Source organism: Streptomyces sp. NPDC051133 (genome assembly GCF_040682635.1).
GTDB lineage: Bacteria > Actinomycetota > Actinomycetes > Streptomycetales > Streptomycetaceae > Streptomyces.
Map to the genome: position 1 here is coordinate 56996 of NZ_JBFBBK010000034.1, position 42153 is coordinate 99148.

General features: G+C 70.9%; 34 protein-coding genes and 1 riboswitch (1 of these 35 running past the window's edge). Of the genes, 22 read left to right on the forward strand and 12 right to left on the reverse strand.

The window, feature by feature from the left end; translation table 11 throughout:
• The 4 genes from AB0N17_RS30310 to AB0N17_RS30325 form a co-directional block, all read left to right on the forward strand.
• Positions 1-174 carry the end of a protein kinase gene (locus tag AB0N17_RS30310; protein WP_366014737.1) on the forward strand. It extends 1683 nt beyond the left edge of the window, so the window shows 174 of its 1857 coding nt (coding positions 1684-1857); the start codon falls outside the window, past its left edge; the stop codon is at positions 172-174.
• 77 nt (positions 175-251) lie between these two features.
• Positions 252-1367 carry a protein kinase gene (locus tag AB0N17_RS30315; protein WP_366014738.1) on the forward strand — a complete coding sequence of 372 codons (1116 nt, stop codon included), beginning with the start codon at positions 252-254 and terminating at the stop codon, positions 1365-1367.
• Between the two features lie 136 nt (positions 1368-1503).
• Positions 1504-3117 (forward strand): succinic semialdehyde dehydrogenase, encoded by a 1614-nt coding sequence (locus AB0N17_RS30320; RefSeq protein ID WP_366014739.1) that lies wholly within the window; start codon positions 1504-1506, stop codon positions 3115-3117.
• Between the two features lie 72 nt (positions 3118-3189).
• Positions 3190-4968 (forward strand): GMC family oxidoreductase, encoded by a 1779-nt coding sequence (locus AB0N17_RS30325; protein ID WP_366014740.1) that lies wholly within the window; start codon positions 3190-3192, stop codon positions 4966-4968.
• Positions 4969-5655: 687 nt separating this feature from the next.
• Here the strand turns inward: AB0N17_RS30325 and AB0N17_RS30330 are convergent.
• On the reverse strand, positions 5656-5943 hold the full coding sequence (locus AB0N17_RS30330) for a chorismate mutase (RefSeq protein ID WP_366014741.1): 288 nt from the start codon (positions 5941-5943) through the stop codon (positions 5656-5658).
• 280 nt (positions 5944-6223) lie between these two features.
• Here AB0N17_RS30330 and guaA point away from each other — a divergent pair, with 280 nt between their 5' ends.
• A complete protein-coding gene (gene guaA / locus AB0N17_RS30335) occupies positions 6224-7804 on the forward strand; it encodes a glutamine-hydrolyzing GMP synthase (protein ID WP_366014742.1) in 1581 nt (526 codons plus the stop codon).
• Positions 7805-7834: 30 nt separating this feature from the next.
• Here guaA and AB0N17_RS30340 read toward each other — a convergent pair whose 3' ends face one another.
• Positions 7835-8302 (reverse strand): pyridoxamine 5'-phosphate oxidase family protein, encoded by a 468-nt coding sequence (locus tag AB0N17_RS30340; RefSeq protein WP_366014743.1) that lies wholly within the window; start codon positions 8300-8302, stop codon positions 7835-7837.
• 139 nt (positions 8303-8441) lie between these two features.
• On the opposite strand from AB0N17_RS30340, the gene AB0N17_RS30345 reads away from it, so the two are divergent.
• Entirely contained in the window at positions 8442-9236 is a 795-nt protein-coding gene (locus AB0N17_RS30345) for a class II aldolase/adducin family protein (RefSeq protein ID WP_366014744.1), read from the forward strand.
• On the opposite strand, the gene AB0N17_RS30350 is transcribed toward AB0N17_RS30345, so the two are convergent.
• Positions 9229-10116, reverse strand: a complete 888-nt coding sequence (locus tag AB0N17_RS30350) for a DUF4429 domain-containing protein (protein ID WP_366014745.1) — start codon at positions 10114-10116, stop codon at positions 9229-9231. The genes AB0N17_RS30345 and AB0N17_RS30350 overlap by 8 nt on opposite strands.
• Before the next feature lie 191 nt (positions 10117-10307).
• On the opposite strand from AB0N17_RS30350, the gene AB0N17_RS30355 reads away from it, so the two are divergent.
• Both AB0N17_RS30355 and AB0N17_RS30360 read left to right on the forward strand, forming a co-directional pair.
• Entirely contained in the window at positions 10308-11594 is a 1287-nt protein-coding gene (locus tag AB0N17_RS30355) for a hypothetical protein (RefSeq protein WP_366014746.1), read from the forward strand.
• 178 nt (positions 11595-11772) lie between these two features.
• Entirely contained in the window at positions 11773-12303 is a 531-nt protein-coding gene (locus tag AB0N17_RS30360) for a DoxX family protein (protein ID WP_366014747.1), read from the forward strand.
• A gap of 95 nt (positions 12304-12398) precedes the next feature.
• Here the strand turns inward: AB0N17_RS30360 and AB0N17_RS30365 are convergent, their stop codons facing one another.
• Complete coding sequence (locus tag AB0N17_RS30365) at positions 12399-12608, reverse strand: hypothetical protein (RefSeq protein ID WP_366014748.1); 210 nt, start codon at positions 12606-12608, stop codon at positions 12399-12401.
• Positions 12595-14091 carry a PspC domain-containing protein gene (locus AB0N17_RS30370; protein WP_366014749.1) on the reverse strand — a complete coding sequence of 499 codons (1497 nt, stop codon included), beginning with the start codon at positions 14089-14091 and terminating at the stop codon, positions 12595-12597. The genes AB0N17_RS30365 and AB0N17_RS30370 overlap by 14 nt, the downstream gene beginning before the upstream one ends.
• Before the next feature lie 211 nt (positions 14092-14302).
• Here AB0N17_RS30370 and AB0N17_RS30375 point away from each other — a divergent pair, with 211 nt between their 5' ends.
• From AB0N17_RS30375 to AB0N17_RS30400, 6 genes are all read left to right on the forward strand, one after another.
• Positions 14303-15592 carry a PspC domain-containing protein gene (locus AB0N17_RS30375; RefSeq protein WP_366014750.1) on the forward strand — a complete coding sequence of 430 codons (1290 nt, stop codon included), beginning with the start codon at positions 14303-14305 and terminating at the stop codon, positions 15590-15592.
• Complete coding sequence (locus AB0N17_RS30380; RefSeq protein ID WP_366014751.1) at positions 15589-16299, forward strand: response regulator transcription factor; 711 nt, start codon at positions 15589-15591, stop codon at positions 16297-16299. The genes AB0N17_RS30375 and AB0N17_RS30380 overlap by 4 nt, the downstream gene beginning before the upstream one ends.
• A gap of 62 nt (positions 16300-16361) precedes the next feature.
• Positions 16362-17621: an ATP-binding protein gene (locus AB0N17_RS30385; protein WP_366014752.1), complete on the forward strand. Its 1260-nt coding sequence runs from the start codon at positions 16362-16364 to the stop codon at positions 17619-17621.
• Positions 17621-18334 (forward strand): RloB family protein, encoded by a 714-nt coding sequence (locus AB0N17_RS30390; RefSeq protein ID WP_366014753.1) that lies wholly within the window; start codon positions 17621-17623, stop codon positions 18332-18334. The genes AB0N17_RS30385 and AB0N17_RS30390 overlap by 1 nt, the downstream gene beginning before the upstream one ends.
• 167 nt (positions 18335-18501) lie before the next feature.
• Complete coding sequence (locus tag AB0N17_RS30395; protein ID WP_366014754.1) at positions 18502-21261, forward strand: class I SAM-dependent DNA methyltransferase; 2760 nt, start codon at positions 18502-18504, stop codon at positions 21259-21261.
• Complete coding sequence (locus AB0N17_RS30400; protein WP_366014755.1) at positions 21251-22456, forward strand: restriction endonuclease subunit S; 1206 nt, start codon at positions 21251-21253, stop codon at positions 22454-22456. Before AB0N17_RS30395 ends, AB0N17_RS30400 begins: the two co-directional genes overlap by 11 nt.
• On the opposite strand, the gene AB0N17_RS30405 is transcribed toward AB0N17_RS30400, so the two are convergent.
• A complete protein-coding gene (locus AB0N17_RS30405) occupies positions 22457-22897 on the reverse strand; it encodes an ATP-binding protein (protein ID WP_366014756.1) in 441 nt (146 codons plus the stop codon).
• A gap of 131 nt (positions 22898-23028) precedes the next feature.
• Between AB0N17_RS30405 and AB0N17_RS30410 the strand changes: the two genes are divergently transcribed.
• The 5 genes from AB0N17_RS30410 to AB0N17_RS30430 all read left to right on the forward strand — a co-directional run bounded on the left by AB0N17_RS30410 (position 23029) and on the right by AB0N17_RS30430 (position 29942).
• Entirely contained in the window at positions 23029-23847 is an 819-nt protein-coding gene (locus tag AB0N17_RS30410; protein WP_366014757.1) for a helix-turn-helix transcriptional regulator, read from the forward strand.
• Entirely contained in the window at positions 23844-24092 is a 249-nt protein-coding gene (locus AB0N17_RS30415; RefSeq protein WP_366014758.1) for a DUF397 domain-containing protein, read from the forward strand. Before AB0N17_RS30410 ends, AB0N17_RS30415 begins: the two co-directional genes overlap by 4 nt.
• 219 nt (positions 24093-24311) lie before the next feature.
• A complete protein-coding gene (locus AB0N17_RS30420) occupies positions 24312-25370 on the forward strand; it encodes a hypothetical protein (RefSeq protein ID WP_366014759.1) in 1059 nt (352 codons plus the stop codon).
• A 115-nt stretch (positions 25371-25485) separates the two neighbouring features.
• Positions 25486-29151, forward strand: a complete 3666-nt coding sequence (locus tag AB0N17_RS30425) for a type I restriction endonuclease (protein WP_366014760.1) — start codon at positions 25486-25488, stop codon at positions 29149-29151.
• 5 nt (positions 29152-29156) lie between these two features.
• Positions 29157-29942 carry a SprT family zinc-dependent metalloprotease gene (locus tag AB0N17_RS30430; RefSeq protein ID WP_366014761.1) on the forward strand — a complete coding sequence of 262 codons (786 nt, stop codon included), beginning with the start codon at positions 29157-29159 and terminating at the stop codon, positions 29940-29942.
• A 44-nt stretch (positions 29943-29986) separates the two neighbouring features.
• On the opposite strand, the gene AB0N17_RS30435 is transcribed toward AB0N17_RS30430, so the two are convergent.
• A complete protein-coding gene (locus AB0N17_RS30435) occupies positions 29987-31051 on the reverse strand; it encodes an NlpC/P60 family protein (protein WP_366014773.1) in 1065 nt (354 codons plus the stop codon).
• Between the two features lie 417 nt (positions 31052-31468).
• Between AB0N17_RS30435 and AB0N17_RS30440 the strand changes: the two genes are divergently transcribed.
• Positions 31469-31822, forward strand: coding sequence for a hypothetical protein (locus AB0N17_RS30440; RefSeq protein ID WP_366014762.1), 354 nt, complete (start codon positions 31469-31471; stop codon positions 31820-31822).
• Between the two features lie 3 nt (positions 31823-31825).
• On the opposite strand, the gene AB0N17_RS30445 is transcribed toward AB0N17_RS30440, so the two are convergent.
• Together AB0N17_RS30445 and AB0N17_RS30450 are read right to left on the reverse strand one after the other, a co-directional pair.
• Positions 31826-32791, reverse strand: a complete 966-nt coding sequence (locus AB0N17_RS30445) for a tellurite resistance/C4-dicarboxylate transporter family protein (protein WP_366014763.1) — start codon at positions 32789-32791, stop codon at positions 31826-31828.
• A gap of 320 nt (positions 32792-33111) precedes the next feature.
• Positions 33112-34308 carry a C40 family peptidase gene (locus AB0N17_RS30450; RefSeq protein ID WP_366014764.1) on the reverse strand — a complete coding sequence of 399 codons (1197 nt, stop codon included), beginning with the start codon at positions 34306-34308 and terminating at the stop codon, positions 33112-33114.
• Positions 34309-34319: 11 nt separating this feature from the next.
• Positions 34320-34489: riboswitch (cyclic di-AMP (ydaO/yuaA leader) on the reverse strand.
• Positions 34490-34751: 262 nt separating this feature from the next.
• Here AB0N17_RS30450 and pcrA point away from each other — a divergent pair.
• A complete protein-coding gene (gene pcrA / locus AB0N17_RS30455) occupies positions 34752-37238 on the forward strand; it encodes a DNA helicase PcrA (protein WP_366014765.1) in 2487 nt (828 codons plus the stop codon).
• A 27-nt stretch (positions 37239-37265) separates the two neighbouring features.
• Here pcrA and AB0N17_RS30460 read toward each other — a convergent pair whose 3' ends face one another.
• Positions 37266-38744 (reverse strand): M23 family metallopeptidase, encoded by a 1479-nt coding sequence (locus AB0N17_RS30460; protein ID WP_366014766.1) that lies wholly within the window; start codon positions 38742-38744, stop codon positions 37266-37268.
• A 256-nt stretch (positions 38745-39000) separates the two neighbouring features.
• Positions 39001-39852, reverse strand: a complete 852-nt coding sequence (locus AB0N17_RS30465; protein WP_366014767.1) for an alpha/beta fold hydrolase — start codon at positions 39850-39852, stop codon at positions 39001-39003.
• A gap of 224 nt (positions 39853-40076) precedes the next feature.
• Here AB0N17_RS30465 and AB0N17_RS30470 point away from each other — a divergent pair, with 224 nt between their 5' ends.
• Positions 40077-40499 (forward strand): cobalamin B12-binding domain-containing protein, encoded by a 423-nt coding sequence (locus tag AB0N17_RS30470; protein ID WP_366014768.1) that lies wholly within the window; start codon positions 40077-40079, stop codon positions 40497-40499.
• On the opposite strand, the gene AB0N17_RS30475 is transcribed toward AB0N17_RS30470, so the two are convergent.
• Positions 40475-42094 carry a DUF5691 domain-containing protein gene (locus AB0N17_RS30475; protein WP_366014774.1) on the reverse strand — a complete coding sequence of 540 codons (1620 nt, stop codon included), beginning with the start codon at positions 42092-42094 and terminating at the stop codon, positions 40475-40477. The genes AB0N17_RS30470 and AB0N17_RS30475 overlap by 25 nt on opposite strands.
• Between the last annotated feature and the right edge of the window lie 59 nt (positions 42095-42153).

Below are 42153 nucleotides of genomic sequence, written 5' to 3' on the forward strand. Positions count from 1 at the left end.
TTCACCTGGGACGGTTTCAGCACCGCCGAGGGGCCGCGCCACACCTACGACGTGTGCTGGGAGGAGGCCGGGCGGTTGTACGACGTGTGGGTGTCGGCACCGGTGGGGAAGGTGCGGGAGGCGCGCGAGTACTTCGACGTGGCGGTGGACACCTTCTCGGCCACGCGCGGCTGACTCGGCGGCCTGGACGTCAGGAACGTCTGAGCCGCTCCACTTCGACAACGGCGTGGTGCGCACGGTACTCATGTGACATGAGTGGAGACGGCGAACGCCCGCCCGACGCACGTCTGATCGGCGGCCGCTACCGGCTGACCGGGCGCCTGGGATCCGGCCCGACCGGGACCGTCTGGCGCGCCCGGGACGAACAGGGCCGGGGTCACGTCGCCGTCAAGGAGCCGCTGCTGCCCGGCGATCCGGCCGACGACGAGGAGAGCCGGCGGAGCGCGCACCGGCTCTACCGGGAGGCCCGCGCCGCCGCCCGGGTCCGGCACCCCTCCGCCGTCACGGTGTACGACGTCGTCACCGAGGCCGGAGTCCCGTGGATCGTCATGGAGTTGGTGGCGGGCGAATCCCTGGAGGAGGCCCTGCGGCGCGGTCCGCTGCCGCCCGCCGAGGCCGCCCGGATCGGCCTCGCCGTCCTCGGTGCGCTGAGCGCCGCCCACGGCGTCGGGATCGTGCACCGGGATGTGAAACCGGCCAATGTCCTGATCGAGTCCGGCACCGGGCGGGTGGTCGTCACGGACTTCGCGATCGGGGACGGGCACACGGAGGAGTCTCCGGCCGGTTTCGTCGCGCCCGAGCGGGCCGCCGGACCGGGCGCCGGTCCCGCCTCCGACCTGTGGTCCCTGGGCGCGCTGCTGCGCTCGGCCGTCGGGAACGCGGACCCGGGGGAACTGGGCTCGCTGGGCCCGCTGCTGGACCGGCTGCACGCGGACAGCCCCGAGGCGCGGCCCGGCGCTCAGGAGGTCGCGGCGGAACTGCGCGCGTACCTCGGACTGCCCCCGGCCCCGGAGCCCCGCACGCCCGCACCGGCTTCCGGTCCGCAGTCGGGTGCGCCCGCGGCGGCTTCCGGTCCGCAGTCGGGTGCGTCCGCGGCGGCTCCCGCCCCGCACTCGGGTACGCCCGCGCCGGCTCCTTCCCCGGAAGCGCGTACGCGCGTCAGCGCGGCCGAACCCGTCACCGCGGCCGAACCCGTGCCCGCGCCCGGATCCATGCCCGCGCCCGGATCCGCGCCCGCGCCTGAATCCGTGCCGGAGCCGGTCCCGGACGCCTCGGGGCGGGGGCGTGGCCAGGAGCGCGACCCCCGCCGCCGCACCCCCCTCGCCGCCCTCGGTCTCCTCCTCGCGAAAAAACCCGGAACCGACTGATCGTCTCGCCCACAGCCGTGTCAACGCCCTGATCAGCGCATTCGCTGCCAGTGTTCACTGGCAGTGTGTGAGCACTCGGTGAATCCCCGTTACCGACGGGTACCCAAAGCCTCCGCCGCGGCATACCCTGCGCGTCATGACGGACACGCAGGCCTCGGACATCGCCGGAACCAACCCCCTCGCGCCCGCCCCCGAAGGCGCCCGCACCGCCGCCGACGTGGTGACCCCGGAGCTGGTGGCCCAGCTCACCAAGGGTGTCGTCGGCTCCGGTCGTACCGCCAATCACACCCCGTTCACCGGCGAGAAGCTGGCCGACCTGCCCGAGTCCACCCCCGACGACGTGCTCAAGGCCTTCGAGGCGGCCCGGGCCGCGCAGGCCGTGTGGGCGAAGACCCCGGTACGGCAGCGGGCCGCCGTCCTCCTCCGCTTCCACGACCTGGTGCTGCAGCGGCAGGCCGAGGTCCTCGACCTCATCCAGCTGGAGACCGGCAAGGCCCGGCTGCACGCGCACGAGGAGGTGCAGGCCGTCGCCGTCGCGGCCCGCCACTACGGCCGCCGCGCCGCCGCCTACCTGAGGCCGAAGCGGCACGCGGGCGCCATGCCGACCCTGACCAAGGTCACCGAACTCCGCCAGCCGCGCGGAGTGGTGGGCCAGATCGCTCCCTGGAACTACCCCCTGGAGCTGTCCGTCGGCGACGCCCTGCCGGCCTTCGTCGCGGGCAACGCGGTGGTGATGAAGCCGGACACCGAGACCTGCCTCACCGCGCTGTGGGCACGTGACCTGCTCATCGAGTCCGGCCTGCCCGAGGGTGTCTTCCAGATCGTCCTCGGCGAGGGTCCCGTCGTCGGCCCGGAGCTGGTCAGGCACGCCGACTACGTCTCCTTCACCGGCTCCACCCGCACCGGCCGCGAGGTCGCCCAGGGCGCCGCCGCCCGCCTGGTCGGCGTCTCCCTCGAACTCGGCGGCAAGAACGCCATGCTGGTGCTGGACGACGCCGACATCGAGAAGGCCGCCGCCGGCGCCGTACGCGCCTGCTTCTCCTCCGCCGGACAGCTCTGCATCTCCATCGAGCGGCTCTACGTCCACGAGTCCGTCGCCGACGCCTTCCTGGAGCGCTTCGCCGCCCGCACCCGGGCCATGCGGCTCGGCAACTCACTCGCCTACGGGGCCGACATGGGCTCGCTGGTCGGGGAGCGGCAGCTGAAGACCGTCGAACGGCATGTCCAGGAGGCCGTCACCAAGGGCGCGAAGGTGGTCGCGGGCGGGGTGGCCCGCCCCGACATCGGCCCCTACTTCTTTGAGCCCACCATCCTCGACGGCGTCGCGGACTCCATGGCGGTGTGCGAGGAGGAGACCTTCGGCCCGGTCGTCTCGGTCTACCGCTTCAAGAGCGACGAGGAAGCCGTCGAGCGCGCCAACGCCACGCCGTACGGCCTGAACGCGTCCGTGTGGACCAGGAGCGCCCGCCGCGGCCTGGACGTCGCCGGCCGCCTGCGCACCGGCACGGTCAACGTCAACGAGGGCTACGCCCCCGCCTACGGCAGCGTCCAGTCCCCGATGGGCGGCATGAAGGACTCCGGCCTCGGCCGCCGCCACGGCTCCGAAGGCATCCTCAAGTACACCGAGGCCCAGACGGTGGCCCAGCAGCGCCTGCTGCCGATGGCGCCGTCGCTGGGCATGACGGACGAGAAGTACGCCCAGTTCATGAGCACGAGTCTGAGGGTCATGAAGGCGTTCCGGTTCAGGTAGCCAGCCCAGGGGTGCGGGGACCGCGCGCCCAGCCACAGACGGCCCGCAGCCGAAACTCAACGAGGAGTACACGTGCCGCAAGATGCCTACGACTATGACGTCCTGATCGTCGGCTCCGGCTTCGGCGGCTCGGTATCCGCCCTGCGTCTGACGGAGAAGGGGTACAAGGTCGGCGTCCTGGAAGCCGGCCGCCGCTTCACCCGCGAGACCCTTCCGAAGAACTCGTGGGACCTGAAGAACTACCTCTGGGCCCCCAGGCTCGGCCTGTTCGGCATCCAGCGCATCCATCTGCTGGGCAACGTGATGGTGCTGGCCGGCGCGGGCGTCGGCGGCGGCTCCCTCAACTACGCCAACACCCTCTACGTCCCCCCGAAGCCCTTCTTCGACGACCCGCAGTGGCGGGACATCACCGACTGGCAGGAGGAGTTGAAGCCGTACTACGACCAGGCCCAGCGCATGCTCGGCGTCCGGCTCAACCCCACCATGACCCCGTCCGACGTGCATCTGAAGGCGGCGGCCGAACGGATGGGCGTGGGCGACACCTTCCATCTCGCCCCGGTCGGCGTGTTCTTCGGTGACGGCAAGGACGCCGACGGGTCGGCGCGGGCGAAGCCGGGGGAGCGGATCGCGGACCCGTACTTCGGCGGGGCCGGCCCGTCCCGCAACGCGTGCACCGAGTGCGGCGAGTGCATGACGGGCTGCCGGCACGGCGCGAAGAACACCCTCAACGAGAACTACCTCCACCTGGCCGAGAAGGCGGGCGCGGTGGTCCACCCCATGACGACGGTCGTGTCGGTCACCGACGACTCGCGGGGCGGATACGCCGTGGCCACCCTGCCGACGGACCGGAAGAAGAAGGGCGAGGGCCGGACCTTCACCGCACGCAGGGTCGTCCTCGCGGCGGGCACCTACGGCACCCAGACCCTGCTGCACCGCATGAAGACGGGCGGTCAGCTGCCGTACCTGTCGAACCGGCTGGGCGAGCTGACCCGCACCAACTCCGAGGCGCTGGTCGGCGCGCAGACCGACAGCCGGCGCTACCGCAAGGCGACCGGCGAGCCGAAGGCCGACTTCACGCGCGGTGTCGCCATCACCTCCTCCATCCACCCGGACGCGAACACGCACATCGAGCCGGTCCGTTACGGCAAGGGCTCCAACGCGATGGGCGGTCTGTCGATCCTCCAGGTGCCGTACGCCGAGGGCTCCTCGCGGGTCCTGGCCTGGCTGGCGAACGCGGCCCGGCACCCGCTGCTGGTCGCCCGCTCGCTGTCCAACCGGCGCTGGTCGGAGCGGACCATCATCGGCCTGGTCATGCAGTCGCTGGACAACTCGCTGACCACGTACCTGAAGCCGGGCGGCGTCGGCAGGGGCCTGCTCACCGCGCGGCAGGGCCACGGCTCCCCGAACCCCAAGCAGATCAAGGCCGCCACTCAGGCCGCCTCCGCGCTCGCCGCCGAGATCAACGGGTTCGCGGGCAGCAACGTCGGCGAGCTGATGGGCACCCCGCTGACCGCGCACTTCCTCGGCGGCTGCCCCATCGGCGACTCCGCGGAGACGGGCGTGATCGACCCCTACCACCGCCTCTACGGCCACCCGGGCATCTCGGTCGTGGACGGTGCGGCGGTCTCGGCGAACCTGGGCGTGAACCCGTCGCTGACGATCACCGCGCAGGCCGAACGGGCGATGTCCTTCTGGCCGAACAACGGCGAGGAGGACCCCCGTCCCGCGCCGGGAGCGGTGTACGAGCGGCTGAAGCCGGTGGAACCGCAGTCCCCGGCGGTCCCGGCGGAGGCGTTCGGCGCGCTGCGGCTGCCGTTCCTGGGGATGCCGGCGATGCCGCCGAAGGAGTAGAGGTCCCAGACAGCACAGAGGGACCTGCATCCCCCTCCGAAGGCAGGTCCCTCTCGGCGTCTTTTTAGACTCGGCAGGTTTGATCAGCGAGAACGCGAAAGGGTTGCTCCGGCGGCACCAGATTGCGGTGTGGGGTGCGTCACATCGCGTGCGTCGCCCCGTGCGCGTCGCATCGTGTGCGTCGCTCCGTGTGCGTCGCGGGGGCGGGGAAGCGTGCGATGACGAAGGGCCCCGCGGGACGGAGAGACCGCGGGGCCCTTCTCGGGTCAGCACCGACGTCAGGGCGGCGTCGGTGCCAGGAGCGGCGCCGGGGGGTTGCGCCGCTGGTTCTGTGGACGCGGCAATGCCGGGGTGCGCGCGGGGACTCGGGGATCGGCGCATCGTGCTGGACGGGCGACGTCCGCGACCGTTCGCCCCGGCACTGGTGGTATGTGTAGTTTTCCGCCGATCGGCCCCGGGCGTCCCCGGAGCCGACCGTTCTCTTGGGTGACCGGGCTGCTGTCCCCTGCCGTCCGGTCACTTCCCTGGAGCGAGGTCCCACGGCGTACGGCACGACCCGTACGCCTCATCGCCCCAGCGAGCCACGCGTGGTTCTGTCGGGCCCGCCCCTGGCTGGCACGGACACCCCGCTCAACGAAGGGGTGCGCGGGCCGGTCACGCGCCGTACGGGTGAGACGGTGGTCGAACTCAGATGCGACCCCGGCACAGTTCCAGCAGGGTCATGGCGAGGGCGGTGCCGGGCTTGCCGAGGGCCTCGCGGTAGCGGCCGAGGATCTCCATCTCACGGGACAGGTTCACCCGCCGGCCGCCCGACGCGATCCGGGTCTCCTGGACGACGGCGGAGACGGCCATCCGTTCCTGGACGAGACCGATGATCCGGTCGTCGAGGGTGTCGATGCGCTCGCGGGCGTCCGAGATGGTCGCTTCCGGAGTGACCGTAGGGGGCGTGGCGTGCGGGGTGACGGTGCTGCTCATGTCGGGGGCTCCTCGATCGGAAGGGGGCCCGGAACGACAGAACCCGGAAAACGCCAGACGCCCCGGGCCTTGTCGGCCCGGGGCGCCTGGGAAGTCGCTTGGCGGTTCGCTCAAGCAGCACGACCATGGCAGCCGGCGGGCCGGGTGCCATAGGTAAAGACGAAGGTCGCGTGCTGAAGCATGAGCCCAGTATGCCACGGCGAAGTCCAGGGGAGGCCTTCCCGCCCACACCGTTAGACTCGGTAGCACAGACCCCCGCCCGACCACCAGAAGGCACCCCGTGTCATCAGCGACTCCCACTGCCGGCACCCCCGACACCGTCCTGGTCGTCGATTTCGGCGCGCAGTACGCCCAGCTCATCGCCCGTCGCGTCCGCGAGGCGCGGGTCTACAGCGAGATCGTGCCGAGCACCACGCCGGTCCAGGAGATGCTCGCCAAGAACCCCGCGGCGATCATCCTCTCCGGCGGCCCCTCCTCGGTGTACGAGCCGGGTGCCCCCACCCTCGACCGTGAGCTCTTCGAGGCCGGCGTCCCCGTCTTCGGCATGTGCTACGGCTTCCAGCTGATGGCGCAGGCCCTCGGCGGCACCGTCGACAACACCGGTGCCCGTGAGTACGGCCGCACCGACCTGCACGTCTCGAAGAACTCCTCCACCCTGTTCGAGGGCACCCCGGACGAGCAGCACGTGTGGATGTCGCACGGCGACGCCTGCTCCGCCGCCCCCGAGGGCTTCGCGGTCACCGCGTCCACGGACGTCGTCCCCGTCGCCGCCTTCGAGAACGACGAGAGGAAGCTCTACGGCGTCCAGTACCACCCCGAGGTCATGCACTCCACGCACGGCCAGCAGGTGCTGGAGCACTTCCTGTACCGCGGCGCGGGCCTGAAGCCGGACTGGACCACGGGCAACGTGATCGAGGAGCAGGTCGCCGCGATCCGCGAGCAGGTCGGCGACAAGCGCGCGATCTGCGGTCTGTCCGGCGGTGTCGACTCCGCCGTCGCCGCCGCCCTCGTCGCGCGGGCCATCGGCGACCAGCTGACCTGCGTGTACGTCGACCACGGCCTGATGCGCAAGGGCGAGACCGAGCAGGTCGAGAAGGACTTCGTGGCCGCGACCGGCGTGAAGCTGGTCGTCGTGGACGCCGAGGAGCGCTTCCTGGCCGCGCTCAAGGGCGTCTCCGACCCCGAGGAGAAGCGCAAGATCATCGGACGTGAGTTCATCCGCGTCTTCGAGCAGGCGCAGGCGGACATCATCGCCGACGAGGGCCCGGCCGTGGAGTTCCTGGTCCAGGGCACCCTGTACCCGGACGTGGTGGAGTCCGGCGGCGGCACCGGCACCGCGAACATCAAGTCGCACCACAACGTCGGCGGCCTGCCCGAGGACCTCGAGTTCCAGCTGATCGAGCCGCTGCGCAAGCTGTTCAAGGACGAGGTCCGCATGGTCGGCCAGGAGCTGGGCCTGCCGGAGGAGATCGTCCAGCGCCAGCCGTTCCCGGGCCCGGGCCTCGGCATCCGCATCGTCGGCGAGGTGACCAAGGAGCGTCTGGACCTGCTCCGCGACGCCGACGCCATCGCCCGCGAGGAGCTCACCGCGGCCGGCCTGGACCGCGACATCTGGCAGTGCCCGGTGGTCCTGCTCGCCGACGTCCGCTCGGTCGGCGTCCAGGGCGACGGCCGCACCTACGGCCACCCGATCGTGCTGCGCCCGGTGTCCTCCGAGGACGCCATGACGGCCGACTGGTCGCGGCTGCCGTACGACGTCCTCGCGAAGATCTCGACCCGGATCACCAACGAGGTCCGGGACGTCAACCGCGTCGTCCTCGACGTGACCTCGAAGCCCCCGGGCACCATCGAGTGGGAGTAGTCCTCAGGGGCCTCAGGGACCTCAGGGGCCCTAGGCGCGCTTGAGCGTGCGCAGGGGCTCACCGGGCTTCCAGACCTGGGTGACGAGGTACTTCTCGTCCTCGACGTAGGTCCGTACGACTTCGGTCAGCTCGGTACGGAAGAGGTGGAACGGCTGCGGCGGTTCCACCTCTTTCACGTACGCCCCCTTCACGGCCGCGTCGACGACCTCGAACGCCCGCCCGCCGACCCGGACGTCACCGCCGTCGCTCATGTCGTCGGCGCCGGGATGCGTCTGGAGCGCGAAGCGCGGGTCGCGGAGCAGGTCGAGCGCCTTGCGGGAGCCCGGCATCATCCCGAGCCACAGCTCTCCGCCCGAGAAGCGGACCTCCAGACCGGAGGTGCGCGGAGAGCCGTCCTTGCGCAGGGTCGCGAGGACGTGGTGCCGGTACGCGCCGAAGCGTTCCTCGGCGGTCGCCGCCAGTTCGGGTGCGGCGTGGGTGAAGGCTGCCCAGTTCATACGCGCCAGCCTCGCGGACAACCCCGACATCTTCTGTCGGGTATTCGCTGCGTACGTCATCTTTACAAATCAGCTCTGCCCTTTTGCGCGGACCGGCGGTAACTTCCGGCCGTACCGCAATTCCAGTGCTGGAGGACCTATGCACGGGCCGACCCCGCCCCTGCCGCTGCCCACCGACCAGCTGCAGTTCGCCATGCCCCCGATGCACGGGTCCCTGGAGGACGAACGCCGGCACCGCAAGGAGCGGCTCGCGGGCGCCCTGCGGATCTTCGGGCGGGCCGGCCTGGAGGACGGGGTGTCGGGGCACATCACGGCCCGCGATCCGGAGTTCTCCGACTGCTTCTGGGTCAACCCGTTCGGGATGCCGTTCAAGCACGTCACCGTCGGCGACCTGGTCCTCGCCAACCAGGACGGGCAGGTCGTCGAGGGCCGCTACCACGTCAACCAGGCCGCCTTCACCGTCCACGCCCAGGTGCACGCCGCCCGCCCGGACGTCGTCGCCGTCGCCCACTGCCACTCCGTGCACGGCCGTGCCCTGGCCGCGCTCGGCGAGCTGGTGGAACCGATCACCCAGGAGAGCTGCGCCTTCTACGAGGACGTGGCGCTCTACGACGCCTACAGCGGCGTCACCGTCGACGCCGAGGAGGGCCGCCGCATCGCGGGCGCCCTGGGCTCGTGCAAGGCGCTCGTGCTGCGCAACCACGGTCTGCTCACCGTCGGGGACTCGGTGGACGCGGCGGCCTGGTGGTTCCTGTCCATGGAGCGGTCCTGTCAGGTGCAGCTGCTGGCCCGCGCCGCCGGGCGTCCGGTGCTCATCGACCACAAACTGGCCGTCGCCACCCGCGAGCAACTCGGCGGCGACCTGGTGGCCTGGATCAACTACCAGCCCCTGTGGCAGGACATCAGCCGCAGCGAACCGGACCTGCTCAGCTGAAGTCCCGCAGCACCGCCGCCTTCGTCCTCGCGAACTCGTCGTCCGTGAGCACCCCGTCCCGGTGCAGCGACCCCAACTCCCGCAGCCGGCGCAGCAGTACGTCGTGCCGGCCGCCCTGTGCCGGTACGGCGGGGCGCCGCCCGTCCCGGCCGTCGTACCCGCCGCCCACCCGGGTGGAGGGATGCGGGAGCCGGGCGGTGACGGCCGCCGCGACCAGCGCGGTCAGCAGATCGCGGCGCACGCTGCCCCACAGGTCCAGGGTGTAGGGGTCCCGCTCGGGCGGCAGCTTGGACAACACCGTCTCCGGGGTCACGAACCGCAGGAAGCCGTCCTCGTACCCCGAGTTCGGCAGCCACTCCACCCGCACCAGATCGCCGACCGCGATGATCCTGGGGCCCGTCGCGCGCTTGACCCGGTCCGAGGTGTCGGCCCAGTCGATGCGGACCTGGCCGCCGTCGAAGGAGACCGTGCCGTCGGAGGACCGCACCGACACCGGCACCGGCGGGCCCGGCAGCAGATAGCCGGTCGTGGGCTCCTTGGGCACCTGGTCGAGGAGCAGCGCATGCCGGATCTCCTGTACGACGTACTCCGCGATCCCGCCGCGGTCCGCGTCCACCGACAGCCGATAGGGGTCGGCGGGGTCCGGCAGCCGGCCGCCGGTGGCCTGCAGCAGCGGGTCGGCGCCCTCCCGCAGCCGCATCCGCAGCCGCCCCCGTCGGCGCTCCGGCTCGTAGACCACCCCCGAGACCGCCTCCAGCGGCACGGCGATCTCCCCGTACGTCTGCCGGAACAGCGGCACAGCACGGTGCAGTCCGGGAGTGATCCGGATCGTGCTGCCGTCGAAGGCCCAGGTCCCGTCCCGCTGGATGATCTCGGCCATACGGGAATTCTCGCAGCCGGGTCAACACGGCGGCCCGCGACTTCACCCGCCGTGACCCGGGCCGACGGCCCCGCAGGGCCCGCCGTAGGGCACAATTCGCTGTCGACGCGGGGGAGTTGCACGGCGACGGGACGGCCCACCGAGGGGCCGTCGGCCGTGTCGGAAGGTCGTGGGGAAGGCGGGCGTCGGGCGTGGCGGTGCAGGAGGCGAGAGGAGGCACGGGTGCGGGTGCCGGGCGGCTTCACGAGGGCGGCTGCACCTGTGGGGACTGTCCGCACGGCGCCCGGGAGGGACACCGGCGGGCCGTCGCCGCGTTCCTGCGCCGGCGGGACGAGTTCGCGGCCGGGCAGGGCCTGCCGGCGGCCGTGGCGCACTCGGCGTCGGCGTCCCGCCAGTGGGTCTCCGAGGAGCTGACCCAGCGGGCGGAGGCCGTCGCCGAACGCGGCCGCGCCGAGGGCGAGGCATGGCTCGCCGGGCTGTGGCTGCGGACGGTGTGCGTGGTGTGGGGCGCGGTCGTCGCCCTGCTGCTCGGCGAGGCGCTCACCGCGGTCGGAGCGGGCTGGACCGGAGCCCGCAGCGGGGCGCTGCTCGCCGCGCTCGTCGTGGCCGGTGCGCTGACCGCCGCCTGCCGGCTCCACCGGGCGCGCGGCGGGATCCTCGCCCCGGTGATCGGCGAGGACAACCGGATGTCCACCTCCCGGACGGTGGCCGCGTCCTGGGTGCTCTTCGTCGGCTACGCCGTCCTGCTGCTGGCGGCCCGCCTGGCCGGCGCCTCCGGCCACGCCGAACGCGACGCGCTGATCTCGGGACTCGACCTCGCGCGTGGCGCCGGCACGGTCACCGTCCTCGCCGTGGTGTGCGGGATCGCCGTCCTGGTCCGCCGGGTGGTGGGGCTGCGCGTCCTCTCCCAGCGGCTGCAGAAGGTGCCGGCGCACCGGCCGCGCGCCGCCGACCTGCTCACCGACGACTCCGGCCGGGGGGCCTTCACCGACATCCAGTACGTCGCCGTCAGCGCCGTCGCCCTGCTGTTCACCGCCGTACGGCTCGCCCGCCGCCCCGATCAGCTGCCGGACCTGCCCTGGGGGCTGGGGGTGATCGTGCTGATCTCGGCCGCGACCTACCTGGCCGGCAAGTACGCCGAGGGCGGCCGCCCGGTGATCCTCTCGGTGGTCCGCGCCCGCGAACCCGGAGACCTGGACGGCCCGATCCGCACCGGCGACGACATCGAGATCCGCGGCACGGGCTTCGTCCCGCCCGGCGCCCAGGGCGCCGACCGGCTCTCCCGGACGGTCGTCCGTATCGGCGCGGTCGACGTCCATGTCCCGCTGGTCCCCGTCACGGGCGGCTTCCGCAACCCCGCCGACACCGTCCTGACCGTGCCCGTCCCCGCTGATGTCGAGCCCGGCACGGTGGAGATCCAGGTGATCACCGCGGCCGGCGTGGCCACCAACCGGTGCATCGTCCAGATCACCGAGTGAACGGCGCGACCCGCTCCGACCCCCTCCCACCGCGCGTCTCCTCCCTTTGCGCGCACCCTTGCGCTGTGCGTGGACCGAAATCCGGAAAAACCCGCGGGACAGGATTGAACGGGGCCCACTCGTCATACGTATCGTCGAAGTGAGGGGCGGTACCTCGGGCGAGAGGCGGCTGTAAACGATGACCCACAGCATCCGGACGGACACGGACGCGCACTGGCTGAGCAGCTCGCGCGACCTGCGGGACACCGCGGCCCAGTACGCCCTGCTCCCCCTCCGCATCTTCCTCGGCGTCACCTTCATCTACGCGGGCCTGAACAAGCTCACCGACAGCGCCTTCCTGAAGGCCGCCGGCACGGGTTCGATCGGCGACACCATGCGCGCGGCCCGCGACTCCGCCGCCGTCCCGGCGCTGATCGACCTGGCGCTGAAGAGCCCGGTCGGCTTCGGCTGCGCCATCGCCCTCGGCGAAGTGGCCGTCGGCATCGGCACCCTGCTCGGCCTGTTCGGACGGCTGGCCGCACTCGGCGGCGCCCTGATCTCGCTCAGCCTCTGGCTGACGGTGAGCTGGGCGACGACCCCCTACTACTACGGCAACGACCTCGCCTACCTGATGGCCTGGCTGCCGCTGATCCTCGCCGGCGCCCCCTATCTCTCCCTGGACGCGGCCTGGCGGACCCGACGCCGCCGACGGTCCGGCGGCTACCGGTAAGGCCGCCGAACCCGGAAGGCCCACCAAACCCAGAGGCCCTCACCTGTGCAAGCATCCGGCAGGCGTGTCACCGGCGTCCTCCCGGGAGTCCGCACCTAGCCACCCTCGGCGCCACCCCGTCTGCGTATCGCCCTGGCCAGCACCCCCGTGGCGCCGGCCAGGCACAGGCCGCCGACCACCAGCGGCACGACCACGAACCACGGCGTCCGCCACACCCCGGCCGCGTCTCCCGCGTAGACCACACCCGTGGCCGTCAGGAAGAGCCCGGCGACCAGCCTCCCCGGCTGGAACTCATGACGCAGCACGGCTGACCTCCACCTCTCCGACCCCGACCCCCAGCGTGAGGTCCAGGGTGCCCGCGTCCTTGGCGCCCTTGGCCGGCGCCACCGTCACGGCCTTGTGCCTGCCCGGCTGCACGTCCACGTCCTTCCTGTCGGCGCCGGGCAGCCGGATGTCGCCCACGCCCACGTCGATGTCCATGTGCACGGTCGCGTCCGCCGGCAGGATCACCTTCAGCTGTCCCGCGCCCACACGGGCGTCCGTGGCGGCGGTCTGTCCCTTACCCGGCCGTATCCGGGTCAGGTCCAGGGTGGCCCGCCCGGTGCCGAGCTCGTACCGGGGCCGCAGCTCCGTGGACGCCGCCGGTCTCCAGGACGTATCCCGCCAGTGGGTGGTGATGTCCCGGGGCATGGCCGCCGCCCCGGTGAGCAGCGCCGCCGTGACGAGTGCCAGGAACACCGTCCCCGCTCCCGTACGGCCCAGGACGGCGCTGACCATGACGCCCAGTCCGAAGACCGCCAGCGCACAGGCCAGACCGGTCTGCAGGCTGGTTCCCAGCGGGTGGGTGTCCCAGGTCAGCCCGGAGCCCAGGCCGCCGGCCAGCAGGGCGAAGAGGAACACCCAGCCGCCGATCCAGCGCGGGCCGCGCGGTCTCGGCGCGGTGGTGCGCGGCGGCTGTGGGGAGCCGGGGTGGGTCCAGGGGATGGCGATGCCGACGTCGACGGCCGAGAGGGGGTCCGGCCCGCGGGCCTCGCCGGGGCCCCAGAGGTAGCCGGTGCCACCGACATGGGTGCCGTCCTTGACGATCGGGTCCCGCCACCAGGACGGGTAGGCGGTGACGACCGGCGGCGCCTGGGCCTCCGGCGGGGCGTCGGCGGCGGCCTGCGCGGAGAGCGGGTCGGGATCGGGGGCGCCACGGCGCCGCGACCAGTACCCGGCGCCCGCCAGCAGCAGGGAGAGCACCACGGCGAAGGCCAGCACCGCGCCGTTTCTCAGCATGGTCAGGAAGACCCCGCAGCCGACCAGGGCGAACAGCACGGCGGCCAGCGCCTGGCCGTCGACCCGGCCGGTGAGCAGTTTGCGGACCTCGTTCTCCTCCTTGTCCTCGTACGGCACCAGCAGCCAGGCGAAGCCGTAGAAGATGAGGCCGATGCCGCCGGTCGCCGAGAGCACGGCCAGGGTGATCCGGAAGATCACCGGGTCCATGTCGGTGTGCCGGCCCAGTCCCGCGCACACGCCCGCGATCATCTTGTGCCCGCGGTCGCGCCGGAACGGGTCGGGGGTCCCGGCGATGTCCTGGTGCAGCTGGTCCTGGTCCTGGTCCTGGCCCTGGTCCTGGTCGTCGGTCCGGCGGTCGGTGCCGGTTCCGGCGTCGGTCCCCGTGCCGGTGTCGGCCGCCCCCGTCCCCTCCGTCGCGGCGGGCGCGGCATCCGTCGGCCCGGTGCCCGGGTCCGGGCGCGGGCCGGGGCCGGGTCCCGGACCCGTCGCGGCGTGCTCGTGATCCGTCATGCGTCCATGGTGACGGCCCGGCCGGTGCGACGGCAGCCGGGACGACCCTGGGTGAACCCTGAAATCGGCCCTGAGGCGGGGCCGGGAAGCGTTCGAGGGGCCCGGACCGCCGCCCGTCCACCCTTCCCCGGGCCGCCCCCGGCGAAGATCAGGGGCGTCTCGGGGGCCGACCCTGATGCTCTGCCCCGCCCGACGTGTGACCATCGTTGGCATGCCGGAAGCCGCAAGCCCGCCACTCGACGACCCGCGGCCGCCGCGCAAGCTCTACCGCAGCAGCGACGGACGCTGGCTCGGCGGAGTGGCGCGGGGCCTGGCCGGGCATCTCGGGCTGCCCGTCATCTGGGTGCGGCTCGCCTTCGTCGGCCTGTTCATGGCCAACGGACTCGGTGCGCTGCTGTACGCGGCCTTCTGGTTCTTCGTCCCGCTCGGCGTCGGCGGTGTCGGCGACCAGAAGCCGCCGCTGGTGGCCACGGAGACCGCGCCGGGCGGCCGGCGCAGGCTGGTGACCCGCAAGCCGGACAAGGGGCAGATCGCCGCGCTGCTCCTCATGGTCATCGTGTCCATGGTGTTCGTGGGCAGCGTCAATCTCAGCGGCGCGGCCAAGGCCTATCTGGTGCCCGCCGTGCTCGTCGCAGCCGGTGTCGCCCTGGTCTGGCGGCAGGCGGACAACGCCCGGCGGGCCCGCTGGGCCGAGGCCGGCCGCCGGCGCCGCACCCTCACCCTGGTGCGCGCGGCCGCCGGTGTCCTGCTCGTCACGGCCGGTGTCTCCGCCATCTTCGTCCTGCAGGGCTCCGCCGCCCACCTCGGCGCGGTCCTCCAGGCGGCCCTCGCCGTCCTCGTCGGCATCACGCTGCTCGCCGGGCCCTACCTGGTGCGTATGACCCAGGACCTCTCCGAGGAGCGCCTGATGCGCATCCGCGCCCAGGAGCGCGCCGAGGTCGCCGCCCACGTCCACGACTCCGTGCTGCACACCCTCACCCTGATCCAGCGCAACGCCGACAACGCGAACGAGGTCCGCCGCCTGGCCCGCGCCCAGGAGCGCGACCTGCGCACCTGGCTGTACAAGCCGGAGGGCACCGGCAAGGACGAGGCCGACGAGCCGGACACGGTCGCCGAGGCGGTGCGGCGCAACGCGGCCGAGGTGGAGGACAAGCACGGCGTGCCCATCGAGGTCGTCGTGGTCGGCGACTGCCCGCTCGACGAGAGAATCGGCGCCCAGATGCAGGCCGCGCGCGAGGCGATGGTGAACGCCGCCAAGTACGGTGGCGAGGGCGGTGCCGTACAGGTCTATGCCGAGGTCGAGGGGAGGACGGTCTTCGTGTCCGTGCGCGACCGGGGCCCGGGCTTCGACCTCGACTCGATACCCGCCGACCGCATGGGCGTTAGAGAATCGATCATCGGCCGCATGGAACGCAACGGCGGCACGGCGCGGCTGCGTGCGGTGCCGGACGGCGGCACGGAGGTCGAGCTGGAGATGGAGAGGGCGGAGAAGACGTCATGAGCGACGCGACCGAGGCGAACGGCACGGCGGGAGCGCCGGAGGCGGGGCGGCACGTACAGGTCGTGCTGGTGGACGACCACCGGATGTTCCGCACCGGCGTCCAGGCCGAGATCGGCCAGACCGCCGAGACCGGCGTCGAGGTGGTCGGCGAGGCCGCGGACGTCGACCAGGCGGTCACGGTCATCACCGCGACCCGGCCCGAGGTGGTCCTCCTCGACGTCCATCTGCCGGGCGGCGGCGGCGTCGAAGTGCTGCGCCGGTGCGCGGCGTTGATGGCGGACGCCGAGCGGCCCGTCCGCTTCCTCGCGCTGTCCGTGTCGGACGCGGCGGAGGACGTGATCGGCGTGATCCGCGGTGGCGCCCGCGGCTATGTCACCAAGACCATCACCGGTACCGACCTGATCGACTCGATCTTCCGGGTCCAGGAGGGCGACGCCGTCTTCTCCCCGCGCCTGGCCGGGTTCGTGCTGGACGCCTTCGCCTCCACCGACGCCCCGCCCGTGGACGAGGACCTCGACCGCCTCACCCAGCGCGAGCGCGAGGTGCTGCGCCTGATCGCCCGGGGCTACGCCTACAAGGAGATCGCCAAGCAGCTGTTCATCTCGGTGAAGACGGTCGAGTCCCATGTCTCGGCGGTCCTGCGCAAGCTCCAGCTGTCCAACCGGCACGAACTGACCCGCTGGGCGACGGCGCGCCGGCTGGTCTGACCGTCTGCTAGGCGCGCCGACGATCACACCGTTACGCTGGGCCCGACGGGAGGAGGGTTCGCATGCTGCTGCGTTTCCGCACAGCGAACGTACGGTCACTGCGCGATGAGCAGGAGCTGTCCTTCGTCGTTCCACCCCGTGAGGAATCCGACGCGGGGCGCATGGTTCTGCTCTCAGACGGCAAGCAATTGGAGATCTATCCGGTTCTTGGAGTCTTCGGTGCCAACGCTTCGGGCAAGTCCAACGTCATCACCGCGTTGAAAAAGATGAGAAGTGCGGTCCTGGACTCCTACGGGTTGTGGACCTCCTACACCGGAGTCCCCGAGCGCGAGCCTTTCGCCCTCGATGCCGAGTCGCCAGGCGAGAGCACTTTCTACGAGGCGGACTTCGCCCTCGACGACGGGGTGCGCTGGACCTACGGCTTCGAGCTGGGGGACCGGAGGGTCGAGTCGGAGTGGCTCCATGCCTACCCCAAAGGCCGCCGACAGGTCTGGCTGGACAGGGACGCCACCAGGGACAACCCCTACGACTTTCCCGGTGACCGTGTTCAGGACCGCGCCAGACTGGCGCGCTCCACGCGCCCGAACGCCCTTCTCCTCAGCCGCGCCGCGAGCGACAACCACCCTCAGCTGTCCCGCATCTACGACTGGTTCCGGTCGAACCTGTGGGACATCACCCCCGAGACCGAGCTGCGGGACCGGGAGAACTACACGGCCCAGCAACTCCTCGACGACCGGAACGGAGCACGCGTCCGGGAGCTGTTGAGAGTGGCCGACCTCGGTATCCAGGGAGCCGAGGTCGAACGCCAGCCGGGGGGCAGACCCCCCACGGTCAGACTCCTGCACGGAAACGACCGTGACACCGCGGTGGCCCTCGACTGGGCGAAGGAATCCTTCGGGACCCGTTCCTGGTTCGCTCTGATCGGTCCGCTTCTGCTGGCCCTGGACAGCGGCGCGGTGCTGCTGATCGACGAGCTCGACGCGAGCCTGCACCCGAAGTTCGCGTCAGAGGTGGTCAGCCTGTTCCAGGCGCCCTGGTCCAACAAGAAGAACGCCCAGCTGCTCTTCACCTCCCACGATGCCTCTCTCCTGAAGAGCCCGAGAGGCGGCAGGCTGCTCGAACCAGGCCAGATCTGGCTGACGGAGAAGGACAAGCGCGGAGCCACCGAGCTGTACCCGCTGAGCGACTTCGACCCCAAGCCCGAAGAAGATCTCGAGGACTCGTACCTGGCCGGCGCTTACGGTGCCGTACCGAATGTCGACCAGGGCCAGATCGGACGCAAGGTCCTCGCGGCACTGGCAGGGGAGGCAGAGCGGTCCTGATGGCGAGGGACAAGGGGCGGGACAATCCGGCACGGGTCAAGCGACAGCGGAAGCTACGACGAGAGGTATACGTCTTCACCGAGGGCGAGGTCACAGAACCCGGCTTCATCACCTTCGTGACGGAGAACGGCACCCGCAAGGAACCCGAGCACGAGATCGTCTGCAAGGTCGAGAACCGCCGGGCGCCGACCAAGCGCCGCAAGCCGCTCCCCTTGGTGGAGGACGCCATCACCAAGTGGCACGAGGTCCGGCGAGCCGCCGCGAAGGCCGGGATCGAGCCCGACGACTGGAGCTGGCCGCAGGTGTGGTGTCTGTTCGACCGTGACGAGCACGAGGACATCCCCACGGCGTTCGCCAGGGCTAGGAGGGAGGAACTGCACGTCGCCTACTCCCACCCGTGCTTTGAGCTGTGGCGACTGCTGCACTACCAGAACTACACGAGCACCTTCGGCGGAGTCTGCGACAGCGCGGCGAACCGGCTGAAGCAGCAGCCGGGATTCGCGCAGACCTACGGGCCCACCATCCGGTCCCTCTCCGAGGAGCAGGTCAAGCAGGTCATGCCCGGTCAGCTGAGCGGCCGGTACAAGACGGCGCAGCGCTATGCGGAGGGCCTCGCCCGCCGTCACGCTGGCCGCGCGGACCAGAATGGCTGGGACCCTTACACGGATGTGTGGAGGTTTGTCGAGGAGGGCCTGGACGTCTCCGACTACTGACTGGGCGGTCGAGGGGCCACAGGCCTCGGGCATCGGGGCCACTTTCGGTCACCGTGCGCACACGGTGAAAGAGGCCCTCCAGAAGACCGTAGGCTTCCCTCTGCACCCTCGCGTCGCCATGCAGGGTTGCCAGCGGAAGCCGATCAGTCACCAGGGGAGAGCCGTACGTGGCCAAGCTCACGCTCGCGCAGTTGGAACGCCATCTCTTCGCGGCGGCCGACATCCTGCGCGGCACGATGGACGCCGCCGAGTACCGCGACTTCATCTTCGTGCTGCTGTTCCTGAAGCGGGTCAACGACGAGTTCGAGGCGGCCCGCGAGGCGATTATCAAGGAGCGCCTGGCGGGGGGTGACACCGAGGCGGAGGCGAAGGAAGAGGCCGAGTCGTACCAGTGGTACGACGAACACGGCGCGATCTTCGTTCCTCCGGCCGCACGCTGGGACCACCTGGCGGGCGCGGTCGACAACGTGGCCAGCGAGTATCTTCAGCCCGCCCTGGACGCCCTCGAACGCCAGCCGGGCAACAGCGAGCTTCGAGGCCTGTTCGCACACGTCAACTTCAACCGCATCGGAGGCGGCGGCAGCGCCCGCAAGTCGGCCGCCGAACTGGCCGACAAGCGCCTTGCCGCCCTCATCGACCACTTCGGCGGCATCCGGCTGCGCGGGGAGGACTTCGAATTCCCCGACATGATCGGTGCCGCGTACGAGTACCTGATCAAGGACTTCGCGGACTCGGCGGGCAGCAAGGGCGGCGAGTTCTACACCCCGCGTGCCGTCGTCCGGATGATGGTGGAACTGGCCCGCCCGCATGGCGACATGCGGGTGTACGACCCGTGTGTGGGATCGGGCGGCATGCTCATCCACGCCATGGAGTACGTGGACGAGCACGGCGGCGACTCCCGTAACCTGGGCCTCGCCGGCCAGGACGCCAACAGCGGCTCCTGGGTGATGGCCACGATGAACATGCTCTTCCACGGGGCGAAGAAGTTCTCCCTGCGCACGGGCGACACCCTCACCAACCCGCTGCACCCCGAGGGCGGCTTCGACCTGGTCCTCAGCAACCCGCCCTTCTCGATGGACTACAAGAAGGACGAGGTACCGCGCCTGAAGGAGCGCATGCCGCACGGCGAGACGTCCGAGCGCGGCAAGGCGGACCTGATGTTCCTCCAGCACATGCTGGACATGGTCAAGCAGCGGTCGGGCGCGGTCTTCACGGTCATGCCGCACGGCGTGCTCTTCCGGGGCGGCGAGGAACAGAGGATCCGCGCGAAGCTCCTCATGGACCACGACCTGATCGAGGCCGTCATCGGCCTGGCGCCCAACCTGTTCTACGGCACCGGCATCCCCGCCTGCGTCCTGGTCCTGCGCCCGCCGAGCCGACGCCGCCCCGACCGCCGGGGCAAGGTCCTCTTCATCAACGCGGACCGGGAGTACCACGCCGAGCGCGCGCAGAACCTCCTGCTCCCCGAGCACATCGAGAAGATCGTCTCCACGTTCCACTCCTGGCAGGACGACGAGATCTTCGAGGACGTGCCGGGCTTCGCCCGCGCGGTGACGCGGGACGAACTGTCGGACAACGACTTCAACTTCAACATCCGCCGCTACGTCGACAACACCCCGCCGCCGGAACCACAGGACGTGCGGGCCCACCTGGTGGGTGGTGTGCCGGTGGCGGAGATCGAGGCAAAGAAGTCCCTTCTGGACGCCTACGACATCAAGGTGTCGGACCTGTTCGACGTACGGGCCGACGACCCGGCCTACGTCGACTTCCCCGCACCGGAGCGCCGCCCGGACCCGGCCCGCCTGGCGGAGCTGGCGAGCGGTCGGGAGCAGAAGCTGTGGGACTCGTACGACGAGTGGTGGGCGGCGGAGGCCGAGCAGATTGCGGCGCTTGAGCCACTGGCCGGTGACGACCGCACAGAGCAGGAGCGCAAGGCACAGTTGGCGCGGCTGCGGAAGGACCTCATTGGCAGCTTCGGGGAGCGTCTGCTGAGTGTCGGCCTCCTCGACCGGTACGCGCTCGCGGGCGCGGTCGCCGGCTGGTGGCACGAGGCGAAGAACGAGCTGAAGGCGTTGTCGGTGAACGGCTTCGCGGGGGTGATCGACGGCTGGGTCGAGACGGTCGAGACCCTGCTGGCCCCTGAGCCCGACCCGCGCACGGGCGGCCGACGGGAGCGCACGGCGGCGGAGCGGCGGCAGGCCTACGACCACAAGGTGGTCGCCGCGATCGCGCCGAAGTTCCTGGCGGACCTGGCGGCAGCGGAGAAGACCCACGCCGACCTGGACGCGAAGGTGAAGGCGGCGCAGGAGGCGGAGGCGGCACTGGCCGAGGCACAGCAGGCGGCGCTGGACGGCGACTCCGATTCCGACTCCGAGTCCGGTTCTGTTGACCCGGCCTTGGCGGAAGCGGTCCTGAGTAAGACCGAGATGCGGGACCTGGTGAAGCGGCGCACGGAGGCGAAGCGGCTGGTCGAGGACCTGGAGGACGGGTTCTGGCCGGTGGCCGCGATTCGCCGGAGGCGGGAGGCAGAGCGGGAGAAGGCCGCGAAGAAGAAGGTGGCGCCTGGCAGGGGGCAGCGAGCGGTTCCGGCGGAGGACGGGACTGGGCAGGGGGCGTTGCTGGACCTGCCGGTCACTGCTGAGGCCGAGGCTCAGGCCGCCTCCCAGCCGTCGGAAGCGGGACTGACCAAGGCCCGCCGAGAGCTGGCCGAGCGGGGCGGCGAACGGGACGTGGTCCTCGACATCCTCCGGGCCGACCTTTCGGCCAAGCTGGAGGGGCACGTGGCGCGGCGCCGACGGGAGTTGGCGGAGGCGTATCGGGTGTGGGAGCAGAAGTACGGGGTTTCGCTGCGGGAGATCGAGGGACGGCGGGAAGCGGCTGCGGAGGCGCTGGACGGGTTTTTGAGGGAGCTAGGGTATGTCGGCTGACGAGTGGGAAGTTGCACCGCTGGGTTCTCGACTGCTGCGCATCGAGACCGGACGCAGCCCGAGCTTGACCGATGCGCCTGCCGCACCTGGGCATTGGGGCGTGCTCAAAGTGAGCGCCATCAACTCGGCTGGCTATCGGCCTACGGAGAACAAGGCGGTCGACGATCCTGCGCTGATCAATGAGCGGTTCGAGGTTCGTCAGGGTGACCTCTTGTTCTCGCGGGCCAACACGCCTGATCTAGTGGGGTCCGCCTGCATTGCGACTCCGAGCCAAGAGAGGCTGATGCTGTCGGACAAGACGCTGCGCCTTGTGGTGGACCGACGTTTGGCAGAGCCAGAATTCGTCAGGCTCAGTTTGTGCAGCCCCGAGGTACGCAAACAGATCGGCGTATCAGCTTCGGGTAGCAGTCTCAGCATGCAGAACATTTCTCAGGCAGCGGTCGAAGCACTCAAGATCCGATGGCCGAGCCTTCAGGAGCAGCGGCGCATCGTCGCAGTGCTTGAGGCGCTAGGCGAGCAGGGGCGGGCCATCGAGGCGGCGATTTCCAAATCTCGTTTGATTCGTCAAGAAGTTTGTCGCCAGCTGTTGTCGCGTTCAGAGGCTGCGGTTGTAACTGTCGAGGATGTTGCCGTCGTGGGCTCTGGCAGTACCCCGTCTCGCGTACGCTCGGACTATTGGACGGAAGGCACCGTTCCCTGGGTGCGAACGGCTGAGATCTGTTTCGATGTAATTAATGAGACTTCGGAGCGTGTCACGAAGAAGGCGGTTGCGGAAACGGGCCTTCGCGTCTATCCGCCTGGAAGCGTGCTACTGGCCATGTACGGCGAAGGTGTCACGCGGGGGAGAAGTGCAGTCCTGGGAACGCATGCGACTGTGAACCAGGCTGCTGCGGCCATCGTCTGTGACCCACAAAAGATCGACCACAGGTACCTCTATCACTGGCTTGAGGGGCATTACGAGGAAATCCGTAAGATCGGTCAGGGGTCCAACCAGACGAATCTGAACAGTGCACTAGTCTCAGCAATTCGGCTCCCGCTTCCGTCAGTCGAAGAGCAAAGGCGCATTGTTGCTCCCATTGAAGCATTTGACGCCAAGCGAAAGTTGGATGTGTCGGAACTGGAGAAGCTTCGAACGCTTCGCCGTGGAATCGTGGATGGCCTGCTGGTCGGAAGGCCAAGTGAACTCGTCGCGTAGCTAAGCTACGCTATCGAGAGCTAGTTCGAACCACACCTCCTTGCCAATGCCGCATTCCCTCTTCTCCGCATTCCAGTCGTCCGCCAGCGCCGCAACCAGCGTGAGCCCCCGGCCTGACTCGGCTTCCGGAGATGCCGTGCCCGGAGTCGGGAGCGTGTCGTTCGCGTCCGTCACCGTCACGCGGACTCGGTCGTCCACGATCGCGCAGCGGGCCCAGATCTCCCGGCCGGCCGGGACCTTCGCGTGGCGGTACGCGTTGGTCATCAGCTCGCTGAGAAGGAGTTCCGCCGTGTCGGTCACGTCCTGCGGCAGACCCCATGACGCCGCCTGCTCGCGAAACAGCTCGCGTGCCCTGCCCACGCTTCGTGCGTGACGCGGCAGGCGCCACTCGATGTCCTTCGGGGTCGCTGTCGTGGGCAGCGGGAGCCACGGGCTGTGCATGCGCTGTTCATCCCTTGCGTGGAAGTTCTGACGATTGGCCAGATCACGGTCCCGGTTCGCGCGTAGCCTCACGAGTAACGGTGCAGGTACAGCAGGTGGTTGTACCCGGTGTGGACCCGGCGGAGGTGTGCGTGTCGACCGAGGTGAACTCCCAGCCGCCCATCGCCTGGCGGTACTGCGGCAGCCAGATCAAGATGTGGCGTACGGAAGCCGGGATCGGCCGGGAGGCGCTGGCCAAGGAAGCCGGTTACGACTACGAGTACGTCAAGTCGATGGAGAACGGCCGCCGTCGGCCGACGCTGCGGTTACTGCAAGTCGCGGATCAGGTGTGCGGGGCGGGCGGGAAGCTCGTCGCGGCTCAGGAGTACCTGAAGCCGGAGCCGTTCCCGGCGCGGTCACAGGAGTTCATGGCACTTGAGGCCGAGGCCATCAGCTTCACCTGCTACGAGCCGTTGCTCATTCCGGGCTTGTTGCAGACTGAGGAGTACGCGCGGGCGCTGATCGGAGGTAGTTGCCCTCCCTTGGACGACGAGACCGTTGCCGAGCGTGTTGCTGCGAGGCTGCGCCGTCAAGAAGCGCTGGCACGACGGATCAGCGTGCTGTACAGCTTCCTGATCTATGAAGCTGCGTTGCGGACGGGCATCGGCGGCGAGGACGTCATGAGGGCGCAACTCATGCATCTTCTGAAGGCCGGCCAGATGCGGAACGTGTCGGTGCAAGTGCTGCCCGCCGGCCGGTGCAACGGCGTTGCTCTCGCTGGACCAATCGTTCTTCTGGAATCACCGGAACATGACGCTTTCGCCTACGTTGAGGGCCCGGAGGTGAGCGTGCTGCACGCCAGTCCGGACAAGGTGAGTGCACTGAACCAAAGGCATGCCATGATCCGCATGCACGCCCTCAGTATTGAGGAGTCGGCCGAGTTCATCAGAGGGGTGGCGGAGGAGCCGTGAGCGACAGCCTGGTGTGGTTCAAGTCCAGCTACAGCGATGACCAAGGCGGCAACTGCCTCGAAGTCGCCATCGACTGGCGCAAGTCCAGCTACAGCGAGGGTCAGGACGCCGCTTGCGTCGAAGTCGCCCCCTGCCCCCACACCATCCACGTCCGAGACTCGAAGCTCGGCTCCCAGAGCCCCCGCTTCGCCGTCGCAGAGGCCGCCTGGACGGCGTTTGTCGCCTACGCCCGCACCGGAGCTTGAGCTTCGAGCCTCAAGGTCCAAGAGTCGAGCACCGTTTGTGAGGAATGGGTGGTTGGTTTGAACCCACCACCCACCCTCCCTGCCAGCGTCCGTGACTTTTCGTGACCGGCTTGCAACACGCCGTCGTCACCCTCTAGCGTTCGCGGCAAGAAACAACCCCGGTCGGGTGCTACCAACACCCGCCGGGGTCTCACCCCAAGATCGAAGTGGACCGATCTCGTGGCTTACGAAAACTCTAACGCCGCCCTGCCCGCCCCCGCACACCCCACGGCCAACCCCGGCTACGGGAAGCGCACCGTCCCGGCCGAGCCCGGCGCCGCCTCCCGCGGCCCCGCCGACTTCTCGCATCTCCCCGCCCGTGAGGCCTACATCGCCGAGTTCATCGACCGGCTGCCCGAAGGCGCCGCCATGGACATCAAGAGCCTCGCCAAGGTCCTGCCCCTGTACGGCCAGCAGGCAGTAAGCAGCGCCCTTACCGCCCTGTCCCGCGCCGGGCACCTGCACCGCGCCCGTGGGCTCGCCGTCACCGGTGAGAGCGGCACCCGCTGGGTGTTCCGTACGTACTGGTCCCGCACCACACGTGACGACGCCTGGTGGGCCGCCTTCCTCGGAGCCGGAGAGGCCCCGGCGGCCAGCTCATCCGTCGCGCCCGTCAACCCGACGCCCGACCACACCACCCCATTCATCGACGCGCCGGCCGCCCCCACGCCAGCCGCGCCCCCGTCGGCCGCGCCAGCGCCCACCGAGCCCTACGCCGCCACCGCCTACCGCCTCCTCGCCCGCCTCGGCAGCCACGAACCCCGGCTCGCCCTGTCCGCCGCCGACTGCGAGGCGTTGGTTGACCTGGTGATCCCCTGGCTGGAGCGCGGCGCCCGCCCCGTCTCCCTCGTCCAGGCGCTCACAGTTGGTCTGCCAGACACCGTCCACGCCCCGCGTGGGTTCGTCGCCCGGCGGCTGCGGGACAAGTTGCCGCCCCAGGCTCCACCCACCCCGGCACCGGCGGCCTCCGACGAGGCCCCTTCGGACCGCCCCCGCTGTCTCATGCCGGAGTGCACCGAGTGCGGCGTGCCAGGACGCCCCGTTGCCTTCATCGGTGGCCTGTGCCGGGGCTGCCGTACCGCCTCGACCCCCTCACATGGCGCTCCCACGCCAGCCTCCCAAGCCGCTTCACCACTGCGCCACCAGAGCGCGGTCGTCCTCGCCCGGAAAGCTCTCGCCAGTCGTGACCGTCGACAATCAGCCAAATCCCGTCCCATCACGGCAGGACAGCCGTCGTAGCTGCGCAGACTCGTGTCACCCACGCCCCACCCATCGCAGAATGGGGGAACGGCCAGCAGCATGACGGTCGTTGTCCAAGCGGCAGCGTGGGGGCACGGGGAGGGGCGCGGAGTTCATGACGCGGGGCACGGCTGAGCGGGACGAGACAGAACTGCCGATCATCGACCAGTTGAAGGCGATGGGATGGCACCACGTCCACGGGCCCGACCTCAGTACCAAGGACCCCGACGGGGACGAGCGGGCCTACGGCGACCTGCTCCTGCTGAAGCGGCTGCGCTCCGCCGTCCGGCGTGTCAACCGGCTGCCCGGCGGCAACGGCTCCTGGATGACGGACTCGGACGCCGACGCCGCAATCGACGACCTGCGCCGTACTGCCCGCAACGTCGCCACCACCTCGCTCGTCGCGGTCAACGGCGAAGTGACCAGCCGGCTGATCAAGGGAACACCGGTCACCGGTGACGAGGAGCACTATCACGGCGCGACCGTGCATGCCCAGTTCATCGACTGGGACCTGGAGGGCTTGGACGACGCCGAGATCCTGAAGAGGAACGATTTCCTCGTCGTCGACCAGTTGCGCGTGCGGACCTTCGACGGGGCGGAGATCATCCTCGACCTGGTGCTGTTCGTGAACGGCGTACCCCTCGCCGTCATCGAGTGCAAGGGCCCGGACGTCAAGGACGCCATCGGCGAGGCCATCCGCGACCTGCGCGGATACGCGGGCGTGCCGCTCGACGACGACAACGGACGCGACCGCCGTGACCCGCGCTCCCAGGTGCCCGAGTTCTTCGCCCCTGTACAGCTGCTCATCGCCACCGCCGGCGAACATGCGGCGCTCGGGACCATCACGTCCGACGAGAGCCACTTCGCGGCCTGGCGCAGCGTGACGCCGGACTACTACGACGACAAGGACTTCGCCCGCACACTTCAGGCGATACGGCGAGGCGACGGGACACGGCTTCTCGAACCAGGTGGGGCGCCCACCGACCTCCATCGCCTCGTCGGCATCGTGCTCAAGCCCCGCAACCTGCTCAACATCGTGCGGCACTACGTCTTCGAGATGCCGGTGAAGTCGAAGCCGGGGGAGCCGCCCGTCACCGTCAAAGCGGTCTGCCGCCACCAGCAGTACCGCGCTGTCGAGAAGATCGTCCGCAAGCTGCGCACCGGGCGGACCGTGGACGATCCGGCCGCCGAGCAGGACGAGCGCGGCGGTGTCGTCTGGCACACCCAGGGCTCCGGCAAGAGCCTGACGATGGCCTTCCTCGCTCGCAGGCTCCAGACCAGCCGCGATCCGGAGCTCAACCGCTTCACCCTGCTGGTCGTGACCGACCGTACGCAACTGGAGCAGCAGCTGGCCGCCGCGGTCCGGGTCGGTGGGAGTGACGTACGGGTCGCCCGCTCCCGCTCCGATGTCGAAGGCATGCTGGAGCGCGCGGGCAGGCACGGAGGACGTGCCGTCATCTTCACGATGATCCAGAAGTACCTCGGGCGGATCCCCGGCGTCATCGGCACCGGAGAGGGCGAGTCGAGCGACGACCGTGACCCGGTGGCCGAATTCGAGGCCGTACAGGAGCGCTTGGCCGAGGGCGCGTCGGCAGAGGAGGCGTCCGATCCCACGCCGGCTGACGCGGCTGTCGACGAGGTGCGGCGGCGGTTCACCGAGTGCAGCCCCTCCCCGTACGTCCTCGTACTCGTCGACGAGGCGCACCGGTCCCACACCTCCGTGCTGCACGCCTGCCTGCGCGACTCCGTGCCGAAGGCGGCCCGGGTCGGCTTCACCGGTACGCCGATCATGAAGGGCCGGCGCGAGGACACCGGACGCATCTTCGGACTGGAGCCGGACGGGAAGTTCCTCGACTCCTACCTCATGGACGAGGCCGAGCGGGACAAGGTCGTCGTGCCCGTCCGCTACGAGGGCCGTACAGGTCCGGCCGGGGTGCGAGACAAAGACGAGCTGAACGGGAAGTTCGAGAACCTGATCGCCCATCTCCAGAGCGCTCAGCAGGCGAAAACGCGTAAGCAGCTCAAGCCGACCAGCCGTACCGTCGCCGAGTCGCTCCCCGTGATCCGCGCCAAGGCCAAGGACATGCTGGAGCACTACGTCACCGGGCCGCTGACCGGGGGATTCAAGGCGCAGGTCGCGGCGGTGAGCCGCAGCGCGGCCGTGCTGTACCGGCACATGCTCAACGACGCTCGGGTTGAACTCCTGGCCAGGGTGCGGGCCTTCGACCCCGAGTCCCTGCGGCATAAGGACGTCGCCGACTACACATGGGACGAGTTGGTGCTGCTACGGGCCTGGCATTACCAGGAGATCCTGCGCCGGATCGACTTTGTGCCCGTCATCTCCGCTGGGAGCGAGAAGAAACGCGGGCAATGGCGTGAGTGGACGGACCCGGTCGCACAACAGCAGCACGTCGAGCGCTTCCTGGAGCCGTTCCCACAGCTCCCGCCGGACAACCCGTGGGTGACGCAGCACACCCCCGAGGACGACCCCGTACCGGCGGGCGGCATCGGCCGGAACCCCTGGAGCGGGCTGGCCGCCCCGCACATCGAGGAGCCTAGGCCTGTCGCGTTCCTCATCGTGAAGTCCATGCTGCTCACCGGGTTCGACGCGCCCATCGAGCAGGCGCTGTACCTCGACCGCCCGATCCAGGACGCCGAACTGCTCCAGGCCATCGCTCGAGTGAACCGCCCGCGCCGGGCCAAGTACGAGGGCCGTGTCGTGGACTACTACGGCGTGCTGAGCGACTTGGCGGTCACCCTCCCCGCGTACAAGGGCGACGGGCCCACCCTTCAGACCGTCCGCAGCCTCGACACGGCCGAGGTCCCGGAGATGCAGGAGGCCGCGGACGAGTTGCGGGACTTCCTTGCGGACCTGGGCATCACCGGACTCGACACCCCTGGCGGCATCGCCCAAGGCATGCTCACGCTCGGCGACGAGAGCGCAAGGTCGGAGTTCGACACCCGGATGAGCCGCTTCACCTCGGCGCTGGAGCGCGTCCTGCCTCACGAGGCGGCGCTGAAGCTGGTACCCGAGGCCCGGAACTGGACGCTGTTGCAGAAGCGGGTACGGCGGCACTACCGGGACGCGGAGGGCGGGACCTTCTCCGTGCGGGCGTACGGACGCAAGGTTCGTGCCATGGTGGCGGATCACCTGGAGCTGCCCGAGATCGAGCAGGTCATCGCGCCGGTCTCCATCCTGGCCCCGGACTTCGACGAGGTGGTGGCGCGCATCCCGGATGTGCGGGAGTCGGCGGCGGAGCAGGTGCAGGCGCTGCGTTACCACCTGGAGGAGAGGCGGCGGTCGGAGGACCGTCCGGTGCTGCGGACGCTCTCAGCAGAGCTGGAGGCGATCCTGGAGGAGTTCGCGGGGCGCTGGGACGAGATCAAGGTGCGCATCGGCCCCCTGATCGACAGGGCCCGACAGGCGGAGGAGGTCGATCCCGAGGTTGCCGACCTGACAACGGTCGAGCAGCAGCTCTACACGAAACTCTCCGACCGGATGACCGAGGATCCGGCCTTCGACCTGCCTGATCCCGCCATGCTCAGGAGCGTGACGGTCGAACTCGCCGCGATCATCGAGCGCCACGTGTCAAGTGCCGCCTGGTCGGACAACGAGGCCAGCCTGGACTCGCTGCAGAGCGAGCTGTGGCGTGGACTGCGCCGGGCGGGCGTCAAGCCGAGGGAGCGCGCCAGGGAGCCACTGGAGAACCTGTCGCAAGCGCTGACCGGGCACGCCCAGCGGCACGCGGCGGCGTTCCGGGCGGCGGCTCGGGGACAATAGGCGGTGTGCCGACGACTGCCGAACCGCGAGACCCCTGCCGACCCGCCTTGGAAGACGGCCAGGTGATCGTCGTGGCGGGCAGGGAGTTCCGCGTGGTCGTCAGTGAACGCCGCCGAAGCCTCGGTCTCACAGTGGAGCGCGACGGCTCGCTCGTCCTCCGCGCGCCGCAGGGCTGTGACCCCGAGCGCGCGGCAACCTTCCTACGAGAGGGGGAGACATGGCTGGCCGAAAAGCTGCGACGGCGTGAGGATCATCCGCCGGCCCACCCTGAGCGTGGGTTCCGGGACGGTGAGACGTTCGCCTATCTGGGACGTGCCTATCGGCTCCAGATCAGCGACGAAGAACGAGCCGCCGTCCGGCTCGTCGCTGGGCGTTTGGTGATCGGCAAAGGGATCGCGCGGGATCCGGTCGTCGCTCGACGTGCGCTCATCGGCTGGTACCGGCGCAACGGACAGCGCTGGACGCAGGGAAGGCTTCAGCCGTGGGCCGCACGCATGGAAGTACGGGAGCCGGACGTCGTCGTACGTGATGTTGGCGGCCGATGGGGGACCTACCGCCCCGGCGACGGCGCTCGCGGGACCATGGCGCTGCACTGGGCCCTCTTTCAGTTGCCCGTGCACCTGGTCGACTACGTCATCGCCCATGAACTCGCCCACATCAGGATTCCGGGACACGGAGCGGACTACTGGTCTCTGCTTCGACAAGCCATCCCCGAGTGTGAGGAACGCAAGGGGGAGCTGGATGACCTCGGGCGTCGGCTGTGGCTCGGAGATATCCGGGAAGAATCCTGAAGCGCCGATCGTGGGGGTGCTCAGCCTGCCCTCACCAGCGTGTCTCACGCCACCCGGGTGGCCCCGGCGAACGGCATCTCGTCGATCGGTGCCACGCGCACCGGTGCCGACGGGTTCGGGGCGTGGATCATCCGGCCGCCTCCGATGTAGATGCCGACGTGGCTGATGCCCGAGTAGAAGAACACCAGGTCCCCGGGCTGAAGTTCCGAGCGGGAGACGCGCCGGCCCGCGTCGATCTGGGCGTAGGTGGTGCGGGGCAGGGAGATGCCTGCGGAGTGGTAGGCGGCCTGGACCAGGCCCGAGCAGTCGAAGGCGTTCGGGCCGGTCGCGCCCCACACATAGGGGCTGCCGAGCTTGGCGTAGGCGTATGCGACGGCCGCCGCGGCGCGCGCGTCCGGAGCCGCGGCGGACCCCGCCTGCTCCAGCTCGTCCCGCGTACCCGAGGCCGACCGTGAGGCATGCCCCGCCGCGGCGCCGTCACCGGTGGCCTCGGCGCGTTGCGCCGGAGTGAGCTGCGCCAGCAGCCGCCGGGCCTGGTCCAGCTTGCCGGTGATGGACCTCTTCTGCCGCCGCAGTTCCGCCTGCCGGGACCGCAGCGCCGTCAGCTCCACCCGGGAGGCGCCCCGCAACTGCTCGATCTCCCGCAGCTGTTCGCGCACCCGCGCCACGGCGGTGGCCTGCCGGTCACCCGCCCGCTCCGCGAACGCGGCGTCGTCCAGGTACCGGTCGGGATCGCTGGACAGAGCCAGCTGCCAGGCGGGGGCGATGCCGCCGTCGCGGTACTGTGCCGCCGCGATCGAACCCAGCGCGTCCCGGGCCGTGTTGAGCCTTTCCTGCCGACGGGCGGCCTCGTCCCGCAGCGTGTTCAGCCGGTGCTGGGCCGCGTCCGCCTTCTCCTTCGCCCCGTCGTACTTCTGGGTGGCGGTCTCGGCCTCCTGGTACAGCTTGTCCACCCTGGCCTTCACCTGCGCCGGCGTGAACCGCGGCTCGGCGTGGCCGGTCCCGTCGAAGCCCGTCGCGGTGGCCGCACCCGCCAGGGCGATCGTGACGGCCGTCCGGGCCGTATGACCGCTGAGCGGGCTCTGCCGGGGCTTGCGGTGCGCTGCCACCTGGACCGTCACGTCCTTCCGTACGACCCGTACGACCGAGCGGTCGATACGGCCGGCGGCGGCCCGCACAGGGGTAACGGGCCGCCGCCGGACCTTTCTCGGCGGGGGCGACCGGCTGCCGCCCCTGGCCCGGGGCGGCGGTGGGGAGCCGGTCACCTGGGGGAGGACGCTAGGCCTGACGGTGACGAGTCGGTAACGCGGTGTACGGAACTGGCTTCGACGGATCTCGGGTGACCGTTTGTGACCGTGTCACCGGTCCGGAGTCGTCTTCTTCACGCAGCGTGGTGACCGAAGCGGGGAAACCGTGACCGGCGAGAGTCGCGGGCTGCTATGGAGCGCATATATGCAAGATCCACCGGCTCGAACACCGGGCCCGGTGGCGGAGGGCTCCAGGGCCCCTGGTTAGGCTCCGGCTCCATGGACGTACTCATCCATCTCTTCGTCGGCCTGCACATCATCGGCATCGCCGCGCTCCTCGGCGGCTTCCTCACCCAGATGAAGGCGATGGGCCAGGGCACGGCCCGGTTCGTCCCCGGGATGCTGCACGGCGCGCTGACCATGCTGGTCACCGGCGTGGCCCTGGTCGGCCTCAACCAGGCCGACGACCACCACGTCAACGCCGTCAAGATCGGCGTGAAGCTCGCCCTGCTGATCGTGATCCTCGGGCTGGTCTACGTGAAGCGCGACGAGGAGAAGATCGACGCGGCCCAGTTCGGGCTGGTCGGGGCGCTGACCGCCACCAACGTCTTCATCGCGGTGCTCTGGACCTGACGGTCAGCCGTCCCCGCCGCCGGCGCGGGCCGCACGCACCGCACCGGCGGCGGTCACGAGCCACGCCGCCACCGCCACCCACACCAGCACGCGTCCCGGCCCCCTGAGCCACGGGAGGCCCACGGCGGCCGCGACGGACAGCGTCGCCACCGCCGTCATTCCCATCGGGAACACCGTCGCCCACCGGCGCATGTCGTAGCCGGGCCGCGGCCGCACCGCCTCGGCGGCCAGCAGCACGACGTAGCAGGCCAGGTCCAGCACGAGCAGCACGACCGTCGCCGTGACCAGCACCGCGCGGTCGTCGCCGTCCCACAGGTACAGGCGGCCGTCGCCGGCCAGGAGCAGCTTCGCCCCGGCCAGCGCCGAGATCGCCAGCGCCCCGCCCGCGATCCAGTGGTCCCCGGGGCCCTCCAGCACCTGCCGCGCGTCGAAGCGGGGCAGGGCGACCCCGTAGAGCACCAGGCCCAGCCAGAACAGCACCAGCGCGGTGTGCGCGAGCCATGCCGTCCCCTCGGCCACGGCCAGCGTGGCGGCCAGCACGGCGAGCCCCTGGGTGGCCACACAGCACAGGAACACCGCACCCGGCATGCGCCGCTTCCAGTGCCCCATGACCAGCACGAGCAGCACCGGCCAGAGCAGCGCCGAGAGCGCCAGCAGCGCCGCGGCCAGGGTCTGCAGGCCCGGCGTGGAGAGCCCGGTGCCCAGCACGGTGGTCGCGGCCACGGCGGTGAGGGCGCCCGGGCTCTCCGCCTCGGTGACCCAGCGCTGCCGCTCGCCGGCCAGCCGCAGCGCGAAGTCGGCCGCCAGCGCGATCCAGCCGAGTCCGGTCAGCACCAGCGCCACCCGCGAGAGCGTCTCGTCACCGGTCAGGTGCAGGCCCACCGAGAGGATGCCGGTCGCCATCACGGCGGCCCCGGCCGCGGGAGGCCGTCCCGCCCACCACGCGCGCAGACCCGAGAAGCCGGACATGCGCCGATGCTAGGCAGCCGAGCGGCCCGGCATCGGGAAGGGCACGCGCGCGAGGGCGGGTGAAAACGCCGGGACGCGCCCGGGCACGGAGAACCGGCGGTGCCCGGCGCGGGCACGGCGTGGGTACGACGTGCGGTTCGTGCCGGGCGTGGGCACGATGCGTGGTTCGTGCCCGGCGCCGGCACGGCACAGGACGGACGCACCCGTACGCGCGCGCGTGCGATCGGCCGCGAGTCCTGTGCACCGTACGCGCGCGTGTGGCGCGCGCACGGCGTAGGTCCCGCGGGGCGGACGCGCGCCCGCCCCGCGTCCGCCGCCGGTCAGACCGGTCGCACCACGCTGTGGATCACCGGCTCCCCGGTGTGGTGGACCGCCTGCTCGCGGACGTACGCGCCGGGGCCCGGGGCGTGGATCATCATGCCGTCGCCGGTGCAGAGGCCGACGTGGCTGCTGTCCTCGCGGAAGAAGACCAGGTCACCGGGGCGGGCGTCGTCGAGGGCCACGACGGTGCCGGCGACCGCCTGGTCCCGGGCCGCGCGTGGCAGGGTGACGCCGGCGGCCTTCCAGGCGGCCTGGGTCAGGCCCGAGCAGTCGTAGGAGCCGGGACCGCTGGCGCCGCTCACGTACGGCTTGCCGATCTGGGCGCGGGCGAAGGCGATCGCCTTCTCGGCCCTGGTGGCCTCGGGGCCGGAGACGACGTGGGCCTGCGGGCCGACGTCCGGCTGCTTCTCCTGCGGGAGCGCGGCCGGGCGGGAGTCCGCCTCGGCCGTGAGCCGGGACAGCAGCTCGCGCGCGAGGACGAGCTTGCGCTGGACGGTGGCCTTGGCGCCCTTCACGTCGTACGGCGCGGCGGCTGGTGTCTCGGGTGTCTCCGTGGTCCGGGTGGCCCTCCCGCGCCCGGCCGCGTCCTTCACGTGTGAGGCGAGCCGGTTCATCACCCTGTGCTGGGCGAAGTGGTCCTGCGGATACTCGGCGAGGAGGGAGGCGGCGGGGTCGGGGGCCACCGTGAACGGCGCCAGACCCTCGCGGGGCCGGGCGCGCCGGGCCGCGCGCCGGGCGCCCTCCTGGCGCGGTTCCCCGGCGCGCGCCCACTCGGGGGCCGTCCGGTCCCCGGTGAGCGCCCGGTGCCCCGCCGTCCCGTCCCCGGGGTGCGCCTGCTCCCGGACGGTCCGGTCCTCGCCGGGCGCCGTCTCGCGGGCCGTACGGTTCTCGGTCAGTGCGCGCTCCCGCGCCGCCTGGTCCTCGGCCCTGGCCCGCTGCCGGGCCGCGGCCTGTTCCTCGGCGCGCGCCCGCTGCCGGGCCGCCGACTCCTCCTCCGGCGCCGAGTCGGCGCGGCGGTAGAACTCGTCGATCTTCTTCTCGATCTCCTCCAGGCTCGGCCTGCCGTCGTCGGCGGGGGCCGCCTCGGCCGTCTGGGACAGGACGGCCACGGAGGTGAACGCGGCGGTGGCGAGGGCGGGGCCACGCAGGCCCGGTCCACGGGTGCCGGCGGGGCGCGGCTTGCGGTGCGACGCCAAAGCTGGCGACTCCTTCCAACGTGCGCCGCCTACCGGGTTAGCTGTCGGGTTCGGGCGGGTGGTTCGGAAGGGTTGCCCTACGGCGTCGTCCCGGGCGGGAGTCGGCCGATTCACCCCAGGATCGGTGGGTCCCCGGCTCCGGGCACCGTGCGGGGCGCGCCGGACTCGGCGGAGGCCGTACGGCCCGGCGACGTTCGCCGGAGAGGGGTCGTGCGGCCTGACGGAAACCTAGCCAACTCGTGTGTCTTCTGTGAAGGTTGGTGCGAGGTATGTCCGATACATTTCCGTGACCTGAGGGCACTTTCACACCCACGTGAGCAGGCGCTTCCGCAGCGTGAGGGGTCATCGGGCCTTATTGACACGAAGATCAACCGTCCACGGGACCGGCCATGTTCCGGGGACGGCGGCCGGTTGTCGGTGGGGCGCCCTAGACTCGGAGAGCGATGAGCAGCCTCTTTGACGACAGCTTCCTGGCGGACCTCCAGCCCTCGCGCGGGCACGAGGAGGAGCCCCCGCCACCGCCCGAGGACGACCACGCTCCGGAGCCGCTTCCGGACGATCTGTTCGGCGGGAAGTTCGACGTGCCGCCGGACCGGGACGCCTACTACCGCGACGGTGCCCCGCGTCCCGCGATCGACGCGGCGGCACTCCTGGAAGGGCTGAACGAGAACCAGCGCGCCGCGGTCGTGCACGCCGGCACTCCGCTGCTCATCGTCGCCGGTGCCGGCTCCGGCAAGACCCGCGTGCTCACCCACCGCATCGCGCACCTGCTCGCCGAGCGGAACGTGCACCCGGGCCAGATCCTCGCGATCACCTTCACCAACAAGGCCGCGGGCGAGATGAAGGAGCGCGTCGAGCAGCTCGTCGGCCCGCGGGCGAACGCGATGTGGGTGATGACGTTCCACAGCGCGTGCGTGCGCATCCTGCGCCGGGAGTCGAAGAAGCTCGGCTTCACGTCGTCGTTCTCGATCTACGACGCCGCGGACTCCAAGCGCCTGATGGCTCTGGTCTGCCGCGACCTGGACCTCGACCCCAAGCGCTTCCCGCCGAAGTCCTTCAGCGCCAAGATCAGCAATCTGAAGAACGAGCTGATCGACGAGGAGGACTTCGCCGCCCAGGCCGCCGACGGCTTCGAGAAGACCCTCGCCCAGGCCTACGCCCTGTACCAGTCGCGGCTGCGCGAGGCCAACGCCCTCGACTTCGACGACCTGATCATGACGACGGTCAATCTGCTGCGCGCCTTCCCGGACGTCGCCGAGCACTACCGCCGTCGCTTCCGGCACGTCCTGGTCGACGAGTACCAGGACACCAACCACGCCCAGTACGCACTCGTCAGGGAACTCGTCGGCACCGGCGAGCGCGCCGACGAGGCCGACACCCCGCCCGGCGAGTACGACGTCCCGCCCGCCGAGCTGTGCGTGGTGGGTGACGCGGACCAGTCGATCTACGCCTTCCGCGGTGCGACGATCCGCAACATCCTCCAGTTCGAGGAGGACTACCCGGACGCGACGACGATCCTGCTGGAGCAGAACTACCGCTCCACGCAGACCATCCTGAGCGCGGCCAACGCGGTCATCGAGCGCAACGAGTCCCGCCGCCCGAAGAACCTGTGGACCAACGCCGGCCACGGCGCGCGGATCACCGGCTACGTCGCCGACACCGAGCACGACGAGGCCCAGTTCGTCGCCGACGAGATAGACCGTCTCACCGACGCGGGTGACGCCAAGGCCGGCGACGTCGCCGTCTTCTACCGGACCAACGCCCAGTCCCGCGTCTTCGAAGAGATCTTCATCCGCGTCGGCCTGCCCTACAAGGTCGTCGGCGGTGTCCGCTTCTACGAGCGCAAGGAGGTCCGGGACGTCCTCGCGTACCTGCGCGTCCTCGCCAACCCCGAGGACTCGGTACCGCTGCGCCGCATCCTCAACGTGCCCAAGCGGGGCATCGGCGAGCGCGCGGAGGCCATGATCGACGCCCTCGCCCAGCGCGAGAAGATCAGCTTCCCGCAGGCGCTCCGGCGGGTCGACGAGGCGTACGGCATGGCCGCGCGCTCCACCAACGCGGTCAAGCGGTTCAACACGCTGATGGAGGACCTGCGCACCATCGTGGAGTCCGGCGCCGGACCGGCCACGGTCCTGGAGGCCATACTCGAACGCACCGGCTACCTGGCCGAGTTGCAGAACTCCACCGACCCGCAGGACGAGACCCGCATCGAGAACCTCCAGGAACTCGCCGCCGTGGCGCTCGAGTTCGAGCAGGAGCGCGGCGAGGGCGAGCCGGCGGGACTGGCCGACTTCCTGGAGCAGGTGGCGCTGGTCGCCGACTCCGACCAGATCCCCGACGAGGAGGACGGCGACGGTGTCATCACGCTGATGACGCTGCACACCGCCAAGGGCCTGGAGTTCCCGGTCGTCTTCCTGACCGGCATGGAGGACGGCGTCTTCCCGCACATGCGTGCCCTCGGCCAGACCAAGGAGCTGGAGGAGGAGCGCCGCCTGGCGTACGTCGGCATCACGCGCGCGCGGGAGCGGCTGTATCTGACGCGGTCGGCGATGCGCAGCGCCTGGGGCCAGCCGTCGTACAACCCGCCCTCCCGGTTCCTGGAGGAGATTCCGGCCACGCACGTGGACTGGAAGCGGACGGGGGCGGTGGCGCCAGTGTCGTCCGGGCCGGCGTCCGGGATCGCCGCCTCGCTGTCCTCGACGCGCTCGCGCTCGTCGGCGGCGGGCGCCTCCGGGTTCGCCACGCGGCGGACCACCGAGAAGCCGGCGGTGTCCCTGGCGGTCGGCGACCGGGTCACCCACGACCAGTTCGGCCTCGGGACGGTCGTCGCGGTGTCGGGCGCGGAGGACAAGGCGCAGGCGACGATCGACTTCGGCGACGGCAAGCCGAAGCGGCTGCTGCTGCGGTACGCGCCGGTGGAGAAGCTGTAGGAGGTCCGGGGGCACCGCCCCCGGCCGCTACGTGGGGTCGAGCCCGTGGCTGCGCAGCCACGGCAGCGGGTCTATGGCCGCCCCGCCCGCCGGGCGCACCTCGAAATGGAGGTGCGGGCCGGTGGAGTTGCCCGAGTTGCCGGAGTAGGCGATCGGCTGGCCGGCCTTGACGGTCGTACCGGAGGGCACGCGGTAGCTGGACAGGTGGCAGTACCAGGTCTGCGTGCCGTCCTTCGCGGTCAGGATCAGCATGTTGCCGTAGGCGCTGTTCCACTTGGTGCTGACGGTGCCGTCGGTCGCGGCCATCACCGTGGTGCCGTAGGCGACGGGGAAGTCGATGCCCGTGTGCACCGACATCCAGTTCACGCCCGCCTGGCCGAAGTAGGCACTGAGCCCTCTCTGCGTGACCGGCAGCACGAACTTGGGGCGCAGACGCTCCTTGAGCGCGGCCTCCGCGGCGGCCTTCTTCTTCTCCAGCACCTGCTGGTTCTTGAGGTCGATCCGCTCCTGGGTACGGCTCGCGCGGTCGGCGAAGTCGTCGGCGCCGTCGGAGAGCGTCTTGAGCTGGGTGTCCAGCTTGCTGTTGGCGACGGACGGCTGGACCGCGTGCGCGTCCGAGGCGGACGCCGTGGTGTCCTTGGTGCCGTCGGTGAGGGCGCCGACCGATGCGGCGGCGATCCCGGCGACACCCATCACACAGGCCGAGGGTACGGCGACGGTCAGCAGCGCGGACCGTTTGGCGGGCGTACGACGCCGGGAGCGCGCCGCGCTGCGCGAGCCCGCGCGGGTCGCAGGCGCCGGGGCGGCCTCCTCCTGGTCGTCCAGCAACTCCTCGCCGGCCGCGGCCGCCTGGGCCTCGCCGACCTGCTCGAACGTGGCGGTGGCCTGCTGGTCGAACGGTTCGCCGGCCTGGTGGTCGAACGGTTCGCCGGTCTGCGGGTCGAACGCTTCTCCGCCCTGGTGGTCGAACGGTTCTCCGGCCTGCTCGGGCACCGCATGGGCGCCGGAGTTCCACTGCGTGGCGTCGTAGGCGCCCGTGTCGAAGGTCTGCGTGCCCCATTCCCACTGCTGGGTCGGGTCGGCGCCGGCGGACTGGTCGGGCTGGAGCCACGCGCTCGCGTCCCACTGGCCGCTGATGTCGTGCCCCGTGGCCTGCGCGGGAACGGTCCAGGCGGTGGTGTCGTAGGCGCCGGAGTCATAGGCCGCGTGATGCTGGGCCGCGTACGGGTCGTAGTCCGGGCTCTGGCCGGTCTGCGTCTGCCACTGTGTGGTGTCGTACGCGCCGGTGGTCTGCTCGGTGCCGGGCAGGCTGCCGAAGAGCGGGTCGGTGGAGAACGTCCCGGTGTTCGCACCCTGGGTGGCGAAACCGGTGGCGTCGTAACCGCCGTAGGTGGTGAAGTCGTCGTAGCGGGCTTCCGCTGTCCCGTACGGCGCGTAGTGCGCGGAGGCGGCGTCGGAAGCCGGAGCCGGGGTGGTCATGATCCCCGACGGGTGACGGTCGTTCACCAACTTCTCTTTCGCCTCGACAACAGGGGCTGCCAGAGCAGTGCGGCGACTGTACCCGCCGGTACCTGGGCGCGACAATCTTCGGCCGGTTTCGCGTCCGTCGGAAACGGGCAATCGGCCGTGTTTCGGGGGACGCCGGACGGGAGTTTGGCCGAGAGTTCGATTGGTGTTCGATGTCAGGTGACTTTCCGTCACCTGAATGTCACGCCGTCTTCACCCTCGCCGCACCGCGGACACCCGGCCGCCCACCTCCCTGTCACGCCACCGTCAGTCCGCCGGCGATCCGGTCTCCGGGGTGCGGCGCGTCGAGGACCTCGCGTATCCCGGCCGCCACCGCGGGGTGCACGGGCAGGGCGAGATGCCCGATGCCGGTGACGCGGACGTTGTGCGCCTCGAGGTCGGGGTGTTCCAGGCAGGCCGACTCCAGCGGGTCCATGAGGGAGTCCAGGTCGCTCCAGAAGCTGACGAACCGGGTACGGCAGCCGGGGGCGGGCCGGGACAGCGCCTCGATCACCTCCGAGCCGGGCCGCATCTGGCGCACGATCGGATGCGCGTCGGCCAGCGGCGCGACCCGGGTCCCCGAGTGCGGGGTGCCCAGGGTGACGAGCGTGCGCACCCGCAGGTCGCCGCCGAGGCACTGCACGTAGTACCGCGCGATCAGCCCGCCGAGGCTGTGCCCCACGATGTCCACCCGGTCACTGCCGGTGCGCTCGCAGATCTCCTCCACGTGCCGCCCCAGCAGCTCGGCCGCGATGCGGATGTCACAGGTCAGCGGGGAGTAGTTGAGCGATTCGACCCGCTGCCTGCCGTGCTGGGCGAGGTTGCGGCGCAGCAGCACGAACACCGAACGGTTGTCGATGAAGCCGTGCAGCAGCACGACCGGCGGGCCGGTCCGCACCGGCAGCTGTGCCGTGCCGTCGCCCGGAGGCAGGGCGGCACAGCGGCGCTCCTGGACGAGGCCCGTCGGATACAGCAGGAGATGTCCGGCCAGGATCGCGGCCTCCAGGGCCGTCGCCTTGAGCAGCGCCAGGGAGAGTCCGGCGATTCTGCCCGGCCAGAGACGGCGGCAGAGCGGGAGGAAGAGTGGCAGTACCCCGGTGACCTTCATGGCCGACCTCCTGTCGGCACGCCGGCGGACGGCTCGCTCCCCCGTGTGCCCTTATGTCCCACCGTGTGATTTCCCCCTCGCTGCGCACCGTAAAACCGCCGGTTGCGGGATGCTGGAGATAACGTTCGTTCACTTCGCGACGGGTGGCGGAACGCGCCAAAAGTGCGGTACTTGTCGTTACGGACGGAAGCGATCGCTTCCGTGGTCGTTTGATGGAGGCAGTGATGGGTGTGGCAGCCGGTCCGATCCGCGTGGTGGTCGCCAAGCCGGGGCTCGACGGCCACGATCGAGGGGCCAAGGTCATCGCGCGCGCCCTGCGCGATGCCGGTATGGAGGTCATCTACACCGGGCTCCACCAGACACCGGAGCAGGTCGTCGACACCGCCATCCAGGAGGACGCCGACGCGATCGGCCTGTCCATCCTCTCCGGCGCGCACAACACGCTGTTCGCCGCGGTCATCGACCTGCTCAAGGAGCGTGACGCGGAGGACATCCTGGTGTTCGGCGGCGGCATCATCCCGGAGGAGGACATCCCGCCGCTGAAGGAGAAGGGCGTCGCCGAGATCTTCACCCCCGGGGCGACGACCACGTCGATCGTGGAGTGGGTGCGGCAGAACGTGCGTCAGCCCGCCGCGTCCGGAGGCTGAACCGCGTCCGGAGGCTGAACCGCGTCCGTGAGCCGAACGGCGTCCGGGGGCCGAACCGACGGGGCGCCCGCCGCGGACCGGTGCTCCTCGGGCCGGAGTTCGGCTGCCATCGCCGCGCGCAACCGCAGCGTGGTGACCAGCCGCTGGAAGGCCTCCGCCCAGTACCCGCCGGCTCCCGGTGCGGCGTCCTCCCGCTCGTCGGGCACCGCCAGGAGCCCCTCCAGCCGGGTGGCCTCGGCCGGGTCCAGGCAGCGCTCCGCGAGGCCCATCACCCCGCTGAAACTCCATGGGTAACTTCCCGCGTCCCGCGCGATGTTGAGGGCGTCCACCACGGCCCGGCCGAGCGGCGCGGACCACGGGACCGCGCACACGCCGAGCAGCTGGAACGCCTCCGACAGGCCGTGCGTCGCGATGAATCCGGCCACCCACGAGGCCCTCTCCACCGGCTCCAGTGCCGCCAGCAGCTTGGCCCGCTCCGCCAGGGACACCGCGCCCGGCCCGCCCGCCTCCGGCGCGGACGGCACTCCGAGCAGCGCTCTCGCCCACTCGGCGTCCCCCTGCCGTACCGCCGCCCGGCACCATGCCGCGTGCAGCTCGCCCTGCCAGCCGTCCGCCACCGGCAGAGCCGCGATCTCCCGCGGCGTCCGCCCGCCGAGCCGCTCCGGCCAGGTGCCGAGCGGGGCGGCCTCCACCAGCTGACCCAGCCACCACGACCGTTCTCCTCTGCCCGTGGGAGGCGTGGCCACCACGCCGTCCCGCTCCATGCCGGAGTCGCACTCGTGCGGCGCCTCCACCACGATCACGGCCGAGTTCCCCGTACGGTCCAGGGCCACACACGCCGCCGCCCGTACGGCCATGCGCCCGGCGAGCGCCGAGGCCGGCAGCCCCGACAGCAGCTCCGCCGCCGTCGCGCGGACGTTACGGCTGCGGTCGCCGAGCGCCTGCTCCAGGAACGGCTCGTCCCCGGCGGACAGGCCCGCACGCAGCGAGTCCAGGAACATCAGCCGGTCCTCCGCCCGCTCCGTCGGCCAGGTCGACGTCAGCAGGTCGCGCGCGGCGGCGGGCGTACGGGCACGCAGCGCGCCCAGCAGGGCCACCCGCTCGGCGAACAGCCCCTCCCGCCACAGCCGGCGCACCCCCTCGGTGTCGTCCGGGCCGGGCAGTGCGGCACCGCCGCCGGGGGCCGCGCGCAGGGCGAAGCGCCAGTCCTGGTTCAGCCGGGCCAGCCACAGCGCGCGCGGGCCCGCGAAGGCCAGCGCCGCCGGGCGCAGGTCCGTACGGCCCCGGGCCGCGTCCAGCAGGGCGGGGAGCGCCTGCGGGGGTGCCGCGTACCTGTGCGCGTTGGCCGCCGCGAGCCACTGCGGGAGCAGCTCCATGAGGTCCGGGGAGCCGCCCCTGCGGCCGCCGCCCGCGCCGCCGGAACGGTCGGCCAGCAGCATTGCCAGTCTGCGCGCCGCGGCGGCGGGCAGGGCCGGGCGCGGGTCCTCCAGGGCCCGCTCAGGCCGTCGCGCCGCCCGCGCGGGCCGCAGCCCGGCCCGCCGCCGTACGGTCGCCAGGGCCGCCGCGTCCAGCAGCGCCAGGGGCGTCAGGCGCATGGCGTGGGGCACGTCCTTGATGTCGTACTCGCCCTTGCCGTCGTCGTCGGTGAAGCCGA

What these genes read in the sequence shown, in the direction of transcription:
- AB0N17_RS30330 (WP_366014741.1), bottom strand. Translation starts at nt 5,943, where the DNA reads ATGAGCAGCACCGTCACCCCGCACGCCACGCCCCCTACGGTCACTCCG.
- AB0N17_RS30465 (WP_366014767.1), bottom strand. Translation starts at nt 39,852, where the DNA reads ATGAAGGTCACCGGGGTACTGCCACTCTTCCTCCCGCTCTGCCGCCGT.
- AB0N17_RS30425 (WP_366014760.1), top strand. Translation starts at nt 25,486, where the DNA reads ATGACGCGGGGCACGGCTGAGCGGGACGAGACAGAACTGCCGATCATC.
- AB0N17_RS30475 (WP_366014774.1), bottom strand. Translation starts at nt 42,094, where the DNA reads ATGCGCCTGACGCCCCTGGCGCTGCTGGACGCGGCGGCCCTGGCGACC.
- AB0N17_RS30345 (WP_366014744.1), top strand. Translation starts at nt 8,442, where the DNA reads ATGCACGGGCCGACCCCGCCCCTGCCGCTGCCCACCGACCAGCTGCAG.
- AB0N17_RS30385 (WP_366014752.1), top strand. Translation starts at nt 16,362, where the DNA reads ATGCTGCTGCGTTTCCGCACAGCGAACGTACGGTCACTGCGCGATGAG.
- AB0N17_RS30360 (WP_366014747.1), top strand. Translation starts at nt 11,773, where the DNA reads ATGACCCACAGCATCCGGACGGACACGGACGCGCACTGGCTGAGCAGC.
- pcrA (WP_366014765.1), top strand. Translation starts at nt 34,752, where the DNA reads ATGAGCAGCCTCTTTGACGACAGCTTCCTGGCGGACCTCCAGCCCTCG.
- AB0N17_RS30390 (WP_366014753.1), top strand. Translation starts at nt 17,621, where the DNA reads ATGGCGAGGGACAAGGGGCGGGACAATCCGGCACGGGTCAAGCGACAG.
- AB0N17_RS30400 (WP_366014755.1), top strand. Translation starts at nt 21,251, where the DNA reads ATGTCGGCTGACGAGTGGGAAGTTGCACCGCTGGGTTCTCGACTGCTG.
- AB0N17_RS30375 (WP_366014750.1), top strand. Translation starts at nt 14,303, where the DNA reads ATGCCGGAAGCCGCAAGCCCGCCACTCGACGACCCGCGGCCGCCGCGC.
- AB0N17_RS30380 (WP_366014751.1), top strand. Translation starts at nt 15,589, where the DNA reads ATGAGCGACGCGACCGAGGCGAACGGCACGGCGGGAGCGCCGGAGGCG.
- AB0N17_RS30350 (WP_366014745.1), bottom strand. Translation starts at nt 10,116, where the DNA reads ATGGCCGAGATCATCCAGCGGGACGGGACCTGGGCCTTCGACGGCAGC.
- AB0N17_RS30440 (WP_366014762.1), top strand. Translation starts at nt 31,469, where the DNA reads ATGGACGTACTCATCCATCTCTTCGTCGGCCTGCACATCATCGGCATC.
- AB0N17_RS30315 (WP_366014738.1), top strand. Translation starts at nt 252, where the DNA reads ATGAGTGGAGACGGCGAACGCCCGCCCGACGCACGTCTGATCGGCGGC.
- AB0N17_RS30370 (WP_366014749.1), bottom strand. Translation starts at nt 14,091, where the DNA reads ATGACGGATCACGAGCACGCCGCGACGGGTCCGGGACCCGGCCCCGGC.
- AB0N17_RS30340 (WP_366014743.1), bottom strand. Translation starts at nt 8,302, where the DNA reads ATGAACTGGGCAGCCTTCACCCACGCCGCACCCGAACTGGCGGCGACC.
- AB0N17_RS30320 (WP_366014739.1), top strand. Translation starts at nt 1,504, where the DNA reads ATGACGGACACGCAGGCCTCGGACATCGCCGGAACCAACCCCCTCGCG.
- AB0N17_RS30445 (WP_366014763.1), bottom strand. Translation starts at nt 32,791, where the DNA reads ATGTCCGGCTTCTCGGGTCTGCGCGCGTGGTGGGCGGGACGGCCTCCC.
- AB0N17_RS30470 (WP_366014768.1), top strand. Translation starts at nt 40,077, where the DNA reads ATGGGTGTGGCAGCCGGTCCGATCCGCGTGGTGGTCGCCAAGCCGGGG.
- AB0N17_RS30405 (WP_366014756.1), bottom strand. Translation starts at nt 22,897, where the DNA reads ATGCACAGCCCGTGGCTCCCGCTGCCCACGACAGCGACCCCGAAGGAC.